Annotated in this window: 60 protein-coding genes and 1 tRNA gene (1 of these 61 running past the window's edge); 38 read left to right on the top strand and 23 right to left on the bottom strand. The window is 49.8% G+C overall.

The annotated features are described in order from the left end of the window. Window positions 1–23 precede the first annotated feature (23 nt). Entirely contained in the window at window positions 24–266 is a 243-nt protein-coding gene (locus FHP88_RS09655) for a BolA family protein (RefSeq protein WP_144358833.1), read from the top strand. 98 nt (window positions 267–364) lie between these two features. On the opposite strand, the gene FHP88_RS09660 is transcribed toward FHP88_RS09655, so the two are convergent. From FHP88_RS09660 to FHP88_RS09680, 5 genes are all read right to left on the bottom strand, one after another. Continuing rightward, a complete protein-coding gene (locus FHP88_RS09660; protein WP_144358834.1) occupies window positions 365–1,873 on the bottom strand; it encodes a fumarate hydratase in 1,509 nt (502 codons plus the stop codon). A 121-nt stretch (window positions 1,874–1,994) separates the two neighbouring features. Continuing rightward, on the bottom strand, window positions 1,995–2,237 hold the full coding sequence (locus FHP88_RS09665; RefSeq protein ID WP_144358835.1) for a hypothetical protein: 243 nt from the start codon (window positions 2,235–2,237) through the stop codon (window positions 1,995–1,997). Beyond that, window positions 2,227–4,092 (bottom strand): Na/Pi cotransporter family protein, encoded by a 1,866-nt coding sequence (locus FHP88_RS09670; protein ID WP_144358836.1) that lies wholly within the window; start codon window positions 4,090–4,092, stop codon window positions 2,227–2,229. The genes FHP88_RS09665 and FHP88_RS09670 overlap by 11 nt, the downstream gene beginning before the upstream one ends. A gap of 149 nt (window positions 4,093–4,241) precedes the next feature. After that, the gene (gene odhB / locus FHP88_RS09675) at window positions 4,242–5,435 is read right to left on the bottom strand and encodes a 2-oxoglutarate dehydrogenase complex dihydrolipoyllysine-residue succinyltransferase (protein ID WP_144358837.1); all 1,194 of its coding nucleotides are present in this window, start codon (window positions 5,433–5,435) and stop codon (window positions 4,242–4,244) included. Continuing rightward, a complete protein-coding gene (locus FHP88_RS09680) occupies window positions 5,436–8,297 on the bottom strand; it encodes a 2-oxoglutarate dehydrogenase E1 component (RefSeq protein ID WP_144358838.1) in 2,862 nt (953 codons plus the stop codon). Window positions 8,298–8,562: 265 nt separating this feature from the next. Here FHP88_RS09680 and FHP88_RS09685 point away from each other — a divergent pair, with 265 nt between their 5' ends. Next, window positions 8,563–8,934 carry a hypothetical protein gene (locus tag FHP88_RS09685; RefSeq protein WP_144358839.1) on the top strand — a complete coding sequence of 124 codons (372 nt, stop codon included), beginning with the start codon at window positions 8,563–8,565 and terminating at the stop codon, window positions 8,932–8,934. Window positions 8,935–9,076: 142 nt separating this feature from the next. Here FHP88_RS09685 and FHP88_RS09690 read toward each other — a convergent pair. Next, window positions 9,077–9,153: transfer RNA gene (locus FHP88_RS09690), tRNA-Arg, on the bottom strand. A gap of 187 nt (window positions 9,154–9,340) precedes the next feature. Here FHP88_RS09690 and arsS point away from each other — a divergent pair. The 3 genes from arsS to FHP88_RS09705 are packed head-to-tail and all read left to right on the top strand — an operon-like array spanning window position 9,341 to window position 11,597. Further along, window positions 9,341–10,306 (top strand): arsenosugar biosynthesis radical SAM (seleno)protein ArsS, encoded by a 966-nt coding sequence (arsS, locus tag FHP88_RS09695; RefSeq protein WP_144358840.1) that lies wholly within the window; start codon window positions 9,341–9,343, stop codon window positions 10,304–10,306. Then, window positions 10,303–10,980, top strand: coding sequence for a TIGR04283 family arsenosugar biosynthesis glycosyltransferase (locus FHP88_RS09700; protein WP_144358841.1), 678 nt, complete (start codon window positions 10,303–10,305; stop codon window positions 10,978–10,980). Before arsS ends, FHP88_RS09700 begins: the two co-directional genes overlap by 4 nt. After that, window positions 10,980–11,597 (top strand): TIGR04282 family arsenosugar biosynthesis glycosyltransferase, encoded by a 618-nt coding sequence (locus tag FHP88_RS09705; protein ID WP_144358842.1) that lies wholly within the window; start codon window positions 10,980–10,982, stop codon window positions 11,595–11,597. The genes FHP88_RS09700 and FHP88_RS09705 overlap by 1 nt, the downstream gene beginning before the upstream one ends. A gap of 12 nt (window positions 11,598–11,609) precedes the next feature. Here FHP88_RS09705 and FHP88_RS09710 read toward each other — a convergent pair whose 3' ends face one another. The 3 genes from FHP88_RS09710 to flgA all read right to left on the bottom strand — a co-directional run bounded on the left by FHP88_RS09710 (window position 11,610) and on the right by flgA (window position 13,207). After that, a complete protein-coding gene (locus FHP88_RS09710) occupies window positions 11,610–12,095 on the bottom strand; it encodes a flagella synthesis protein FlgN (RefSeq protein ID WP_144358843.1) in 486 nt (161 codons plus the stop codon). Between the two features lie 3 nt (window positions 12,096–12,098). Beyond that, a complete protein-coding gene (flgM, locus tag FHP88_RS09715; RefSeq protein ID WP_186297675.1) occupies window positions 12,099–12,425 on the bottom strand; it encodes a flagellar biosynthesis anti-sigma factor FlgM in 327 nt (108 codons plus the stop codon). Window positions 12,426–12,550: 125 nt separating this feature from the next. Beyond that, entirely contained in the window at window positions 12,551–13,207 is a 657-nt protein-coding gene (flgA, locus tag FHP88_RS09720; protein ID WP_186297676.1) for a flagellar basal body P-ring formation chaperone FlgA, read from the bottom strand. 260 nt (window positions 13,208–13,467) lie between these two features. Here flgA and FHP88_RS09725 point away from each other — a divergent pair, with 260 nt between their 5' ends. The 18 genes from FHP88_RS09725 (at window position 13,468) to FHP88_RS09810 (ending at window position 31,353) form a co-directional block, all read left to right on the top strand. Next, a complete protein-coding gene (locus FHP88_RS09725; RefSeq protein WP_144358846.1) occupies window positions 13,468–14,412 on the top strand; it encodes a chemotaxis protein CheV in 945 nt (314 codons plus the stop codon). Between the two features lie 32 nt (window positions 14,413–14,444). Next, window positions 14,445–15,290, top strand: a complete 846-nt coding sequence (locus FHP88_RS09730) for a CheR family methyltransferase (protein WP_260843231.1) — start codon at window positions 14,445–14,447, stop codon at window positions 15,288–15,290. A 171-nt stretch (window positions 15,291–15,461) separates the two neighbouring features. After that, window positions 15,462–15,851 (top strand): flagellar basal body rod protein FlgB, encoded by a 390-nt coding sequence (gene flgB, locus FHP88_RS09735; protein ID WP_144358847.1) that lies wholly within the window; start codon window positions 15,462–15,464, stop codon window positions 15,849–15,851. 2 nt (window positions 15,852–15,853) lie between these two features. Beyond that, window positions 15,854–16,267, top strand: coding sequence for a flagellar basal body rod protein FlgC (gene flgC / locus FHP88_RS09740; RefSeq protein WP_144358848.1), 414 nt, complete (start codon window positions 15,854–15,856; stop codon window positions 16,265–16,267). A gap of 12 nt (window positions 16,268–16,279) precedes the next feature. Then, a complete protein-coding gene (locus tag FHP88_RS09745; protein ID WP_144358849.1) occupies window positions 16,280–16,963 on the top strand; it encodes a flagellar hook assembly protein FlgD in 684 nt (227 codons plus the stop codon). 21 nt (window positions 16,964–16,984) lie between these two features. Beyond that, complete coding sequence (gene flgE, locus FHP88_RS09750; RefSeq protein WP_144358850.1) at window positions 16,985–18,271, top strand: flagellar hook protein FlgE; 1,287 nt, start codon at window positions 16,985–16,987, stop codon at window positions 18,269–18,271. A gap of 74 nt (window positions 18,272–18,345) precedes the next feature. Continuing rightward, window positions 18,346–19,086, top strand: a complete 741-nt coding sequence (gene flgF, locus FHP88_RS09755) for a flagellar basal-body rod protein FlgF (protein ID WP_144358851.1) — start codon at window positions 18,346–18,348, stop codon at window positions 19,084–19,086. A 65-nt stretch (window positions 19,087–19,151) separates the two neighbouring features. Continuing rightward, window positions 19,152–19,937, top strand: coding sequence for a flagellar basal-body rod protein FlgG (gene flgG / locus FHP88_RS09760; RefSeq protein WP_144358852.1), 786 nt, complete (start codon window positions 19,152–19,154; stop codon window positions 19,935–19,937). A gap of 13 nt (window positions 19,938–19,950) precedes the next feature. Continuing rightward, window positions 19,951–20,661 carry a flagellar basal body L-ring protein FlgH gene (gene flgH, locus FHP88_RS09765; protein WP_144358853.1) on the top strand — a complete coding sequence of 237 codons (711 nt, stop codon included), beginning with the start codon at window positions 19,951–19,953 and terminating at the stop codon, window positions 20,659–20,661. A gap of 69 nt (window positions 20,662–20,730) precedes the next feature. Continuing rightward, window positions 20,731–21,825 (top strand): flagellar basal body P-ring protein FlgI, encoded by a 1,095-nt coding sequence (locus tag FHP88_RS09770; RefSeq protein WP_144358906.1) that lies wholly within the window; start codon window positions 20,731–20,733, stop codon window positions 21,823–21,825. Continuing rightward, window positions 21,825–22,790: a flagellar assembly peptidoglycan hydrolase FlgJ gene (flgJ, locus tag FHP88_RS09775; protein WP_144358854.1), complete on the top strand. Its 966-nt coding sequence runs from the start codon at window positions 21,825–21,827 to the stop codon at window positions 22,788–22,790. Before FHP88_RS09770 ends, flgJ begins: the two co-directional genes overlap by 1 nt. 168 nt (window positions 22,791–22,958) lie before the next feature. Beyond that, window positions 22,959–24,944 carry a flagellar hook-associated protein FlgK gene (gene flgK / locus FHP88_RS09780; RefSeq protein ID WP_144358855.1) on the top strand — a complete coding sequence of 662 codons (1,986 nt, stop codon included), beginning with the start codon at window positions 22,959–22,961 and terminating at the stop codon, window positions 24,942–24,944. Between the two features lie 2 nt (window positions 24,945–24,946). After that, window positions 24,947–26,170: a flagellar hook-associated protein FlgL gene (gene flgL / locus FHP88_RS09785; protein ID WP_144358856.1), complete on the top strand. Its 1,224-nt coding sequence runs from the start codon at window positions 24,947–24,949 to the stop codon at window positions 26,168–26,170. A gap of 541 nt (window positions 26,171–26,711) precedes the next feature. Next, entirely contained in the window at window positions 26,712–28,577 is a 1,866-nt protein-coding gene (locus FHP88_RS19465) for a flagellin (protein ID WP_144358857.1), read from the top strand. Window positions 28,578–28,636: 59 nt separating this feature from the next. After that, a complete protein-coding gene (locus tag FHP88_RS09795; RefSeq protein ID WP_144358858.1) occupies window positions 28,637–29,071 on the top strand; it encodes a flagellar protein FlaG in 435 nt (144 codons plus the stop codon). Between the two features lie 160 nt (window positions 29,072–29,231). Continuing rightward, window positions 29,232–30,590 carry a flagellar filament capping protein FliD gene (fliD, locus tag FHP88_RS09800; RefSeq protein ID WP_144358859.1) on the top strand — a complete coding sequence of 453 codons (1,359 nt, stop codon included), beginning with the start codon at window positions 29,232–29,234 and terminating at the stop codon, window positions 30,588–30,590. Between the two features lie 39 nt (window positions 30,591–30,629). Further along, a complete protein-coding gene (gene fliS, locus FHP88_RS09805) occupies window positions 30,630–31,052 on the top strand; it encodes a flagellar export chaperone FliS (protein WP_144358860.1) in 423 nt (140 codons plus the stop codon). 1 nt (window position 31,053) lies between these two features. Beyond that, complete coding sequence (locus tag FHP88_RS09810; protein WP_144358861.1) at window positions 31,054–31,353, top strand: flagellar protein FliT; 300 nt, start codon at window positions 31,054–31,056, stop codon at window positions 31,351–31,353. Between the two features lie 30 nt (window positions 31,354–31,383). On the opposite strand, the gene FHP88_RS09815 is transcribed toward FHP88_RS09810, so the two are convergent. After that, window positions 31,384–32,193 (bottom strand): cytochrome C assembly family protein, encoded by an 810-nt coding sequence (locus FHP88_RS09815; RefSeq protein ID WP_144358862.1) that lies wholly within the window; start codon window positions 32,191–32,193, stop codon window positions 31,384–31,386. Window positions 32,194–32,448: 255 nt separating this feature from the next. Between FHP88_RS09815 and ffh the strand changes: the two genes are divergently transcribed. The 5 genes from ffh (at window position 32,449) to rplS (ending at window position 35,958) form a co-directional block, all read left to right on the top strand. Next, on the top strand, window positions 32,449–33,846 hold the full coding sequence (gene ffh / locus FHP88_RS09820; RefSeq protein ID WP_144358863.1) for a signal recognition particle protein: 1,398 nt from the start codon (window positions 32,449–32,451) through the stop codon (window positions 33,844–33,846). A 165-nt stretch (window positions 33,847–34,011) separates the two neighbouring features. After that, window positions 34,012–34,263 (top strand): 30S ribosomal protein S16, encoded by a 252-nt coding sequence (gene rpsP / locus FHP88_RS09825; protein ID WP_144358864.1) that lies wholly within the window; start codon window positions 34,012–34,014, stop codon window positions 34,261–34,263. 57 nt (window positions 34,264–34,320) lie between these two features. After that, entirely contained in the window at window positions 34,321–34,842 is a 522-nt protein-coding gene (rimM, locus tag FHP88_RS09830) for a ribosome maturation factor RimM (protein WP_144358865.1), read from the top strand. A gap of 8 nt (window positions 34,843–34,850) precedes the next feature. After that, a complete protein-coding gene (gene trmD / locus FHP88_RS09835) occupies window positions 34,851–35,594 on the top strand; it encodes a tRNA (guanosine(37)-N1)-methyltransferase TrmD (protein ID WP_144358866.1) in 744 nt (247 codons plus the stop codon). A gap of 19 nt (window positions 35,595–35,613) precedes the next feature. Continuing rightward, a complete protein-coding gene (rplS, locus tag FHP88_RS09840; protein WP_144358867.1) occupies window positions 35,614–35,958 on the top strand; it encodes a 50S ribosomal protein L19 in 345 nt (114 codons plus the stop codon). Window positions 35,959–36,074: 116 nt separating this feature from the next. On the opposite strand, the gene FHP88_RS09845 is transcribed toward rplS, so the two are convergent. After that, window positions 36,075–37,205, bottom strand: a complete 1,131-nt coding sequence (locus tag FHP88_RS09845; protein ID WP_144358868.1) for a hypothetical protein — start codon at window positions 37,203–37,205, stop codon at window positions 36,075–36,077. Window positions 37,206–37,350: 145 nt separating this feature from the next. Here FHP88_RS09845 and sbcB point away from each other — a divergent pair, with 145 nt between their 5' ends. After that, entirely contained in the window at window positions 37,351–38,787 is a 1,437-nt protein-coding gene (sbcB, locus tag FHP88_RS09850; protein WP_144358869.1) for an exodeoxyribonuclease I, read from the top strand. A 56-nt stretch (window positions 38,788–38,843) separates the two neighbouring features. Here sbcB and FHP88_RS09855 read toward each other — a convergent pair whose 3' ends face one another. Both FHP88_RS09855 and FHP88_RS09860 read right to left on the bottom strand, forming a co-directional pair. Further along, complete coding sequence (locus FHP88_RS09855) at window positions 38,844–39,128, bottom strand: hypothetical protein (RefSeq protein WP_144358870.1); 285 nt, start codon at window positions 39,126–39,128, stop codon at window positions 38,844–38,846. Window positions 39,129–39,268: 140 nt separating this feature from the next. Then, window positions 39,269–39,904, bottom strand: coding sequence for an ankyrin repeat domain-containing protein (locus tag FHP88_RS09860; RefSeq protein ID WP_144358871.1), 636 nt, complete (start codon window positions 39,902–39,904; stop codon window positions 39,269–39,271). A gap of 72 nt (window positions 39,905–39,976) precedes the next feature. Between FHP88_RS09860 and FHP88_RS09865 the strand changes: the two genes are divergently transcribed. The 3 genes from FHP88_RS09865 (at window position 39,977) to FHP88_RS09875 (ending at window position 42,740) form a co-directional block, all read left to right on the top strand. Continuing rightward, window positions 39,977–40,363: an antitermination protein NusG gene (locus FHP88_RS09865; RefSeq protein ID WP_144358872.1), complete on the top strand. Its 387-nt coding sequence runs from the start codon at window positions 39,977–39,979 to the stop codon at window positions 40,361–40,363. 84 nt (window positions 40,364–40,447) lie between these two features. Beyond that, window positions 40,448–42,043, top strand: coding sequence for a potassium channel protein (locus FHP88_RS09870; RefSeq protein ID WP_144358873.1), 1,596 nt, complete (start codon window positions 40,448–40,450; stop codon window positions 42,041–42,043). Window position 42,044: 1 nt separating this feature from the next. Further along, the gene (locus tag FHP88_RS09875; protein ID WP_186297677.1) at window positions 42,045–42,740 is read left to right on the top strand and encodes a potassium channel family protein; all 696 of its coding nucleotides are present in this window, start codon (window positions 42,045–42,047) and stop codon (window positions 42,738–42,740) included. Window positions 42,741–42,779: 39 nt separating this feature from the next. Here FHP88_RS09875 and FHP88_RS09880 read toward each other — a convergent pair whose 3' ends face one another. Then, a complete protein-coding gene (locus FHP88_RS09880) occupies window positions 42,780–43,118 on the bottom strand; it encodes a hypothetical protein (RefSeq protein WP_144358875.1) in 339 nt (112 codons plus the stop codon). Window positions 43,119–43,386: 268 nt separating this feature from the next. Between FHP88_RS09880 and FHP88_RS09885 the strand changes: the two genes are divergently transcribed. Beyond that, window positions 43,387–44,967, top strand: a complete 1,581-nt coding sequence (locus tag FHP88_RS09885) for an inorganic phosphate transporter (RefSeq protein ID WP_144358876.1) — start codon at window positions 43,387–43,389, stop codon at window positions 44,965–44,967. Window positions 44,968–45,047: 80 nt separating this feature from the next. On the opposite strand, the gene FHP88_RS09890 is transcribed toward FHP88_RS09885, so the two are convergent. The 5 genes from FHP88_RS09890 to FHP88_RS09910 form a co-directional block, all read right to left on the bottom strand. After that, complete coding sequence (locus FHP88_RS09890; RefSeq protein ID WP_144358877.1) at window positions 45,048–45,617, bottom strand: hypothetical protein; 570 nt, start codon at window positions 45,615–45,617, stop codon at window positions 45,048–45,050. A gap of 134 nt (window positions 45,618–45,751) precedes the next feature. Next, window positions 45,752–46,306: a Tll0287-like domain-containing protein gene (locus FHP88_RS09895; protein ID WP_144358878.1), complete on the bottom strand. Its 555-nt coding sequence runs from the start codon at window positions 46,304–46,306 to the stop codon at window positions 45,752–45,754. 137 nt (window positions 46,307–46,443) lie between these two features. Further along, window positions 46,444–46,902: a hypothetical protein gene (locus tag FHP88_RS09900; RefSeq protein WP_144358879.1), complete on the bottom strand. Its 459-nt coding sequence runs from the start codon at window positions 46,900–46,902 to the stop codon at window positions 46,444–46,446. A 22-nt stretch (window positions 46,903–46,924) separates the two neighbouring features. Continuing rightward, window positions 46,925–47,428, bottom strand: a complete 504-nt coding sequence (locus FHP88_RS09905; protein ID WP_144358880.1) for a thioredoxin family protein — start codon at window positions 47,426–47,428, stop codon at window positions 46,925–46,927. Beyond that, complete coding sequence (locus tag FHP88_RS09910; RefSeq protein WP_144358881.1) at window positions 47,425–47,955, bottom strand: hypothetical protein; 531 nt, start codon at window positions 47,953–47,955, stop codon at window positions 47,425–47,427. Before FHP88_RS09910 ends, FHP88_RS09905 begins: the two co-directional genes overlap by 4 nt. 166 nt (window positions 47,956–48,121) lie before the next feature. On the opposite strand from FHP88_RS09910, the gene FHP88_RS09915 reads away from it, so the two are divergent. The 4 genes from FHP88_RS09915 to fliW all read left to right on the top strand — a co-directional run bounded on the left by FHP88_RS09915 (window position 48,122) and on the right by fliW (window position 52,190). Further along, the gene (locus FHP88_RS09915) at window positions 48,122–48,379 is read left to right on the top strand and encodes a hemerythrin family protein (protein WP_144358882.1); all 258 of its coding nucleotides are present in this window, start codon (window positions 48,122–48,124) and stop codon (window positions 48,377–48,379) included. A gap of 213 nt (window positions 48,380–48,592) precedes the next feature. After that, entirely contained in the window at window positions 48,593–49,327 is a 735-nt protein-coding gene (locus FHP88_RS09920; protein ID WP_144358883.1) for a DUF2189 domain-containing protein, read from the top strand. A 170-nt stretch (window positions 49,328–49,497) separates the two neighbouring features. After that, on the top strand, window positions 49,498–51,639 hold the full coding sequence (locus FHP88_RS09925; protein ID WP_144358884.1) for a FimV family protein: 2,142 nt from the start codon (window positions 49,498–49,500) through the stop codon (window positions 51,637–51,639). A gap of 107 nt (window positions 51,640–51,746) precedes the next feature. Further along, entirely contained in the window at window positions 51,747–52,190 is a 444-nt protein-coding gene (gene fliW / locus FHP88_RS09930; RefSeq protein ID WP_186297678.1) for a flagellar assembly protein FliW, read from the top strand. Between the two features lie 65 nt (window positions 52,191–52,255). Here the strand turns inward: fliW and FHP88_RS09935 are convergent, their stop codons facing one another. The 3 genes from FHP88_RS09935 to FHP88_RS09945 are packed head-to-tail and all read right to left on the bottom strand — an operon-like array spanning window position 52,256 to window position 53,997. Continuing rightward, entirely contained in the window at window positions 52,256–52,981 is a 726-nt protein-coding gene (locus FHP88_RS09935) for a UDP-2,3-diacylglucosamine diphosphatase (RefSeq protein ID WP_144358886.1), read from the bottom strand. An 11-nt stretch (window positions 52,982–52,992) separates the two neighbouring features. Beyond that, window positions 52,993–53,481 (bottom strand): peptidylprolyl isomerase, encoded by a 489-nt coding sequence (locus FHP88_RS09940; protein WP_144358887.1) that lies wholly within the window; start codon window positions 53,479–53,481, stop codon window positions 52,993–52,995. Window positions 53,482–53,499: 18 nt separating this feature from the next. Next, window positions 53,500–53,997: a peptidylprolyl isomerase gene (locus FHP88_RS09945; RefSeq protein WP_335341529.1), complete on the bottom strand. Its 498-nt coding sequence runs from the start codon at window positions 53,995–53,997 to the stop codon at window positions 53,500–53,502. Between the two features lie 296 nt (window positions 53,998–54,293). Between FHP88_RS09945 and cysS the strand changes: the two genes are divergently transcribed. Then, on the top strand, window positions 54,294–55,676 hold the full coding sequence (gene cysS, locus FHP88_RS09950; RefSeq protein WP_144358889.1) for a cysteine--tRNA ligase: 1,383 nt from the start codon (window positions 54,294–54,296) through the stop codon (window positions 55,674–55,676). Window positions 55,677–55,683: 7 nt separating this feature from the next. Here cysS and FHP88_RS09955 read toward each other — a convergent pair whose 3' ends face one another. Continuing rightward, on the bottom strand, window positions 55,684–55,774 hold the end of the coding sequence (locus tag FHP88_RS09955; protein WP_144358890.1) for an ATP-binding protein. Its footprint extends 770 nt past the window's final position; 91 of the gene's 861 nt are visible here — the last part of the coding sequence; its start codon lies off the right edge, out of view; it ends in the stop codon at window positions 55,684–55,686.

Raw genomic sequence — 55,774 nt, forward strand, 5'->3', positions numbered from 1 at the left:
AGCATTTTGATGAGGTTGTGTTGATGGAAATTGAAGCAATTGTTGCGCTTATTGAATCCGGTATGCCGGGTTGCCAAGCTTTGGTTACAGGTGATGGGCGTCATTTTGAGGCCATTGTTATCAGTGAAGAGTTCGAGGGTAAAAGCCCGCTTCAGAAACAGCGGATGGTGATGGCAACGGTAAAGGCTCAGCTGGAGAGTGATCAGCTTCATGCATTATCAATTAAGACCTACACCAAAGAGCAGTGGCAGACCCTGCAAGGGTGAGCCAGAAATAATCATCGATCGAATGGATTGGGTGTTCTAGATGTTAAAATGCTGGAACGCCTTATAGGGCGTTCCAGCAAAGCGTAGCATTACTGCGATCAAAGTTTTCCGATTTTAACTTTCCACTCCGCAGGGCCTGTCTGGTGTACGGATGTTCCTTGCGAATCAACAGCGACCGTAACGGGCATATCTTCTACCTCGAATTCACGGATCGCTTCCATCCCGAGATCTTCGAAGGCCACCATCCGCGAAGAGCGGATGGCCTTGGAGACCAGGAAGGCTGCACCACCCACGGCCATCAAATAGACCGCCCCATGTTTTTTGATGGATTCGATAGCCGCAGGTCCACGTTCTGCTTTACCCACCATGCCAATCAGTCCGGTATCACCCAACATCATATCGGTGAAGGCATCCATGCGGGTAGAGGTTGTAGGTCCGGCGGGACCGACCACTTCATCGCGAACGGGATCAACAGGTCCAACGTAATAGATAAACCGGTTGTTAAAGTCGACGCCATCGGGGAGTGATTCGCCTTTGGCCAGCATGTCTTGAATACGCTTGTGGGCGGCGTCGCGCCCCGTCAATAATTTTCCGGAAATAAGCAGACTCTCACCGGGTTTCCAGGTGGCGATCTCTTCTTTGGTGATGTTGTCAATACTGACGCGGCGAGCCTTAGTACCACCTTCCAGACTGATATCCGGCCAATCTTCTGGCTTTGGTGGGGTGAGGATGGCGGGGCCACTGCCATCCAGTGTGAATTCCACATGGCGGGTGGCGGCACAGTTTGGAATCATTGCAACCGGCAAAGAGGCCGCATGTGTTGGGTAGTCCTTGATTTTTACATCCAGAACGGTGGTCAGCCCGCCCAGACCCTGTGCGCCAATGCCCAGTGCATTGACCTTTTCAAAGAGTTCCAGGCGTAACTCTTCAACCCTGTTTTGCGGCCCACGCGCCTTCAATTCGTGAATGTCGATGTGCTCCATCAATGACTCTTTGGCGAGTAGCATCGCCTTTTCAGCCGAGCCCCCAATGCCAATGCCGAGCATGCCGGGCGGACACCAGCCGGCACCCATAGTGGGTACGGTGTTCAACACCCAGTCGACTAGGCTACCGGAGGGATTAAGCACAGTAAATTTGCTCTTGTTTTCCGAGCCACCGCCTTTGGCGGCGAGACTGATCTCGACGGTATCACCTGGAACTATCTGTGTATGGATCACTGCCGGGGTGTTATCACGGGTGTTTTTTCTTGCCCCGGCGGGATCACTGACTACCGAAGCACGCAAGACGTTGTCTGGATGGGCGTAGCCCTGACGGACCCCTTCATTGACCATATCTTCAAGACTGAGCTTGGCATCCCACTGCACATTCATGCCCACCTTAAGAATGGCGGTTACCATGCCGGTGTCTTGGCATATAGGACGATGCCCTTCGGCACACATTTTTGAGTTAACGAGTATCTGAGCCATGGCATCCTTGGCTGCAGGGGACTCTTCCTTTTCCCATGCGCCCGTTAACGCTTTGATGTAATCAGCCGGGTGATAGTAGGAGATATACTGCAGTGCATCAGCAATGCTTTGGATCAGGTCGTCTTGCTTAATTGTGGTCATGTGATGTCCCAGATGCTGGTGATTATCTGAGCATACATTATACCTGGAATAGCCTGGGGTGGGTAAAAAAGCAGAACTATAATAAGACAATAGTCCAATTATTGGCGTGGTCTATATCAGGTTATTTGAGCTCCTTTAAAGCCGAAATACCTTTCAGTCGTTGCGCCCGCAGAATATCTAACTCTTTGGCTAGCCTCGATTTCTTGGTTTCATCTTTTTCATGTTCTGATCTCAGCTGCAATTTCCGCTCCTTATCGCGTAACTGTTTCAGAATCAATTTCATTTTCTCCCGCTTTGTTTTCAGGGTGCGTTGGTCAAGATTTAGATAATCAGCCAATTTGTGCAGCAGTTTTTTACGTTTCATTTCGGGAGTGTTCCTGATGAATACTGTTAGAAATTGATTCATTTGACTCAAGCGCCTGATGATGATCGGAGACAGCCTGGAGCTCATTGTCATCCAGGGCAATCGTTCGAACCGCTTGTGCCATATCTTTAGGGCCGGTAACAAACAGCGTTTGTGCCGCCCGAATCAAATTCATGGCGATACTATAGGTGTAGTTGCTGTCGTTCATCAACGATGTGCCCTTTTCGGGGCTTATACGACCTTTTCGCATCATCTCGTTGAGGGTTAAATAGAAGGACTCATGCGTCTCTTTGACCATCAACTTCAAAGCATCGAGGGAGAGAATAGCGGTGTCACTCTCATCTGTGAGTCTAATCTCTTCAAGTTGCCGTATTATGACAGCCAGTTGGCTTCGGAGCTGATCGTATGCGTACCGCATGGCGGTATCATCGGCATTGATATAACGGATCATGTTTTTCTGCAGATGCTTCATGTCTTTAATAGATTCAACGACATGTTGATTGGCTTCGCGCAGATGATGAAGATCCGCTGATTGTTCCACTTGCCACGAAAAATCCGCACGGCTGATAAAGGCCACAATAGCACTGTAGAGGCCTTTAATACTGCGCGCATAGGCCGCATCAATATCCAGTCGGGTCAGTTTTTTCTGTTCTTCCGCAACTTCCAGTAAATCCAGGGTGGAGAGTATTTCGGGCCTTTTATAGCCCAGGGCATGGATCAGGATGCTCTGGGCATTGTCATAGACATGGAGAGACTCCTCCAAGACAGCCTTGGCGGCCGTTTCCGGGAAGTCGATGGCCGAGTCGGTAAGATACTTGGGTTGATCAATCTCCGGTTTTTTCTCCTTGAATAGTCTTTCAAGTAGTTGAACAAGTGGTTTGATGAGAGGCGTCATCACCACAACGCCAATGATATTGAATAGCGTATGAAAGAGGGCCAGTTTTAGGGTGTAATCATCCTCCCGAATACCTGTTAACAGACTAATTTCATCAACAGTGATGAGGAGTTGTTTTATAAACAATATGGCAATTAGACCTGTCACCAGGTTAAAAGCAAGATGGGCTGCTGCCAGTCGCTTGCCTTGGGCATTGGCGCTGATCGATCCGAGGATGGCAGTAATGGTCGTACCGACATTGGCCCCGATAGCCAGCGCCAGTGCGTTTTCATAGGTAATCTGCTGTGCGGCGAGCGCCGTAATAATCAGCACCAGCGTGGCATGGCTGGACTGCATGACAAAGGTAGCCAGTGCGCCAATGAGTGTAAACAGCAGCAGACCTGAGAAACCCTCGACAGCATATGCCGCCAGATTAATGGTCTCTTTAAAGGCCTCAAAACCCTCCTTCATATAGTGAATGCCGAGAAAGAGGAATCCAAGCCCAACCAGTATGTAGCCGATACCGTTCAGGTTTTTTGACTTCTGGAATATCAATAGAACGCCAAACACCAGCATGGGCATAGCGTAGGCTGAGATCTTTATTTTTAAGCCTAATCCTGCAATCAGCCAAGCGCCCGTGGTCGTTCCTAGATTGGCGCCGAAAATAATACCAATACCGCCCATCAAAGTGAGTAGGCCCGCACTGAGAAACGATATAGTAATGACGGAAACCAACGAACTTGATTGCAAAATAGAGGTGGAGATCATCCCGAAGGAGAGGCTTTTCCAGAGGCTCGAGGTCGTCTTGTTAATCAGTTTTTCAAGAATGCCGCCGGTGAAAGTGCGAAATCCCTGTTCAAGCGAGAGCATGCCAAACATGAAGATCGCTACACCAGCAGAGATTTCCTTAAAGTCATCACTCAGCCAGAAACCGTAGGCGAGAATAAAACAGATAGTCGGTAGCAGTATTTTTTTAAGCATATCCCTGTCAGGTGGATGGGTTGGTTTTATTATGTAGCTGCCACCTAGCTAGATTATAGACTGGAACAAAAAAAACCGGCGTACCTAATTATAGGTACGCCGGTTTTTTAACGGGTTTCATTGCCTGAAATCAGGCGCCCGAGTCTTTCTTACACCTGAAGTAGCAGGCGTGTCGGATCTTCCAGCATGTTCTTGATGGTTACCAGGAACTGGACAGCTTCGCGGCCATCAACAATACGGTGATCATAAGAGAGCGCCAGATACATCATGGGACGAATCACGATTTCACCATTAACTACCATGGGGCGTTGTTGAATGGTGTGCATGCCGAGAATGGCACTCTGCGGTGGATTCAGTATTGGGGTAGAGAGCATGGAGCCAAACACACCGCCATTGGAGATCGTGAAGGTACCCCCGGTTAACTCTTCATAACTGAGTGATCCATCATTAGCCTTCTTGCCAAAGTCACGGACGGCTTTCTCTGTGTCTGCAAATCCAAGCTGGTCAGCATCACGCAGGATAGGTACAACCAGGCCGCGAGGTGAACCAACGGCTATGCCAATGTCGTAATAGCCATGATAGATGATATCTTTACCGTCGACCGAGGCGTTTACGGCCGGGAATTGCTTAAGTGCCTCAACGGAGGCCTTGATGAAGAACGACATGAAGCCCAGTTTGACTTCATGGTCCTTTTCAAACTTATCCTTGTAATTCTTCCTCAGGTCATTGATGGCCTGCAGATCCACTTCGTTAAAGGTGGTCAGGATGGCGGCGTTCTGTTGTGCCTCCAGTAGCCGCTCAGCAATACGTGCGCGCAAACGTGTCATTGGGACGCGTTGCTCAGGGCGATCGCCTTCAACACCAGACTGGGTAATTTCACTTTCCTGGGTCATGGATACAGCCGATTTGCTACTCGCTTCAAGGCTCTCGATATAGGCGGTAACATCGGTCTTAAGGATGCGGCCATCTTTACCGGTACCAACGATCTCCTTCGGGTCTATACCTTTCTCTTTTACCAGTCTGCGAACAGCGGGAGTGAGGATAATCTCACCGTCTGCTGCAGCCTCAGTGGCCTCTGCGGCAGGAGCCTGTGCTTGCACAGCAGCGCCTTCCTGAATCACTGTCAGCAGATCGCCTGCCGTAACGGTTTCGCCTTCAGCCGCTGAGATGGCACCCATGATGCCATCGATAGGAGAAGGGACTTCAAGTACGACCTTGTCAGTCTCCAGGTCTACGAGGTTCTCATCGCGTGATACGGGGTCACCTGGTTTTTTGTGCCAGGCGAGTATGGTGGCATCAGCGACAGATTCCGGCAGCGCCGGTACAGTTACGTTCGTACTCATTTATGCAGGCATCCTTCGGTTCATTGAGGGATTGATGCGGCCAGTTAAGGCCTCATCGATCAGGGTTTCTTGTTGTTGGACGTGAATTGGGTAAAAACCTACCGCAGGCGCAGCGGCGGCTGGTCGTCCTACGTAGTAGAGGTGTTTGCCCTTATCAAGCTGGGTATGGAATCGATGTTTGATCTGATCCCATGCGCCCTGGTTTTGTGGCTCTTCCTGGCACCAGATCAGTCGGTCCACCTTGGTGTACTGGTCAATGATCTCGTCAAATATTTCACGTGGGAACGGATAGAGTTGTTCCAGTCGAATAAGTGCAACATTTTTCAGTCCACGTGCTCGCCGTGCTTCAAGCAGCTCGTAGTAGACCTTGCCAGAACAGATCACGATATGCTCGACATCATCAGGGTTAATGTCGTCAATTTCGCCAATCACAGATTGGAATCCACCTTTGGTAAACTCCTCCAGAGCGGATGTAGCCAACCGGTGGCGTAGCAGGCTCTTTGGTGACATCACCACCAGGGGTTTTCTCATGGGGCGCAACATCTGTCTGCGCAGCATGTGGAATACCTGGGCGGGTGTTGTGGGTACGCAGACCTGCATGTTGTGTTCAGCACAGAGTTGCAGATAGCGTTCCAGTCTCGCAGAGGAGTGTTCGGCGCCCTGACCTTCGTAGCCATGAGGCAACAGCATTACCAGGCCACAGTAGAGACCCCATTTAGAACCGCCAGAACTGATAAATTGATCAATTACAACCTGCGCGCCATTGGCGAAATCACCAAATTGGGCTTCCCAGATGGTCAGTGATTTCGGCTCGGTAGTGGCGTAACCATATTCAAAGCCCAGCACGGCTTCTTCTGAGAGCAGTGAATCGATCACCAGGAAGTTCGCCTGATCCTCTGAAATGTGTTGTAACGGTGTATGGCTTTCACCAGTTAACTGGTTATGCAGCACCGCATGGCGATGTGAGAAGGTGCCTCGACCACAATCTTGGCCAGAGAGGCGAACAGGAATGCCTTCTTCTACCAATGAAGCGTAGGCCAGGCATTCACCAAAACCCCAATCGACGAGTTGGTCGCCTGTAGCCATCTTACGACGGCCTTCAATCAACTTGGTTACCCGTGCGTGTGTTTCGAAACCATCAGGGGCAGCCACCAAGCGTGCTGAGAGGTGTGCCAGACGCTCCTCCGATACGGAGGTATCGACAATATGTTCCCAGCTGATGTGATGATAGGGCGCCCAATTAACATGATATGGATAATTCAGATCCGTCAATGTGGGTCGTGCAACCGCGTTATTCTGTTCCAGGGATGAGCGATAGTCCTCTACCATCTCGCGACTCTGATCTGGGGTGATGATGCCCTCTGAGATCAGCTGGTCGGAGTAATTAGAACGGGTTGTCGGCAGACGACGAATCTTTTGATACATCATCGGCTGAGTCATTGCAGGCTCATCCGCTTCGTTATGACCGTGTCTGCGATAGCAGATCAAGTCAATGATGACGTCTTTATGGAATCGCTGGCGGTAGTCCATGGCTAATCGAGTAACAAAGATAACCGCTTCCGGATCATCACCGTTAACGTGGAAAATCGGCGCCTGAACAATCTTGGCTACGTCGGTGCAATAAAGTGTTGAGCGTGTATCCAGTGGATTACTGGTGGTAAAACCGACCTGGTTATTGATGACGATATGTACTGAACCACCTGTGGTATAACCCCGTGCCTGAGACATTTGGAATGTCTCCATGACGACACCCTGGCCGGCAAATGCAGAGTCACCGTGGATCAGGATCGGTAGCACTTCGGATCCATCGCGATCACCACGGCGCTGCTGTCTGGCGCGTACAGAGCCCTCAATAACCGGGCTGATGATCTCAAGGTGTGAAGGATTGAATCCGAGCACTACATGTGAGAATCCACTGGGGGTTTCAATGTCGGTAGAAAACCCCATGTGATATTTCACATCGCCTGAACTTTTGTACAGCTCAGGTGTTTTCTTCCCTTCAAATTCATCAAAAAGTTCAGCAGGTGCTTTTCCCAGAATGTTGGTCAGTACATTCAGTCGGCCGCGATGCGCCATACCAATGGCTACTTCTCGTATACCATCCTGACCACCACGTTGAATGAGTTCATCCATCAGTGGAATGAGCGATTCACCCCCTTCAAGGGAGAAGCGTTTCTGACCGACATAGCGGGTGTGCAGGTATTTTTCAAGGCCCTCAGCCGCCGTCAGCAGGGTCAGCAACCACTTCTTATCATCGGTGCTGAGATCTGCTTTTGCCCTGTTTCCTTCAACCCTTTTTTGAATCCACCGCTTCTGGCGGGTATCCGTAATGTGCATATATTCGGCGCCGACATTGCTGCCATACACATCTTTGATAAAGGAGATGATTTCACGCAGTGGCATGCGATCTGGTGCAAACAGCGAGCCGGTATTAAATACCGTATCCATGTCGGCTTCACCCAGACGATGGAAGGCGGGATCCAAATCCGGCACATCTTCAACATCGCGTAACTTTAGCGGGTCGAGGGTGGCATATTGGTGTCCGCGGACACGCCAAGCATTGATTAAGCGAAGTACGGCCGCCTGTTTTTCAGCCGCTCCAGGTGACATGCGCTCGGACGCCTGTCTGAGCGCAGGGCGTTTTTCGCGTGCCAGACGGGCAAAGTTCGATCTGACAGGCCCATGGGCAATATCAGGCGCCTCATTGGCTGAGTCCTTGATAATGCTGTCAAAACGTTTACGCCATGCGGGATCCACGCTGTTGGGATCCTGCAGATAGCGTTCGTAAAGGTCCTCAATAAACGCGGCATTACCGCCAGAGAGGGCTGATGTTGTGCGTAGCAACTCCAGAAGTGCGCTCATTTGGATGATCGGCCTATTATTTGTGGTTGGGAGAGCGATTAAGGGGATAGTAGCATACGAGGTGCTTTTTTAAAGTGTTTTTATGTAATTAGTACGAATATCCAAAAAAAAGTGAAATTTTGTGCGGTCGCACAATATTCATGATCGAGGCAGATTGAACTAAATCACACTTATTCATGGAGTTAGGGTTTTTGTCGGTAGTCAGCGCTATACTGGTGATACACACTAAAATATCTGCAGGGTAAAACGTTAAATAGCACTTTTTATGCAGCAACCAGAAAAAAAAGAGAAAAAAAAATGGGCACGTCTTTCAGTAAGTTCACTTGAGGCGGATGTTGCCTATTTTGATGCCCGATTAGCCATGCTGGATCAGAAAAAAAGTAGTTATTATCAGCTGGCTCAGCATCGAGCTTATACCGAACTGGAACGGGTTCTGTCTGATATTTTGGGGCGCTTGCAGACCCGGCAAGTTAAGTCCCCCGCATCGTCCACTATTTCTCCTGCAGCGGCATCGGGCATTGAAGTCTCTGAAGAGTCTGAATCCTCCCCTTTGAACAAGGTATTTTCTGAAACTACTACTGCGACACCGAAAAGCACTGATTTGGCAAAAGAGGATAAGGCCAAGAAGCAAGAGTAATTCCGCTTTGAAGTTACCCGCTTTCCCTCACGGCATCGCAATAACGCTTAAAAATCGATACAGGCTTGAGTGTAAAAATAGGCCATGATGAAATAAAGCCTGAACAGATCCGGTCTTTACTGCAGTGGGCAGGCCGAGAAAATGGCGCCCCCGACACGATTCGAACGTGTGGCCTCACCCTTAGGAGGGGTGCGCTCTATCCAGCTGAGCTACGGGGGCGTTGTGATGTGGGGCAAAGAGCGTGCTTCGAAGCGCATTTTCCTTGTCGGTCGGCATTTTAGCATTTTCACAGGGTGCGTTGGCAACCAAAGCTTTTATATTCGGGTAATGGCGGTAAACTTTTCTCTATCTGTGCACAGTTCCATTGACATTGCATAATACTGGCTCCGTTGTATGAGGTTTTTCTATGTTGGACACCGCACACCTTCTTTCGCCAACCACATTTCCTGAAATAACGCGTGGGCGGTTGGAAACGCTGCAAATCAATCTCGGCTATCGTTGTAATCAGACATGCAAGCATTGTCATGTTAATGCGGGTCCCACACGAACTGAAATGATGGCGAAAGAAACCATTGATCAGATTCTACAGTTCATTGAACGGCAGCAAATCAAATCCATCGATCTCACTGGTGGAGCTCCAGAGCTTAATCCGCATTTCAGCGCTCTCGTGGCATCGGCACGCTCTATGGGTGTGACTGTGTTGGACCGCTGTAATCTCTCAATTCTGGAAGAGCCGGGTCAGGAGTATCTGAGTGCATTCTTCGCAAAACAGTCAGTCCATGTGGTAGCGTCCCTGCCTTGCTATCTTCAGGAGAATGTGGATGAGCAGCGCGGCAAAGGTGTTTACGATGCGAGTATACGGGGGCTGAAGTTACTCAATGCGTTGGGTTATGGTGATGAGGCAAGTGGATTGGTGTTGAACCTTGTCTATAATCCGCTGGGTGCTGCGTTGCCACCTCCTCAGGATGTGCTGGAGGCCGATTATAAAAAACGCTTGATGGATGACCATGGAATTCGATTCAATAATCTCTTTACAATCACCAATATGCCAATCAGTCGTTTTGGCAGCACACTGTTGTCAAAAGGTGAGTTTAATAGTTATATGGCATTGCTGAAGCGCTCATACATTCGGGCAAACTTGCAGACTGTGATGTGCCGTAACTTGCTAAGTGTTGATTGGCAGGGGTATCTGTACGATTGTGATTTCAATCAGATGTTACAGATGTCCATTGATCACAAGGCTGGTGAAAGAACCCACATTACCGAGATTATGAATGAATCCCTTGATGGTCATAAAATCAAAATTGCTGAGCACTGTTATGGCTGCACAGCAGGGCAGGGTAGCAGTTGTGGTGGTGCATTGAGTGAATGATTGTGCCAACGCTCTCTATCGTAATTCCCTGCCTGGATGAGGCTGAGATCATTCAAAAGCTCCTCGAATCACTCCAGTCCACGCGGGGTCGAGGGGTTGAGTTGATCCTGGTAGATGGTGGTAGTGATGATTCGACGGTTGCCAAGCCATTGGTTGATCAGTTGTTAGTGACTGCTCCTGGACGTGCGCTGCAAATGAATGCCGGTGCACGTATCGCTAAAAGTGATCTACTCTGGTTTTTACATGCTGATAGCATGGTTAATGACGATTTTCCAGAAGCGATTCGTACTGCACTGCAATCAAGTGAGTGCCGATGGGGTCGATTTGATGTGACGCTTTCCGGCAGGGCTCCCTTTTTCCGCGTAATTGAATTCATGATGAACTGGCGTTCCCGATTGACCGGTATTGCTACTGGAGATCAGGGGATATTTGTACAGCGTGGTTTGTTTGAGCAAGTCGGTGGCTTTCCGGAAATTCCTTTGATGGAAGACATTCGTTTGAGCGCCTTGCTGAGAAAGTACGCGTGGCCAATCGCATTGCGCCAACGCCTGATGACCTCCAGCAGACGTTGGGAGCAATCCGGAATATTGCGTACGGTATTATTGATGTGGAGACTGCGGCTGGCGTTTTATTTTGGCGTTGATCCAAAACGGCTGGCGCAACGCTACCGATAATGCTGTTTCCTGATGCCAAAATCTTACTTTTTGCCAAGGCTCCAGAACCTGGGCTGGTCAAAACACGCCTGATTCCGGTTGTTGGAGAGGAGGCGTCAGCAGCGCTTTATCTTGAGTTGCTGTCCGGTGTAATTCATCGCCTCGCAGGGGCGATCGCACCGCTACAGCTTTGGTGTGCGCCGGATGCTGAACATCCCTTTTTTCAAACCATAGATCAGGATTGTGGCATCACGTTGCATGTCCAGAAAGGTGCCGATCTGGGTCAACGGATGGCGCATGCAGCAAGGACGGCGTTAAAAGAGGCTGGAAGTGTTGTGCTGATCGGGGGGGATAGCCCCGTTCTTGAAAAGGAGCACTTGATCAAGGCCTTGATCTGGTTGGCAGAGGGGAGTGATGCCGTTCTCGGCCCCGCCGAAGATGGTGGCTATGTGCTGCTTGCATTGAAGCAGATGAATACGCATCTATTTGAGCAGATTGCTTGGGGTGGTAATGATGTCTGCGAGTCAACCCGTCAACGTCTTAGAACATTGAACTGGACCTGGCGTGAGCTCGAACCGCTTTGGGATGTTGATAGAAAAGAGGACCTGCTGCGTTATCAGAATTTGTGCGCTGATTAAGGGCTATAGCCCCTAGGCCTTGGCTAGAGAGTGTCCTGAGTCTTCTTGGTAGTGCTGTCCCTTTGAGCCATATGTGCTGCTTGAGTTTCCAGTGCGCCCACAGAGTATATCCAATGCCTGCTTGTTGTGTCGTTGGCTGAGTGCCACGATACCTCCATTGATCTCATTTTGTGCCTGTAACTTACTGGCGGTCTGGCTCAGTTTTTCCCAGATGCCGGCAGGCTTGGTGTCCGAGTTTTGCTGCATGAGTGAGGTGACCCCAGCTGTTCCAGTTATCATGTTGTGATGAGTGAGCCAGCGATCTCGCTGTTGTATGCACTCCCACATGAGCCGCATGCCCTGTTTCTTTTCTTGGCTGATTGCCAGGATGGCTTCTGCATCGTTCGATCTTAACGTGCTGTTCTCCTGCTGCACCGTCTCAAGAAGCGAAGCCGCGCTCGCGTATTCTGCCGAAAGAAGTTCAGTGAGTTGATTCTGTAGTTCAGCAGAGAGCTTCATGGGTTACTCCTTTTTAGTAATATTCGCAAACTCACGTTCTTGAGTGAGCAGGTTTTCAGCCGCATCTTCAGGCTCAAAGGCAAAATTGCCCGAAGCCAGTGATCGCTGAATATCAGAAATATGTTGTGCATCAGCAATAGGTAGGCTGGCAATCTGTGCTTCCAGCTCCCTCAATCGTGTAGCTGAGACTGTTATGCTTACCGTGTCATTGCTGCCGCCGCTGGATTTTCCAATCGGATCAGCGCTGTTACTTTGTGGCCTTTCAGCCGCCTTGGTTTGACCTCCATCGCTGGTTGCAATGGGATGTCCAGACGAGCCTTTAATCTTCATGCTCATTAATCACCTTATTAAATTGTTCCCATCAGCGTATCGGCCATATAGGGGTAACCTTTAACAAGTAATCGTTTAAAATCAGTGTCTAAATTAGCGGTTGCTCACACTCCATTCGAGAGCGACTAAGTAGATGCTTGTACAATGCCGGGTGAGACAATGGTCGCTTCAATTTGTCGACTTGAACTGCTGTTCTCCACCTTGATTCGTTCGCCAATCGCGCCATTTCCCAGTGCCTTTCCAGACATGCGCACCTGAAGCGATCCAATCTGGGCGAGGATAGTGACTTGACTGCCTTTTTTGACGGCATGCTGGACAGTGAGTTGTGAGGGATTCAGTACAGTGCTGTTCTGTACAGAGCGTTTTATTTTTTTCCCAAGAACCTGATTAGCATGTGTCAGATAGCCTTTATGCAATCTGGCGACATCCCGACGTTCGATCTTTATATCATCGGCGGTCACAAGGGTGCCTCTGGGCAGTTGGCGATTGGCAACGATAACCATTCTTTCATCCGTCAGGGTGACCGGCACAAAGAGTGTCCAACTGGTACTGCCGTTGCAGCGGACCCCGACAGTGACGCGATAGCTGTTTTTTCGGCCGTAGGGTGTAAAGGTATCGAGTGCCTGATTGCACTGTGCCAGACGCAGACGGCTGTCGAGACGTCCGGGGGTTACGGTGACCCCGGTAGCATCATCATCCAGGGTATCCATTACATGGTCCTTGGCGGCGTCCTGGATGCTGTCGTGGGATTGGTATTCGCTAGCGAGGGCTGTTGCGGTCATTAACAGACAACCCAGTAGCAGGAGGATAGATCCTCTCTTCCATTCTGTTGTTTTACATCGTTGCATAATTTTACCTGCCTGTGTATTTCAGCCGGTTATCGTAATAAATTGGAAATATGCAAATTGTATGCCTGCTTTGGTGTCTTTGTTTCAGTGGACGCAGTGTACTTATTCTGGACAACAGAGGTATAACAGCGCTAAAGCAATGGATTGATGGGTCGCTAACCTAAAGAAGAAAATATAGAACATGAGAGGTAGAGATGGCCGGAATCCTTGACGGTGTTGATCAACGAACCAAACTTGCAGGTCATAACCGACTGGAATTACTACTGTTCCGATTGGCTGGCAGGCAGAGATTCGGCATCAATGTTTTTAAGGTGCAAGAGGTGATTCAGTGTCCAGCCTTAACCCAGTTGCCTGGCTCCCATCCGGTGGTGAGGGGTATTGCCAATATGCGGGGCAAGACTATTACTGTTATGGATCTGTCGCAATCGATTGGTGGTCCCCCACTGGATAACATTGAAGGTCGTTTTGTCATTATTACTGAATACAACCGTAGGATTCAGGGTTTTCTAGTCGGTTCAGTAGACCGGATTGTCAACATGAATTGGGGTGATATCCTGCCTCCGCCAAAGGGTGCAGCAAAGGGCAGCTACATGACTGCAGTCACGCGGGTTGATGATGAGTTGGTAGAAATCATTGACGTCGAGAAAGTGCTGAGCGAAATTGTGGGGTCGGCCGAGGGTGTCTCCGAGGGAGTGATTGAGGAGGATGCCATTGATGAAACCCAACATGTATTGATTGCCGATGACTCTTCAGTGGCCCGTAATCAGGTCAAGCGTGTTCTGGATCGACTGGGTGTCATGACCACGGTCTGCAATGATGGAAAACAGGCGCTGGACCAATTAAAGGCATGGACAGAAGAAGGGAAGCACGTACCTGGTTTCTTGGCCCTGGTTATTTCAGATGTCGAGATGCCCGTGATGGATGGCTATACGCTGACAACGGAGATCCGTAAAGATCCTACTCTCGCAAATTTGCATATTATCCTCCATACTTCACTGAGTGGTGTATTTAATCAGACCATGATTGAAAAGGTGGGAGCCAACGCATTTTTGGCAAAATATGAGCCGGATGAGTTGGCAAGAGTGGTACAGGCACGCCTCAAACAACATAAGCTGGAAGTGCAGGCACTGAACTCTTAACAGGGATAGAAAACTCAATAGAATGGATAATCATGCAACAGTGCGTAGCGAGCCGGAATATGCTGTCACACGGTGACTACGAGGCGTTTCAGAAGTTCTTAGAAGACGCCTGTGGGATTGTCTTGGGTGCTGGAAAAGAATATCTCGTCTCCAGTCGATTGGGTGGACTGATGCGGGAGTACGGCATTGCTACGGTGGGTGATCTCCTTAATCAGCTTAGCAGTGGAAGAAACCAGAAATTACGCACCAGTATCATTGATGCCATGACCACCAACGAGACCTTCTGGTTTCGCGATATGTCCCACTTTCGTCTGCTACAAGATATGATCTGCCCGGAAATCAAGTCTCGTTCCGGTCGTTCAATCAGGATCTGGTCTGCGGCTTGCTCGTACGGTCAGGAGCCCTATAATCTCAGCATGGTGGTGCAGGATTACCAAAGGGCCAATCCGGGGGCTTTGCCCGGTGGTGCTGAGGTGATCGCTACTGACATCTCGTCTACTGTCCTTACGGAAGCGAAGAAGGGCATCTATTGTGGGATGTCGGCATCTCGCGGTTTGAGTATGGATCAGCAGAGCCGTTACTTTAAAGCCAATGGTGATTGCCTCGAAGTTAAGCCGGAGATCAGGCAGCGCGTCAGCTTCCGTGAACTTAACCTCACCAAAGGTTACGAGATGATGGGCCGATTCGATGTCATTTTCTGTCGTAATGTACTGATCTATTTTTCCAGTGATCAGAAGCGGGATATCATTGCCCGTATGGCCCGAGCCCTTAATCATGGCGGGTATCTGTTTCTTGGCTCAACCGAATCCTTAACCGCCCATACTGATCGATTTGAGATGGTCAGCAGCATGGGTGGCATCGCCTACCGCCTCAAATAATTTGCCGCTTTGTTTGTTTTACGGATATTTATTGCCGTTTTACCGGCTTTGGCTTGCCGCTTTAACATCCTGGCCCGCTTTTTCCTCTCGAAATATCAATAAAAACATCTAGATAGGAAGTTGGCACACAGTCTGCTTTATAGCTTTTGGGAAATACCAGGAAGCAGACTGATGAAGCTAGACAAGACATTAGGGCTACATGCTCAATCGCTCCAACTACATGCACGGCGGGCCGAAGTGTTGGCGGGTAATATCGCCAATGCCGATACACCGGGATACAAGGCAAGGGATTTTGATTTTCGTGAGATCTTGCGCCAGGAGCAGACGCCTTCGGTAACCGTTCGCACAACCCATCAAAACCATATTCCACTGGACAATGGTGTCATCTCACCCAGTGAGATGGCCTACCGTATTCCCAGTCAGCCCAGTCTGGATGGCAATACTGTCGATAGTCAGCTTGAGCACACCGCGTATGCAGAAAATGCCATTCAGTATCAGACCAGTCTGAGATTTCTCAGTGGCACTATTCAAACCCTTAAGAAAGCCATAACGGGGCAATAATCATGTCAATGTTCAAGATATTTGATACCGCTGCTTCAGGCATGAGTGCGCAATCGCTGCGATTAAATACGGTAGCCAGCAATATGGCCAATGTAGATAGTGTCAGCAGCAGTATTGAAGAGACCTACAAGGCCAGGCAGCCGGTTTTTAGTGCGTTACTTAATCAGCTTAATCCCGATGAGCCCGCAGTGGGTGTACAGGTAAAGGGCGTGATTGAGAGTGAAGCGCCGCTGAATATGGAGTATGCCCCCAATCATCCGAAGGCGAATGAAGAGGGCTATATCTTTCGTCCCAACGTAAATGTCATGGAGGAGATGGCGAATATGATCTCCGCCTCGCGTTCATATCAAAGCAATGTCGAAGTGGTGAATACGGCCAAACAATTGATGGTCGCCACCCTGCGGTTAGGCGAATAAAGGAGCAATCGAATGAGTACAGTCAATGCAGCCAGCACTGATCAGTTATACCAGACGCTAGGGCTTTCCCGTGAGGTGGAGGCGAACAAGGATAATACCCAGTTACAAATGGAGGATTTTCTGGAATTGATGGTGACTGAATTAACCCATCAGGACCCCTTTAAGCCGATGGATAACAGCGAGCTGGCTACACAGATATCCCAGTTTGCGGCAGTTTCTGGTATCGATGAGTTGAACAACTCATTTTCGGGTTTTTCAGATTCGATGATTTCAGATCAGGCGCTGCAGGCGGCCAATCTGGTTGGGCGTAATGTTCTGGTGCCGGTCAATACCGGAAATCTGGAGTCCGGTGGCACCATTAAAGGTGTGGTCGGAATTACTGAATCGGCCAGTAATGTGACCGTTCGGATCACTGATACAACGGGTGCCCTGGTTAAAGAGATTCCACTAGGTACACAATCCAAAGGTGAGGTGGACTTTACCTGGGATGGGTTGGATGAGAATGGTGATGCCGTTCCCGCAGGACAGTACCAAATTGAGGCGCAGGCTCAGGTAAATGGAGAAACAGTGACGCCCTACACTTTGATTGAAGCGAAAGTCAGTAGCGTAAGTATTGGTGGCGTAGGGCAGGGCTTAACCGTCAATCTGGCCGGCTTGGGGCCGGTATCATTTGAGTCTGTAGCAGAAATCCGCTGAATAATTTAAAGGAGAAGAGAGATGCCTTTTCGTATAGCACTTAGCGGACTTGATGCCGCATCAACTGACCTGCAGGTCACGGGCCATAACATTGCCAACTCTGCAACGAATGGATTTAAACAGTCCCGCGCCGAGTTTGCTGATATTTACGCCACATCCATTCAGGATGTGAGTGCCACCGCGGCCGGTCGTGGTGTACGCGTCTCCCGCGTCGCCCAGCAGTTCAGTCAGGGTAATATCAACTTTACCGCTAGTAATTTAGACCTTGCCCTGAATGGTGAAGGTTTCTTCACGCTTCAAGATGCTGCGGGTAATGTCTCCTACACTCGAGCAGGTGCCCATACCGTAGATAGGGACGGCTATGTGGTTAATCACAATAATGATCGCTTACAGGTCTTTTCACCAATAGGCAACAGCACGACCAATTTTAATACCGGTTCAACGACAGACTTGCAGTTGCCGACGCTCTCTGGTGCACCTTCCGCGACAACGGCAGCAACGGTGGCGGTTAATCTGGATGCCAGCGGCACAGCGACTGCAGCCGCGACACTGTTTGATCCAACAATCGCTACCTCGTATGACAGCTCAACCTCAACAACGGTATATGATTCACTGGGCGCGGCCCATACCATGACCATGTTCTACCGGGAATCGGATACGGTAGCCAATCAATGGCATGTCTATACCACAGTGGATGGCAATATTGTCACGCCGACTACCAATTCAACTGCAGCTCCATCTTCTGCCACCTACCCGAGTGCAACAGTAAACTTCAGTACATCAGGTGCACTCACTACGGGCTCTGGTAGTGTCTCGGCCACCGGAACTATTGCCTACAACGCACTTCCTATCACTGGTGCTGCTGCGTTAAATCTTACATTTGATTACAACAGTACCACGCAGTTTGGTTCGGCATTTGCTGTCAATAACTTGACCCAGGATGGCTATGCAACGGGCCGACTGAGTGGCGTCGATATTGATAACTCTGGTGTGGTCTTTGCGCGTTTTACCAACGGTCAGTCCACAGGATTGGGCAAGGTCGCTCTGGCGAAATTTAATAATCCACAAGGTTTGCGGCAGTTAGGTGATACCAGCTGGGCGGAGACTTTCTCTTCTGGCAATGTCCAGATGGGTGAGGCAGGCACCTCAAGTTTTGGTCTGATTCAGTCCGGTGGTCTGGAGAACTCCAACGTGGATATTGCTGAGCAGTTGGTCAACCTGATTACTGCGCAGCGTAATTACCAGGCGAATGCCCAAGTGATTACTACCGCTGACACGGTAACTCAAACGATTATCAATATACGTTAAGACTAGTGGATTGGAATGAATTTATTCCAATCCAGGTGATTCACCAATAGTGGTGATTCATACAGGAGAAGATAATGGATCGCATGCTTTTCGTTGCCATGAGTGGTGCTAAAGAGACCATGCTTGCTCAGTCAAGTAACAGTAATAATCTGGCCAATGCGACCACGCCTGGTTTCCTGGCCGATTTGCAGCAGTTTCGCAGTATGCCGGTATTTGGGGATGGCTATCCGACCCGGGTCTATGGCATGAGTGAACGGCCCGGTACGGATTTCAAACACGGTGCCGTTGTCCATACCGGGCGTGATCTGGATATGGCGATCAACGGTGATGGCTGGTTTGCTGTTCAATCCCTGGATGGGAGTGAGGCTTACACCCGGCGTGGAGATTTGAAGGTTGATGCCAATGGCTTGCTCACAACCGGCAATGGTTTGCCGGTAATCGGCAACGGCGGACCGATTGCCATCCCTCCTTCTGAAAAAATCGATATTGCATCAGACGGTACGATCTCAATTCGTCCACTCGGACAGGGGGCGGCGGAGCTGGCAGAGATCGACAGAATCAAGATGGTTGCACCCTCCCTGGATATGATGGAGAAAGGCGGTGATGGTCTGATGCGCCAGCGTGATGGCCAGCCATTGGAGGCAGAGGCTGAGATTCAGCTGGTCACTGGATCGTTGGAGAGCAGTAATGTCAACATTGTTGATTCCATGGTGGACATGATCGACTTTGCTCGTCGCTTTGAGATGCAGGTAAAGATGATGAAGACTGCAGAGCAGACGGATGAATCATCCGCCAGCATCATGCGAATGGGTTGATGAAGTTGGCAAGCGGATTGCAATGATATTTTTGAGTAATTTGATTGAGTAGAGGATGACGCACTATGTACCCGGCACTCTGGATCGCAAAAACAGGATTGGATGCACAACAGACCCGCATGTCTGTGATATCGAACAACCTCTCCAATGTCAGTACCACTGGCTTTAAGCGGGACCGTGCCTCATTTGAGGACCTGATCTATCAGAATGTCCGCCAAGTGGGGGCGCAATCGTCGCAGGACACCCAGCTGCCATCCGGCCTGGCATTAGGTACCGGTGTTCGCACGGTGGCGACACAGAAACTGCATACGCAAGGCAATATCATGCAGACCGGTAACTCATTTGATATTGCGATCCAAGGACGTGGTTTTTTTCAGGTTTTGCATCCCGATGGTTCTATTGTCTACACCCGCGATGGTTCGTTTGGTTTGAGTGCGGATGGCCAGATTGTCGATAACAATGGCTATGCATTGGAGCCGGCGATTACCGTGCCTGCGAATACCCTCAGTGTCACGATTGGTACAGATGGTGTGGTCTCTGCACTGGTGTCTGGCAATAGTACACCGACTCAAATTGGTAGTATTGAACTGGCCGATTTTATTAACCCAACAGGACTTGCCGCAGTGGGTCAAAACCTGTTCCGCGAAACGGCTGCCAGCGGAACTGTGACTACGGCCTCACCCGGTGTTGACGGTGTCGGTACAGTGGTTCAGGGCTCACTCGAGAGTTCGAACGTGAATGTGGTTGAAGAGATGGTGAATATGATCGAGACCCAGCGGGCCTATGAAATGAATTCCAAGGCAATCTCTACGACCGATGATATGTTGGCCTATGTGAGCAATCAGCTTTAAGCAGGTGATTGAAATGACGAATCGGCTTTTTTCTCTTTTGATGTTGGCCCTGATTGCGGCTGGATTAGCGGGATGTCAGTCCGCACCGGTACGTGATCCTGCCTATGCACCGATGCGTCCTGTTATACCCCCTCCCGCACCGATGGGTAATGGATCTATCTATCAGGCGGGTTATGAGCGTAGCTGGTTTGAGGATATGCGCGCGCGGCGTGTCGGTGACATGCTGACCATTAAGTTAGCTGAAAAGACTGATGCCAAGAAAAAGGCCACCACGGCGGTCAAGAAATCTAACAGTAACAGTGTCACCAATCCGACCATCCTGGGCAGTACCCCTCAATTCAATGCGCCCGGTCTTCTACCACTTGCCAGTAATAACAACAACAATCTGGGTTTTTCGTTGGAGTCTGAGCACGATTTTTCGGGTGAGGGCGACAGTGCGCAGAATAATGAACTGACCGGAGATGTGACCGTTACGGTAATTGAGGTTTTGCCCAACGGCTATCTGATGGTCAGAGGTGAAAAACGTATTGGCATTAATCAGGGCAATGAGTATGTGAAGGTCTCGGGTATTGTGCGCCCGGCAGATATTGATTCGACTAATACCGTGCTTTCAACCCGGCTCGCTGATCCCACCATTGTCTATAAAGGTGATGGTGCTGTTGCTGATTCTAATGTGATGGGCTGGTTTGCAAAATTCTTTATCAGCGCCCTGTTCCCCTTCTAGGTGAAAATGATGAAACAGATTACAACATTTAACGCGGTTCAGATCGGACTGACGACTCATCGGGTGAGTATGATCGTGAGTCTGCTGTTGTTACTGTTTTTTGCGGCGGGAACAGCACATGCTGAGCGAATTAAAGATCTGGCTTCTATTGCCGGTGTGCGTTCCAACCAATTGCTCGGTTATGGCTTGGTAGTTGGATTGAATGGTACGGGTGACAAGAGCAGCGCTGCTCCCTTTACTGAGCAGAGCCTGAAAAGCATGCTGAATCAGTTAGGTATCGTGGTGCCGCCAGGAACCCAGATTAAACCCAAGAATGTGGCTGCCGTAACGATTCATGCAGACCTTCCGGCCTTTGCTAAGCCAGGCCAGAAGATTGATATCACTGTTTCATCCATAGGAGATGCCAAAAGTCTCCGGGGCGGTTCGCTGTTGATGTCACCACTCAAGGGTGCTGACGGCAAGGTCTACGCCATTGCACAAGGCAATTTGGTGGTGGGTGGCTTGAGTGCTTCAGGTGCTGACGGCTCAAACATTACCATTAACATCCCCAGTGTCGGCCGCATACCCAATGGTGCAACCGTTGAGCGTACGGTGGCCTCTGGTTTTCATCAAGGCAACTACTTGACACTGAATCTGCATGAAGGTGATTTCACTACGGCCAAGCGCGTTGTGGATGCCGTCAATCAAGCGATAGGGCCGGGTATGGCCAAGGCGATTGATTCAACCTCTGTACGGGTCAATACGCCCTCCGATCTGGGACAGCGCGTCTCTTTTGTTTCGCTGATTGAGAATCTGCCGGTGAATCCTGGTGAGACCGCCGCCAAGGTGATCGTTAATTCACGCACGGGAACGGTCGTCATCAGTAATCAAGTACAGGTCTCTCCTGCGGCCGTTTCACACGGTAGTCTGACGGTCACTATCAGCGAGAACGCTGAAGTTTCTCAACCCGGTGCTTTTTCAGGTGGTACGACTGCGGTCGTTCCCCGTACTGATGTGAATGTGGCTGAAGGTGGTAGCCGGATGTTCCTGTTTAATCCGGGTGTCTCACTCAATGAAGTGGTACGTGCTGTGAACCAGGTAGGTGCCGCACCTTCTGATCTGGTGGCCATTCTGGAGGCTTTGAAACAGGCTGGTGCTCTTAAAGCCGAGCTGGTCATCATCTGATGGATATGGCCAACGCCTCAATCTACACCAGTATGGAGGGCCTGACCGCGCTTAAGGCGCGGGCATCGAAGGATGCAAAGGGCTCGCTGGATGAGGTGGCGAAACAATTTGAATCGTTGTTTGTACAACAGATGTTGAAGAGTATGCGACAGGCGGGGTTGGGTGAAGGGTTGATGGACAATGACCAGAGCCTCTTTTATCGCGATATGTACGATCAGCAGCTGGCCATCCACCTTTCAGAGAGTGGTGGTATGGGATTGGCCGATGTCATCAAAAGACAATTAGGTGATGCAGAGCCAGGTGAGCGTGCTGGCTCATCCATGCCTGTTAAATCGATTGAGGATTATCAGCGTCTGGCTATGGCGATAAGGCTGTATCAGCCAGGCGTATCCGGCGACAGTGCAGATGTTGCTGAGTCGCCAAAGGTTGTTGCTACAGACAATAATCGACCGGATCCCAATCACTGGAGCCGAGATGAATTTGTTGAGCAGCTTTGGCCATGGGCTATCGAAGCGGCGGGTCTTCTCGGTTTAAAGCCCCAGGCCTTGGTGGCACAGGCCGCATTGGAAACGGGTTGGGGTAAACATTTGATCCGCAGTGCAGATGGTAGTCCTGCAAATAATCTATTTGGTATCAAAGCCGATCAACGGTGGGATGGCGATCGCGTCAGTGTCAGTACGCTGGAATATGATCAAGGAACAGCCGTGAAAAAGCGTGCCGCTTTCAGATCCTATGAATCGCTTCGTGACAGTTTTCATGATTATGTGGATTTTCTTCAATCCAATCCACGCTATGACAAAGCGCTTGAATCGACCGCAGATAGTGCGTCTTATTTCACGGCGTTGCAGCGTGCCGGTTACGCTACGGATCCGGAATATGCGAATAAAATCAATGCTGTAATGAATGGCGCGGAGATGACGCGCGCATTGGAAAGACTCAAGCTCGAAGCTGATCAGCCGATATAGTGATAAGGGATAGGGCGCCTCACAGGCGCCGCTTGGCGGGCATAGCCCGCCCTCTGATGAATAAAGTCAGTTGCAGGAAAGGTGGAGGAGGGACGTGGCAACCTATCCTCCGGGCTACAAATGGTATGAACGGTTTTTCCGTGTAAAAGCCGCAAACAGGACAGACAAATGGCAGGCATACTGAATATAGGTACATCGGCACTGCTCTCGTTTCAGCGCTCGCTGACAACGACCGGGCACAATATTGCCAATTCAGATACCGAAGGGTACAGCCGGCAGCGTGTCAATCTTGCCACACAGCCACCTCAGTTAACCGGTGTTGGTTATCTCGGCTCCGGTGTAAAGGTTGTCGAAATTCAGCGCATGTACGATGACTTTATCGCTACTCAATTGCGCTCTGCCCAGACAACGGCCTCTGAAATGGAAAACTATTTCAGTCATGCCAGCCGGGTGGATAATATTTTAGCTGATCCCAATATTGGACTTGATCCTGCCATTCAGGACTTCTTTGATGCCATGCAAGTAATGGCGGATGATCCCGCCTCAATTTCTTCACGCCAGGTGTTGTTGTCCGAGGGTGGGGCCATGGTGAATCGCTACCATGACCTCTATCGTCAATTTACCGATATGAACCACCAGCTGAATCAGGAAATGAGTGATCTCTCCACAGAGATTACCGGTCTTGCCCAGTCTATTGCCCGAGTCAATCAGGGCATTATTGAGGCGACTGGTGCTGCCGGTGGTGGTACGCCGAATGATCTGCTTGATCAGCGTGAGGTGTTGCTGAGTGATCTCTCCAAGCTGATCAATATATCAGTTGTTCCGCAGGACAATGGGGCTTGGAATGTCTTTATTGGCAAGGGCCAGGCACTGGTCATGGGTGGTACCAATGCCACTTTGACCTCCGTAAATAGTAGCAGTGATCTGAGTCAACGTGACATCGCCTTTACCAATGTATCGGGCACTCAGGTTGTCACCGATCAACTCTCAGGTGGGGAGTTGAGTGGTTTGATTAACTTCCGTGAACAGGTTCTCAAGCCTGCCATGAACCAACTGGGCTTGGTGGCGATCGGCATGACGGACCGTATCAATGCCCAGCATCAGCAGGGTCTGGACCTGGATGGGAGTTTTGGTGGCCAGTTTTTTGCCTCACACAGTGTCAGCGTATTAGATAATACCAACAATGCCAGTGCGGCAGTCGTCACTGCGACCTTTGTTGATACCGGGAACCTTACGGCCAGTGACTATGAGCTGCGTGCGACTACCACAGCCAATCAGTTCACCATGACACGGCTCTCAGATGGTCAGGTGACCACCATTAATACAGGCGGCACTTATCCCTACACTACGGCTGAAATTGACGGTATTTCCGTAAGTATTTCGGCGGCGGCTACAGCGGGGGATCGGTATCTAATTCAACCGACTCGATATGCTGCCAATAATCTCACTATGTCGATTACTGATCCCCGCAAGATTGCGGCCGCCGGACCTATACGGGCGGTTCACTCAACCAATTCCGGGGGCGGTCCCAACCAGGGAACCGGTGATATAAGCCAGCCGGATTACAGCAATACCACCAATCTTCCGTTGGCCGGTCCCGCTACCATTACACTGCAGTGGGGCGCCACAGCGCATCTTGGTGGACCGGGCTTTACTGTCACGGGTGGTCCTGGTGGTACCATCGCCTATGATCCCGCTACCCAAAGCAATGGCGCGACTTTTAACTTTGCTGCATACGGGGGTATGAGTTTTACCATGACCGGTACCCCCGCAGCGGGTGATCGGTTTGTGATAGAGAATAACAGCGGGGGTGTGGGTGATAATCGCAATGCCCTGAAGCTGGCTGATCTTCAGTCGGCGGATACGATGCTGGGCCAGACGGGTGGTGGTCTGGAGACGGCGACCTTTCAGGAGGCGTACAGTCAGCTGGTGTCTGATGTCGGATCAAAGACCCATCAGGCTGAAGTGAATTTCAATGCAACCGATGGCTTGAGGGAGCGACACCAAAATTCCCTGCTCTCTATCAGTGGTGTGAACCTGGATGAGGAGGCCGCTAACCTGATCAAATATCAGCAGGCGTACCAGGCGGCGGCGCAGGTCATTTCCGTGGCCGGTACCCTGTTTGATACGCTGATAGGGGCGGTCCGGAGGTAATCATGATACGCATCTCGACTCAAATGATCACAGATCGTAGTATCAGCTCAATGTTGAAACAGCAGAGCAGTGTGAGTGATACTCAGCTTCAACTTTCAACGGGAAAGCGTTTATTGGTGCCGTCGGATGACCCGGCCAGTGCGGCGCGTGTAATGGGACTCAATGGTGCGGTCGAAACCTTGACCCAATATCAGAGCAACATTGACCGACTCACGTCTCGGCTGGAGACAGAAGAGAGCTCCCTGGCAGGTACAACCAATATATTGCAGCGGGTTAGGGAGCTGACGGTCCAGGGTAATAATGATGTGCTGTCGCAGACAGACAAGGCCGCTCTGGCTTCAGAGGTTCGTCAATTGCGCGATCAGATCTTTTCCATGGCCAATGCAAAAGACAGTGGCGGAGAGTATGTCTTTGCCGGCTATCAGTCCGGTACACGCCCTTTCTCTTATAGTGCGGGTGTCTACACGTATAATGGCGACAGCGGTCAACGTGAACTCCAGATTGCACCCAGTCGTACGGTAGCGGATGGGGATAACGGTTTCGATACGTACATGAATGTCGCTACCGGTCCGATTGCTACAGTCAATGTGATTGCCCCAACAGATCCTGCTCCTGCGGCGATTACAGCCGGTGATATCACTATTGATGGCGGCAATGGTAATGGGCCAATCAGTATAGGTGCGCTGCCGCTTGCGGCCAGTCCGACTGATCGAGCCACCCAGTTACTGAATGCAATAAATGCCATTTCCGGCGAAACCGGAGTGACCGCAGTCAATGCTACGGCAACCACCCTCACGCTTACTGCGGTCGGTGGTACGGGTGTTACAGTGGCCATTGCTGGAACAGCCACTACAGCCAATACCGGTCTCACCTCAGCAACAACACCACCCGTCACTTCAAAGCGCAGTATTTTTGAGACGCTGGATCTCCTGGCAACCGAGTTGGAGGCTGGAAATTCTGTCACTCGCTATATCACTGATGTGAACTTGGCATTAGAGAATATCATTGAAGTGCGTACCACGGTTGGCGGTCGGCTGAATGCGGTGGAAGAGCAGCAGGCAGTGAATGAGGATCTGAAACTGATTCTTGAAACTCACCGCTCAGAAGAACAAGATCTGGATTATGCCGAGGCCATTGCCCGTTTTGAAAGCCAGATGGTAGCGCTGCAGGCGGCGCAACAGGCCTATGTGAAGGTGAAAGGGTTGTCGCTGTTCAACTATCTATAAATGGTGGGTGGTGGCTACAGGCTTCTCCCATAGGGCGCCTCATAGGCGCCGCATGGCGGGCATGGCCCGCCCTATGTCCCGAAAGTCTGGTAGGGTTGGCACGCTTTTTGTGCCCACGCGAAAGATGCGGTACAGGGCAAAGCCGCTCCCGGCCATCCATGGCCTACGCGGCATAAGTCCATCCTTGGATAAAAAGGTGGGCACAAACTACGTGCCCACCCTACGTGGCTTTCTTCATAGGCGCCGCATGGCGGGCATGGCCCTATACCCCGAAAAGGATAAAACCAGGGGACGGAATTAAAAATTACTTCTTTGTGATCTCGAAGATAAGTCTTTAATTATCAATGAGATAATAGAAAAATTGAATTTGTAGCGGAGTTCACATGTTTTTCACTTTTTTTCTTAAAGAATCCATGGAAATGGCCGTTACAGACATCGGAGGCGGTAAATATCAGATCAGCGATCAGATATATCCGCTAAAAATCAACCTGACCCCGAGGGCACCCCATCCGGTAGCTAAAGGGGAATAAGGAGCAAGACAATGGCACAGGTCATTAACAGTAATGTTCTATCCTTGACTGCACAGCGTAATCTTACCAAATCGCAGTCATCACTCAATACCGCTATTCAACGTCTTTCATCTGGTTTGCGTATCAATAGCGCGAAGGATGATGCGGCAGGTCTGGCCATTACAGACCGGATGACCTCCCAGGTGCGTGGTCTTAACCAGGCCATTCGAAATGCCAATGATGGTATCTCATTGGCCCAGACGGCTGAAGGTGCGTTGGCTGAATCATCCAATAACTTGCAGCGTATTCGTGAATTGGCGATTCAGTCTGCTAACTCCACGAACTCCGCATCTGACCGGGCAGCGCTGAATTCAGAGGTGAATCAGCTCCTTTCTGAGATTCAACGTACCGCTACTACCACACAGTTCAACGGTCAGAACATTATTGACGGTACTTTCCAGGCATCACAGTTCCAGGTGGGTGCAAACGCCAATCAGACCATTAATGTCAGTGTGGCCGGTGCTACGACTGATACATTGGGCTCCTATGGTGGCGCAGGTGCTGCTGTATCAACCACCGCGTTCTCAACGACGAATTACTTGACTATCAATGGAACACAGATTGGTGCTTCTGCTGATCTTTCGACACAGTCTCCTGGCTGGACAGCTGCCAGTGCGGCAGCTAAAGCGCAGGCTATTAATGCAGCATCTGCTTCTACGGGTGTAACCGCGACCGCTACCACTACTGTAACGGGTGCTGCTCCGATTGCGGGATCCACGATTAACGCGGGCGACTTGACCATTAATGGTATTTCCCTGGGTGCGGTCGCTGCGCAGTCAACAGGTGCAGCGCAAGGTCAGAATGTTGCGACTGCCATTAATAATTTGACTTCACAAACAGGTGTAAGTGCCACATACAGCACAAGCACTGGTGCGTTGACTCTCACATCAAGTGAGGGGCGCGACATAGCTCTAGCCGCTGGTAGTGCTGCAGGTGCAACCCGGTTGCTGAATGCTACAGGATTGACTGCGACAGTTGGTGGCACGGCGGCTACTGCTGGTACAGATACGGTTGTGCTTTCTACGGCTGGCCCTATAACTGGCGATGCAGTTACGATCAATGGTATTGCTTTTACCTTTACTGCCGGAGCTGCAGAGGCGATATCCGTCACTAGTGCAACTGCGGTGAGTGTTACTTATGATGCTAGCGGTAATGACGCGGCCGATCTGGCTGCAGCAGTCGATTCATTAAAGAATGCTTTCGATGATGCTAAAGCTGATTCTCTTACCGCGGCTGCATTGGTTCCGTTAACAGCTGTTTCTGATGGTACCGATACTTTCACGATTACGGATAGTCGAGTTGGTGACTATGCAACTCTTGGCCGTAGCGTTTCCAGGGCCTTTACTACAGGCGCAAATGCGACTGTGACACAGGACGCGACGGGCGGTGCTGATTATATAGCTGGAACACTTGCCAATACTACTGGCGGCACGTTGACCTTGAATTCTTCAGAAACCTTCACTTTAACAGGTTCTGGCTCGGGTCTTGCTGATGCCGGTTTCAGTTCATTGACCGTTGCGCTGAGCAAGCTCAGTGCGGTTGATATCTCAACCGTGGCAGGAGCCAACTCTGCGATCGCTGTTGTGGATGGTGCCTTGGCTCAGATCTCCAGTAGTCGAGCTGACTTGGGTGCGGTGCAGAACCGCTTTGAATCCACCATGGCTAACTTGAGCACAGCCTCTGAGAACCTCAGTGCTGCACGCTCTCGAATCCTGGATGCGGACTTTGCTGCAGAGACGGCGAATTTGACCCGGGCGCAGATCCTGCAGCAGGCAGGTATAGCGATGGTTTCCCAGGCGAATGCTCTGCCACAGAGTGTCCTGTCACTTCTCCAGTAAAGGAGCACGGGATGAGGTTCCATAAAGTAACCTCATCCCCTGTAAACTAGGTGATCGCCATGGTAAATCAAATCTCTCAAAGTGTGCTGAGTAGCTTGACTACCCAGCCAAAAGGAGCTCCAAGCAGTAGTACCGGGAAGGTACAAGAGAGTTCTGATGTCGAATCGGTGGCCCAGGTTGTACAACCTTTACCTGATAGTGAAACTAAGGCCGCTGAAAAGTCATCGCAAAAGGTGGATGAGCAGGCGCTTGATGAAGCGTTAGGTCAATTGAATGAGTTTGCTCAATCTGTCCAGCGACAGCTGGAATTTTCTGTTGACGAAGAGAGTGGGAAGACTATTGTCAAGGTCATAGACAAAGAGTCGGGACAGACAATTCGGAGTATCCCCTCAGAAGAAGTCCTGAATATGCAAAGAAGGCTCAAGGAGACCAGTGAAGCTATATTTAATAGTGCAACTGATCGAGTCTCTCTGTTGTTTCAGGGCAAAGCGTAAAGAAATACCGGGGACAAGGATGTCTCCATTGTTTAAGTGTGGCGGGGTCGTAGTCAAGCCGCCCGCCCGGTCGATGAAAACTTTTCAGGGCTATAAGGCGGCTTGACTACGACCCCTGAAGAGTAGATGGCAATAGCAGCAACTTAACGAGGAGGCCAATATGGCCATTTCATCCCCCGGTCTTGGATCAGGACTGGATGTCAACTCGATAATTTCCAGTCTGATGGCGATTGAGGAGCGCCCTCTGACGTTGCTGAATCAGAAAGAGGCTGAAGTACAGGCCAATATTTCAGCCATGGGAAGCCTCAAGAGCGCACTCTCCAGTCTGCAGTCTTCATTGACCGCGCTGGGTGAGGAAGATACCTTCCGCGCGACCTCAACCCAATCATCGGATAGTGCCGTATTTACGGCGACATCCAGCTCCACTGCAACATCCGCCAATTATGCGGTGACCGTCAATCGACTGGCTCAGGCCCATAAAGTGGGTTCCACTGCATTTGCCGATACAGCTACCTTTGGTGGGGCTGCAGGCGATGAAATGATCCTAACGGTGGATAGCAAAACCTTCACGCTTGATCTTTCAACAGCCCAGACCCTGAGTCAGATCCAGTCAACCATCAATGCCGAGTTGAATACCACAGGGGTCACAGCTGGTCTGATTACCGGAGACAGTGGTCAGCAGACATTGACCTTGACGGCGTCTGATACAGGCTATGATAACCGCGTACAACTCTCCTATGGCGGGGCGATCAATGCCTCGACATTTAACTTCTCCATGCTTAATAGGGATAGTGATGACGTTTTGCTGGCAACAGAAGCCGAGCTGGATGCGTCAGTAACCATTGATGGTGTGCCGGTTACCCGTAGCAGTAATAGCATTACCGATGCCGTTGCAGGGCTCACCCTGAATTTGAAAACAGAGGGTAGCGCCAGCGTTACTATTAATGCTGATAGTAGTAGCGCAACTGGAGCAATGAATACTTTTGTCGCATCACTAAATGATGTGTTAAATCAGGTTAAATCAATCTCATCCAGTGGAACCGGTAACAGCAGTGTGATGCGGAGTATTGAGTTTCAGCTAAGCTCTATTATGAATGCAGGGCAAACCGGACTGGGTAGTTACTCCTATCTCTCACAGCTGGGCGTGACCACCAAAGAGGGTGGCGGGATGACGTTTGATAGTTCCAAGCTTTCAACTGCAATGACAGATGATATTGAGGGTGTGATAAGTTTCTTCTCTGATACGAGTAAAGGTTTTGATGTAAGAATGGATGGTATGCTGGACTCCTTCCTTCAAAGCGGTGGTGTCATAGACAGCATTGTTAATGGCGCCAAGAGTGAAGTGACCACGATTACCCGTAACAGGAGTCTGATGGAACAGCGACTGATATCAACAGAGGCTCGGCTACGCAGTCAGTTTGAGTCACTTGATACATTGATGTCCAGTATGCAGACGACAAGCAGTTATTTGACCAGTCAGTTGGAAAGCATAGCCAATCTGACACTTAATAAAAGTTAATTTTTAATCAGCGAGTTGCTGGTTGTTGAGGAAGTAATTATGGCAAAGTCTCGGGTGAATAGCGCGCTCTCTCAGTACAAGAGTGTTAGCGTGTCTTCCGGAGTTGAGAGCGCCACCCCCCATCGTCTTGTGCAGATGTTAATGGAAGGCGCACTGGACAAGATGGCCGCGGCAAAAGGCCATATGTTGCGCAATGAATTGGCAGACAAGGGACGATTTATCAGCTGGGCTATTTCCATAATTAGTGGCTTGCAGAGCAGTCTGGATATGGACGCTGGTGGAGAGTTGTCGCGCAATCTGGATGATCTTTATGATTATATGGTTCGTCGATTAGGAGAGGCGGGTGCCAAGAATGATCCGACAATTCTTGATGAGGTTTCTTCACTGTTACTTGAGGTGAAGTCGGCTTGGGATGTGATACCAACCCAGCTGGATACCGAAAATCGACAGTCAGCTGTATGAAATGATTGAGCAGATATTAGACCTTAGCCAAGCAATGCTTTCACTGGCTCAAGACGGTGAATGGGAGCAGGTCGGGGCGTTACAGCAGAAGCGCCAACAGCTTGTAACAGAAAGTTTTCCGCTAGACGTAGATCATATGAATCATGCTGAAACGGCCAGTCAGATCCAATCCATACTCTACCTGGATAAACAGCTCCTGCATTTGGCTTCTGTGCAACAAAAAGAGATTAGCGCCGCTCTGGGTAAGCTGAACCACGGTCGCCAGGCCACCAAGGCCTATCATACCAACGCCCGCAGTTAGAATTTGTTCTGAGCTTGGGCAATAGCTCACTCAAGCACTGAGTACTAACTCCAATACAAACTTGCTGCCAAAATAAGCCAGCATCAGTACCACAAACCCACTCAATGTCCAGGTTAAGGCCTTTTGGCCTCGCCAGCCAAAACGGTGGCGTCCCCATAACAGTGTCCCAAACACCAGCCACGCCACTATCGATAGGATGGTTTTGTGGACCAGGTGTTGGGTGAAGAGGTTTTCCAGGAAGACAAAACCACTCAGCAGTGCGATAGAGAGTAGCGCAAAGCCGAGACCAATCATCTCAAACAGCAGTGCTTCCATGGTCTGTAGAGGAGGCAGGGCGCGAATAAATCCGCCCGGATGCCTGTGGCGCAACTGATAATCTTGAATTGCTAATAAAACTGCCTGAACACTGGCCATTGCGAGCATACTGTAGGCCAACAGTGATATGAGTACATGGATTCTTAATGCCCAGGGCGAGTCAGCGGCCAGAATGTGATTGGCTGGAAAGTGCATCTCTAAGGCAATAGTCAATGCGGCCAGTGGAAGCAGGGTGATGCCCAGATTCTCGACCGGTTTGGTCAGGGCAGAGAGCATCAGTAGCAACATGATGGTCCAAGCAATCAGCGACGAGGCGCCGAAGAAGCTGAGATTTACCCCACCCTCGCTGCTCATGCTCTGATAAAGCAGTATCCCATGCAGCGCTACCCCAGCCAGACCGGCAGTGATGCCAATGAAGCGAGGTAGGGATTTTCCTGTTCTATCAGAAAAGAGTCTGAGAGCAATGATAATCCCGCTAACCAGATAGCAGATGATAGCGAGAAACGCGACGATAGTATGGTTCATATGGGCCGAGATAATCGCATAGTTACCCTATTCCTGGCCAGCCCGAAACACCAGAGATTCGGGCTATCCCTGCTAGATTTGAGCATAATATAGGTTTGGATTGAGCGTAATGCGTTAGATCAGGTTAGCGCTATAGCGATACCTTAGATCATGCCGGGTTAAAACACCCATTGAGCGTTGATGGGATCAAGGGCGCGTGGATCACCGTTTCCATATATAATGCGATAAATTTTTTGTGAGAGGCTCAGTTTAGGCATGTTTGACAATCTGACAGATCGATTAGGTGGCGTGCTCGATAAGTTGCGTGGGCAGGGTCGTCTGACCGAAGAAAATATTCAGGAAACTGCACGAGAGATCCGCATGGCTCTGCTGGAGGCGGACGTTGCACTTCCGGTTGTTCGTGAATTTGTTGATCAGGTCAAGGCCAAGGCGCTGGGCGAAGAGGTGATGCGGAGCCTTACCCCTGGGCAGGTGTTGATCAAGATCGTTAATGATGAGCTTGTCCGGGTTATGGGCGAGGCCAATGCCAAGTTGAATCTGGCTGCCCAGCCGCCTGCGGTGATACTGATGGCGGGCCTGCAGGGCTCGGGTAAAACGACCAGTGTGGCGAAATTGGCGCGCTGGTTGAAAGAGACTCAGAAAAAGTCCGTCATGGTGGTGAGTTGTGACGTCTATCGGCCGGCGGCTATTGATCAGCTCAAGACCTTGGCTGCTGAGGTTGAGGCTGAATTTTATCCTAGTACTACGTTGCAAAAGCCGTTGGCCATTGCCAAGGCGGCGCTTGATCAGGCGCGTAGACAATTTGTCGACGTGCTGATTGTGGATACGGCAGGTCGTCTTCATATTGATGCGTCCCTGATGGACGAGATCAAGCAGCTCCATGCTGGGATCTCTCCCGTCGAAACCCTGTTTGTGGTTGATAGCATGACCGGACAGGATGCGGCCAACACCGCCAAGGCCTTCGATGATGCGTTGCCGCTTACCGGTGTCATTCTTACTAAAACGGATGGTGATGCACGGGGTGGCGCAGCCCTCTCAATCCGGCAAATTACTGGCAAGCCGATCAAGTTCCTGGGTGTGGGTGAAAAGACTACAGCCCTGGAGCCTTTTCATCCGGAGCGTATGGCGTCGCGGATTCTCGGCATGGGTGATGTCCTCTCCCTTGTTGAAGAGGTTCAGGGTAAGGTCGATCAGGCCAAGGCCGAAAAACTGGCCAAGAAGCTGCATAAGGGGCAAGGCTTCGATCTGGAGGATTTCCGGGATCAGATGGAGCAGATGTCCAATATGGGCGGTTTGAACAAGCTCATGGATAAGCTACCGGGAATGGGAAATATCCCTGACCATGTAAAAAATCAGGTCAATGATAAGGAATTGGTTCGTACCATCGCCATTATCAATTCAATGACGCCGCAAGAGAGGCGATTCCCCAATCTAATCAAAGGTTCCCGCAAGCGTCGTATCGCCCTTGGCTCCGGCACTCAGGTGCAAGAGGTGAACAAAATGCTCAAACAGTTCACCCAGATGCAGAAGATGATGAAAAAAATGAAGGGCGGAGGTATGGCCAAGATGATGCGAGGACTCAAGTCAAAAATGGGCCCTGGTGGAGGTATGCCGCCCGGTGGAATGCCGCCTGGAGGAGGATTTCCATTCTGATTTGAGTGTAAATCATATGACTTGATAAAAGTCTGCGATTGTTGGTTTTGAAGTAAGAAAAACACTTCACTTTTCTTCTAAAACGAGTAGAATGCCCCGTTTCACTCCGGCCGGTTTGGTTGGCCGGCGGTGCGTGGCAGATTTTTTAAATTCTAAGGGTTAGGCATGGTAACAATTCGTCTTTCGCGGAGCGGAGCTAAAAAGCGTCCGTTCTACCACATCGTAGTCGCTGACAGCAGATGCCCACGCGATGGCAAATATATTGAGCGTCTGGGTTTCTTCAATCCAATCGCAACGGGCGGAGAAGAGCGCCTGCGTCTGGATCAAGCGCGCATTAGCCACTGGGTTTCCCAGGGTGCTCAGCCGACTGACCGGGTCTCACAGCTGGTTAAGGAAGCGGCAAAAGCTGCAGCCTGATTGGTTTGTGGGCCTGTGCATGTTGCCGGGTATGCAAACCAGTGACCGGGAACTGAAATGAGTGCGCCGGTAGATAAAAACGAGACCGATTGGGCTGTTTTGGGTCGTGTCTCGGGTCTGTTCGGGGTGCGTGGATGGGTGAAGGTTTTCTCCCACACGTCTCCAAAAGAGAACATCCTAAACTACCCTTCCTGGTTTTTATTTCGGGAGGGGGAGTGGCAAGAGTATAAGCTGAAGCAGGGCAAGGCTCAGGGAAAGGGGCTTGTCGCTTTACTGGAAGGGGTCGATGACCGCGACCAGGCAGCAGAACTTACAGGCGCTGACATTGCTGTCAGGCGTGATCAGTTGCCTGAAATCTCTCCAGATGAGTATTACTGGAGTGATCTTGAAGGACGACGAGTCGTTACTGAAACGGGTGTTGAGCTTGGACGGGTGGATCACCTGTTTGAGACCGGTGCGAATGACGTAATGATGGTAAAGGGAGAGAGAGATCATCTCCTGCCTTTTATCGGTCAGGTAATTAAAGAGGTCGATCTGGACGGTGATTTAATCACTGTTGATTGGGATCCAGACTTTTGAGGTGTGGCATGCGTTTTGACGTGGTCACCCTATTTCCTGAGATGTTCAGGGCGATGATCGGTCAGGGAGTAACCGGTCGTGCAGTGGAACGGGGGCAGGTCTCATTAGGGCTCTGGAACCCTCGGGATTACACCGATGACATCCACCGGACTGTGGATGACAGACCCTACGGTGGTGGTCCTGGCATGGTGATGAAGATTGAACCCTTAAGGGCCGCAATCCAACAGGCACAGGCCGCTACTCCCGGTGCCAAGGTGGCCTATCTCTCTCCGCAGGGTAGGCGATTTAGTCAGCAGGCAGCCCATGAGATTGCCCAACGTGATGGCCTAATACTCTTGGCCGGACGTTATGAAGGGATAGATGAACGATTGATAAGTCGTTCAGTAGATGAAGAGTGGTCAATCGGTGACTATGTGTTGAGTGGCGGTGAGTTGCCAGCACTGGTCCTGATGGATGCGGTTATACGACTGCTTCCGGGTGTTTTAGGTGATGCTGATTCGGCTGAGCAGGATTCGTTTTCTGACGGTTTGCTGGATTGTCCCCACTACACGCGACCCGAGAGTTTTGAGGGTGACGTGGTGCCTTCCGTGTTGACTGGCGGGAACCATGAGTTGATTCGCCGTTGGCGGCTTCAGCAATCACTGGGTCGGACATGGCAGAGACGGCCAGATCTCCTGGAAGGGCGAACCCTGAATCAGGAAGAAGAATTTTTATTAAACGAGTTTATTGAAGCGCTGAAAGGCGCTGACTGAAATACAGGAGCATACGATCGTGAGTAATATCATTCAGGAACTTGAAGCCGAGCAGATGAACCGTGAGGTTCCCGATTTTGGCGCCGGTGACACCGTTGTAGTACAGGTGAAGGTTGTCGAAGGTACCCGCGAGCGCCTGCAGGCTTTCGAAGGTGTGGTCATCGCCAAGAAAAATCGCGGTCTAAACTCTTCATTTACCGTTCGCAAGATGTCCCACGGTGAAGGTGTTGAGCGTGTATTTCAGACCTATAGCCCGGCTGTCGCCGCTATCGAAGTAAAACGTCGTGGCGATGTCCGCCGCGCCAAACTGTATTACCTGCGTGGCCGTACGGGTAAGGCAGCGCGTATCCGCGAGAAGATTTAACGCTAATCTGGATTTGCCCTGTACTCAAACACCCCGCTTCGGCGGGGTGTTTTGTGTCCAGGGATGAACTTATGCCGTGGAGGCCGCGAATGGTCGGGGGCGGCTTTGTCAGGAAATTAATCGCTTACGGGGAGTTCAATGCCTTTTGTCTGCTCCATGATCTGAATAGCGCTTTCAAGATCGACTTTATCCACGTTTTCCGGGCTTTGAGCATTAAGTCTGTCGAATATATCCCGCTGTTCAAGTGTCGCTCGATCCCCATTTTCTAACTGATAATGGGCTGCCCAGGGTACAAACTTGGTGAGCGGAAACAGTTGTCCCTCGCTGGGGGAAATGTCGATATTGATGCCGGAGATCAATAGCAGATTTCTTCCTCTAAACTCTCGTTCTCGGATGATGGAGCGGTAGGTTCTGTCAAATTCTATTTGCGAATTCACTTGTGCAGCGGCTAGGGTAGGGAAGGGGGCAGTAAGGATCTGTGGCATGCTTTTGCTCAGGTTACTTTCGAGATGGTTTATGCCCTCTTTCGTGACAATGTTTTCCCTTCTAAAGTGGAATAAATCATCACGCAATATTTCGCCAATCACCTGTTTGCTTCCGGATTTTAATGAAAGATTCGCAAGTCGGGGTAGAAACGACTGACTCAAGTAGAAGGCCTTTGAGGTACTGAACACTTGCAGTGGTAATAACCTGCTCGGTGGAGCCTCATCAATAATTTTTTTTAAATCAAGTATTAACCCTTGCTTGCGCTCATGATCAAGTAGCTGATTATCGATAATGACAGCCGGTTTATCATTAATCAGCGTGAAGGCGATATTGTTTTTAGCAAACTCAAATTCTGCGCTATACCATTCAAGAATTTTGCATATTTTACCGCAGGCGGCAGTTGACTCATGGTCATGCCGCTGTAGACGGCGGTAACTGCCGAATTGATCTTTCTCTGGATCGTATCCCACATGGCTGGCCTGTATGATCACCAGATCTTCGCCGTGATCGGCATGTGGGGCGTGGCGATCGGTAGCGACCACTCCTCCCACAATGCCATGGTTGAACGGGAAGGTGCCGAAGTGCTTGGCAATCAGGATAATTGGAAAACCCTGACTCTCATCGGAGCAGAAAGCGCGGGAGGGCATAATCTGACCGGGCCTGAACCCAAGTGATTTGCAAAAGTTGTAGAGTCTGGGGATGAAGCTGCTATAACGCATCGTCAAACCCTTGATGTGGAAATCACCCATGACGTGCGGCATGTTATTCCCCTTATTCTAGCCACATGAACAGAGCCACAATAGATTCCCATGCTGTCTGTGTCAAAAGGTTGATTGGGTTGCCTCCTTGATGAAAAGCTTTCAATATAGTGTCACTCCCTCCAATTGAATAATTCATAGGCAATTAATGACATTCACCTTCTACTGGCATGACTATGAGACCTGGGGTGCCGATCCGCGTAAGGATAGGGCCGCACAATTTGCCGGGATTCGTACGGATGCAGCGCTGAATGTCATCGGCAAGCCTTTGAGCGTCTACTGCAAACCATCCGATGATCTATTGCCACAACCTGAGGCTTGCCTGGTGACAGGGATAACACCACAAAAAGCACTGGAGCAGGGGGTCAATGAGGCCGAGTTTTTCTCTATGATTCATCTTGAGATAGCCCGACCGGGTACCTGTGGCGTAGGTTATAACAGTGTCCGTTTTGATGATGAGTTTACGCGGTTCGGATTCTACCGAAATTTTCACGATCCCTATGCGAGGGAGTGGCAGAATGGCAACTCGCGCTGGGATATCATCGACATGGTCCGGTTGACTCATGCCCTTAGGCCGGAAGGGGTTGTTTGGCCAAGGCGCGAGGATGGGGCAGTCAGTTTTCGTCTTGAGGCGTTGACTGAAGCGAATGGCATTGCCCATCAAGCGGCGCATGATGCTTTGTCCGATGTGTATGCAACCATTGAGCTGGCCAAGCTGATACAACAGCATCAACCACGGTTGTTCAGCTATCTCTTGTCACTGCGCAACAAGCGCACAGTAGGCGAATTGCTGAATTTACAGGAGCAGACCCCGGTACTGCATGTCTCCTCTATGTATCCAGCCGAGAAGGGTTGCATTGCTATGGTCATGCCACTGGCGAGGCACCCAACCAATCCGAATGGCGTGATTGTCTATGACCTGGGCTATGATCCCGATCCGCTGATTCAGTTAGGCGAGGAGGAGATTCAGATGCGGTTGTTTACGCCCCGAGAGCATCTACCGCCTGGTGTGGAGCGTATCCCACTCAAGACGATTCATCTGAATAAATGCCCTGTTGTAGTGCCAATGAGTACCCTGACGGATCAGGCTGCGGAGCGCTGGGGTATCGATTTGCAACAGGGGTTGGCCTATCTTGAGCGAATAAAGCTGGCCGGAGGGGTGGCGAAGAAGATACAGGCCGTTCATGCGCGACAGCAGTTTGAGCCTATTACTGATCCGGATCAAAGCCTCTATTCGGGAGCGTTCTTCAGTAAGGATGATCGCAATCGAATGAATCGAATACTCACCGCCACGCCGGAGGCCTTGGCGGAAATGGCGGTGGCCTTTGATGATCCACGTTTGCCAGAGATGCTATTCCGTTATCGCGCTCGTAACTGGCCAGAGACGCTTTCTCCATCAGAGGTGGTGCGTTGGCAGGAGTATCGAGTTGATCGGCTGACAAATGCTGAAGGGGGCAGTAGCATCACACTGAAAGCTTTCCAGCAGGAGCTGGCGAGGCTTATGGTCGATCCAACGGTTGATGCCGCAAAAAAGCAGATTTTATCGGAGCTGGCGGACTGGCCTGCAGTTATTCGCCTGGTCTAAGCATGAGCCGGCCTCTTTCTTGAATGTATTGAGACCGGCAGTCTATATTCCGTGGATTACTCAGCGGTCCATTTGTTCAGTGCTTCGATGATGGCTTCTGCCTGGGCCTTGCTAGATATGTTGAATTTTGATTTTGGCAGATACTCACCGTTACGTTTCTGATAGCGGCGTATGCTGTATTTGTCAGGGCTGTATTCGCCTTTAGAGCGGTTCCACTCCTGATAGCGGAACATGACGGTTGACCAGGCCCCTTTGGAAAGTACAACTTTGTCCAACTCTTTTACGACGTCGATCCCGTCTTCTGAGTAGTTAATGGAGAGTTCTTCAACGGTCGATGCCATAGCTGCTAGTCCTGAGTTTCAAGGCCATTTTGGCCGGAAGATGGATAGATTTTTAAATCGGCCTGCATATTCAGGCTGAGGCGGCAAGTTAACAGATGTGAGGGGTTTCGTCACGAGCCGTAACCTGTTTTTAGCGACGATTACTGGGCTCCATTGGCCTGCAGTAGACGAATGATGTTTTGATCGCCTTGCTTAGTGGCAGCGGCCAGGGGGGGTTCACCCGCTTTATTTGCAAGATTTACATCGGCGCCATTCTGAATCAATAATTTTACCTGTACCCGATTATTAGCGGCTATCGCAGCTGTCAGTGGGGTCTGGCCTGCGGAGTTCTGTTCATTGATCTGAGCGCCTAAATCAATCAAGAGTGGAATGATATCCCGATCAGTGACACCGGCGCTCACAGCGACATGGAGGAGTTGTGTCTGATCGTGCTGCGCGCCCTGTTTTATCAAATATTCCGTGATTTGGGTGCGTCCGTTTAATACAGCCCGTACTAAGGCGCTATTTCCCTGTTTATCCGGGATGTCCAATTTGGCGCCTTTACTGACCAGTAGTTTTACAATGATGTAGCTGCCTTGGGTCGCCGCAATGTGCAAGGGTGTTTCCCCTTGCACATTGGCGTGATTAATGTCACTGCCCCATTGAATATGGCGTTCAATCTGATTGATATCTCCCCGTTCGACCGCCAGATTGAGCGAGATAGTGGGTTTATCAGGTTCTGAACAACCGGATAGAAAAAGTGCACATCCAAGTAAGAAAAACTTCAATATATTCATAGTTACCGCATTTTCTGATTCATCGCCTTCAATAATAGCGCCAATAGTGACCGCATGCTAAGGTACGCGCCCATGTTCCTTAAACTTCTTTTAACTGCATTGGTGATTGCCGGGGCGCTTCTGACCTTGCGAATGCGAAGTCAGCGCCGTTTGAACCAGTATGCACCTGAACCGCGTGTGCTGAAAGCACCGGGTAGAGATGTGCGTGCTAAACGTATGCCCCAGTTGCTGGCAGCAGGCGCGGTATTGCTGATGCTGATTGGGGCTAGCCTCTATCTTTATCACCAATGGCGTGATGCCTATCAGTTAGTCTCCATTCATGTCATTGATACCCGTAGCGGACAATCATCCCAGTATCAGGCTTATAAAGGGGATATCGAAGGCCGGAAATTCACAACGACAGATGGCCGAGTGGTCACACTCGCTGAGGTTGAACGCATGGAGACCGGTGCAGACTAACGACCCTCGTTGGTGATTGTGCTTTTTGCCTTGCCGTAAATCGGTTATGCTCGGGATACTCTTAAGGCATTTTTGTATCAGATTATGTCGCTATCCAGAGCTATAATAAAACACTGCTATCGCCTGGAAGACTCCCCTCGCTACAAGCGTACCAAACACTTTTTTTATAATCTTCTAGAAAATCCACAAGCGCGCATTCGACCCTACTTCGATATCTTTATGATATTACTGGTACTTTCCAGTGTGTTTGTACTGATCTATGAGGTGAAAGAGGATCTTGGATTGCCAGGGCAGATTTTCGAACTCTGTGCGGTGGTGATTTTTTTAACGGAGTACTTGCTCAGATTTTGGCTCTATAACAACATCCACAGGGTATTCATCGAGCATTACGAACGAGCTGAATTTGTTAATCTACCGTTTTCTCTTGGACCTCCTGTAAAAGAGGTTTTACAGAAAAAGTGGGATTACATGACAACCCCGCTTGCTATAATTGATCTTCTGGCTATCATTCCGAGTTATAGGCCTCTCCGTTTTCTCCGCATTTTCCTGTTATTCAGGCTGTTCAAGCTGTTTCGCTATGCTCGTAGCATCAATGAGTTTGTCAAAGTACTTTCTGAAAAGCGTTTTGAGTTTTATACCTTGGCGATCTTCCTGGCGTTTGTTGTATTTACCGCGGCCTCTGCGATCTATTTCTTTGAGGCGAGAAATGCTGGCGGTGAGATTGAGCACTTTTTTGATGGGATCTATTGGGCGGTGGTAACCATATCCACAGTGGGTTACGGTGATATCACTCCGCAGACCACTGAAGGCCGGATGATTACCTTGGTACTGATTATCTGTGGGATTGGAGTGATCTCTTTTACCACATCAGTCATTGTCTCAGCTTTTACTGAAAAAATGAGTGAGCTACGTGATAACCGCGTATTTGCCGAGCTGGAAAAACATAAAACAAAGCACATCATAATTTGTGGCTTTGGTCGTGTGGGACAAGTAGTTGCAGAACGCTTGGCTGCCAGCCGAGATCGCTTTGTGGTCATTGATCCCGATGCTGAAGTCATTGCGTATGCCAAGCGGCTTGGTTATCTGGGTATTCAGGGTAGTGCTGAGGACAGTGAACTGTTGGTGCAGTCGGGCATTCAGGAGCGTGCAGAGAGAATTCTTTGTCTCACCGGGAACGATGTAATGAATGTCTACATTACGTTGACTGCGCGTGATCTGAATGCAGATATTGAAATAATTTCCCGGGCCAACAATAGGGCCTCTATTCGAAAACTCTACCAAGCCGGAGCAAATCATACTGTTGCCCCTTTCAAGGCAGTCGGCGCCATTGCTGGTGAATATATTGGTCAGCCCGTGGCCTTTGAGGCGATTCACGGCATTCTGTCAGGACGGAAGGGCATCAGTCTGGAAACGGTGACCATACGCCCTGACTCATGCTTGATTGGACGACCGATTAGTGATGTGGATTTTGTCAGTTACAAACTCATTCTGTTTGGTGTGATCAGTCATCTTGATCGAGTTCCCGATCAGGATACTGTGGCCTATGATCTGAAATGGAACCGCATTCACTTCAACCCCAAAGCGGGCTTTCGTTTGAGTGCCAATGATCTGCTGGTACTTATTGGGCATGAGTACAGTATTACCCATTTCAAGGATCGCCTGGAGAGTGGAGGGCTTTGATATGCGGGAACGCGTGATAATCTTCGGCAGTAATTCCCTCAGTTCTGCGGTAGCGTTGCAGCTCAAGGATCGAAACTGGGATCTGTTGTTGGTTTCAAGCGATGAGGCTGCGTTGGCAGTTATGGCAGATCGCGGCTTTAGTACCAGAATGGCTAATTATTCAGATGATGAAGAGCTGGTCAAATTGGGTATTGGTAAAAAAGTCGGAGTGATATTCGCCTTTTTTGAAGAAGATGCCGAAAACGTGTTTCTCACTATCTCGGTTAAATCCATTGACCCAGATATCAAAGTGATCTCACTGACACAATCAGCCGACTCGGCAAGAAAACTGAAGGCCGCAGGGGCCAATAAGGTTATAGATCCCTATGAAATCAGTGGCCGCAAGATCTATGACATGATCAAGCGGCCGTTGATCGCTGAAACCATTGAAAAAGTCGTTTACGGCCAGGATTATTTGAATTTGGCAGAGATTACTGTAATTCAGGGGTCATTCATGGATGGACGTATGCTGGGTGATCTGGAGCTTTCCAGGCGCTATGATCTCATTGTACTAGGCGTGGTCGATCGGGAAATGGGGGATGAGTTTATATTCGCCAGCAGTGGCTTGAATCACAAGCTGGACGCAGGGGATGTGTTGGTAGTGATTGGTGCAGTTCCTGCGTTAGAAAAGCTTCGGCTTGAGTCAGGGCGCACCTAAATCAATACCCCTGCGGAAAGACATCGCCGTCGATAGGTGCTATGCGGCAGAAGCTTCCAGTAGGCTGGTTAATTGTCCGCTCTCAATTTGACCGTGTGCTTTCAGGGCGCTGCTGGCAGATGATTGGATCGTCTCTTTGATTCTCAGAGCCAGTGTCATGGCTTGTTCTTGGTTCGTAACATTGCCGCTGCGTGGGCTGTTCACTTCCTGGCTCACCAGTCGCCCAGTACCGCTTAACTCAACGGTGTCATTAGCGGGGGTTGCTGAAGGTGATCCCGTATTATTTTCCAGTCCGGTACCCGAACGTTTTTCCGCAGCTGAGCTGTTTCGATCATTCACTTGCGGCAAAATTTTGTCGTTTGAGAGTAGGCTGACCATGATTATTCTCCAAATGTGAGTCAATAAATTGACTTGAGCGTGCTTTTTCGCCAGTTATGTTTCAGTAAAGCAAACAGCGGGCCACATTTCCACTGATGATAATCAATTAAAGGATCAATTCTGCGGTATTTCTTCGTGTTACTGGTTTACATATACGGCTTTCGCATTACAGAAATGTTACAGTTATCTTTCACATTTATGGGTGGCATGATGAGTATATTAGGGTCTGCTTCATGCCGGTAACTAACCTAACGAAATTTTGGGTTTTATGGAACTTCAAAACATAACGAATCTTGAGAAAGCGACCAGTAAAGGTAGGCAAGAACTATTCCGTATTGGCGTGGCGTTGCTGTTTATTGTCGGCATTATGTTGTTTATCGGTACCCGTGGGGGATTAGATACTCCCGGGCATGTCATGCTGATGGTGGCGGCCGTTATTGGTGGCTATATGGCCATGAATATCGGAGCCAATGATGTAGCGAACAATGTAGGCCCGGCGGTTGGTTCAAAGGCATTGACCTTGGGTGGGGCGATCGTCATCGCAGCCATTTTTGAGGCGTCGGGGGCGCTTATCGCTGGCGGTGATGTGGTTAGCACGATCAAGAAAGGCATTATTGATCCCTCCGCCATCGGGAGTACGGATGCATTTATCTGGTTAATGATGGCGGCACTGCTGGCAGGTGCCCTTTGGCTGAATATCGCTACTGCTTTGGGTGCGCCTGTATCAACTACTCACTCCATTGTAGGGGGCGTATTGGGTGCCGGTATTGCCGCCGGAGGTATGGGTATTGCCAACTGGAGCAAGATGAGTGCCATTGCCGCAAGCTGGGTCATCTCGCCAGTCATGGGAGGGCTAATTGCCGCTGCATTTCTCCTCTTAATAAAGCGAACAATCACCTATCAGGACGATATGATCGCCGCTGCAAAGCGGATGGTGCCGCTGCTGGTGGGTGTGATGACGTGGGCTTTTTCGACTTATATCGTACTGAAGGGTTTCAAGAAAATCTGGAAGGTGGAGTTTGGTTCAGCCGTACTGATAGGCTTTGTGGTGGGTGTCATGGTGCTGTTTCTTGTTCGCCCGCTTGTTACCAGGGTGGCAGAGAAACTGCCCAATGAGAAACAGAGTATCAACAAGTTGTTCACGCTGCCGTTGATCTTTGCTGCTGCCCTCTTGAGCTTTGCCCATGGTGCCAATGATGTGGCAAATGCAGTAGGGCCGTTGGCTGCAATCAATGATGCCATAATGCATGGTGGTATTGTAAAGAAGGCATCGATTCCACTGTGGGTGATGATGGTGGGTGCACTCGGTATAGCCGTTGGTCTGGCGTTGTATGGCCCAAAACTGATCAAGACTGTGGGCAGTGAAATTACCGAACTGGATAAGATGCGGGCCTTTTGCATTGCTATGGCTGCTGCAGTTACGGTGATTATAGCTACCCAGCTTGGATTGCCCGTCAGTTCCACTCATATTGCGGTGGGGGGGATATTTGGCGTTGGTTTCTTGCGTGAGTTCATTAAGACCAGTTATGCCAAGATGGTGGAAGAGATCAAAATGCATCATCAGGATGATGATCCGGTGGCTATTGAGGCCTATCTGATGCAGTTCAAGAAGGCCTCAGTGACACGAAAAGGGGAGATGTTGGCTGAGCTTAAAGAACGTGCAAAAACGCAACATGATGCGCCGCTGACCAAGAAAGAGCGTAAGGGGCTGCGCAAGGTCTATAGACATGAACTGGTCAAACGATCGGCCTTACTTAAGATTGCCGCCGCTTGGGTGATTACGGTACCTGTATCAGGCCTGATGGCCGCACTGCTCTATTACATGATCCGTGGCATGATGTTGCCATAGCGTACCAATCAATCAGTAGTGAAAAAAGGCCGTCGCTTCTGGGCGGCCTTTTTGCGTTATCAGTTCCAATGATCTCTAACTTAGTCGTTGGTCTCGACAATCCGTAGCTGACTGATGTCGGGCAAAGGGGCGGCTTGCTTCTTGATCTGATACTCTTCCAGTGTGCCGCTGTTGGCGGGTGCCAGAGTAAGTTCGCTGATGTCAATATCAACGGGGGAAGGCGTTGGGGACTCATCCAGTACGGCTCCTGAATTTGCCAGTGTCAGGTAGTCCGTGTTGGGGATATCAGCAGGTTCAATAGTGGGAGCACAATCGATTAGGCTGCCAGTATTGGGCGGTAGCAGTGTCATGGCAGTTTCAGGGTGGTCATGGCGGTTACTGTTTGCCGCTGCTTCTGGTTGTGCGGCGTCGATAGGGTCGGCAGAGCGTATCTCCACCAAGGCTCCAGCATCCCTGAAGGCCACGCGATATTTGATGGCCGTATCTTGATCAATGTTATTTTTTATTTTTACCGACACCCCGGAAAAGAGATAATCAAGTTGCTCGTCACCCGCATTAAATAGCTTTGCGATTTTTTGTTTAACAGTAGTCAGGTCAGCATCTTCGATAATCTTTCCGGAAAAATAGATGTCATAGCGTTGTACTGGCATGGGTAAGATTCCTTAACCGCTTTGGTCATGTACCTATCTGAACCAAAGTATAACCCTAAGTGGAATAATTGCGGGAATCAGTGCTCGATATGCCAACAGGGGCCATACGGCGCCTGTTGGCATGATTGACGGAGTTAGAGCGGTTTGCTTAAGGTAAAGGCGCCGCGAATATCACCTTCATTAAAGCCTCGTGCTTCATCTTCTGGGTAAAGCGCTTTCAGTTGTTCTTCCACTTCGGGTGATACTTTGGCTGCATGGCAGTTCAAACAGGCCTTTTCAGTTGGGATAGCCTTCATGTAGCGAAATGTCTTTTTCCCATTGGTCTCGATAACTTCTGAGAAATCAAGTGTGGCTAGGTCCGCGCCACTGGCCTTCCTGATCTCGAATTGCTCGAGAACGCCGAGTTCCCACGCGTCGGGTGCGTTACTTGGCGAACGTATTTTAAGACTGGTCCTGCCGATCTCCCAGCCTGATTGGGCGGCTATTTCGTTAGCAATCCCGGGTGCTCTGACATTACAGAACTTGATGGCCTTTACCGGCCCTCCCTCTTTCATAGAGCTAACCAGTTGACCTTTCAGGGTTGAGCCGAATTGCTTGATCAGGCCACGGGCTTCGACGACATCCTCTCCAGCAAAAAGCGGCTGTGAAATTATGGATGCCAACAGTAAAAGTGGTATTTTCTTATGCATCGCTATTGTCTCCCTCGGATGATATGACCGTGATCGGCCAGTAAATGAGCACTTAATGTGCCTCTAATGTAGTCATCTTAGTTTGCCAGCAAATCAGCTCAGTGAATACTGTTTGCTTTTGTTTTTTGTCCGGATAATCAATATTTCTTTTTCTCTATTACCTCGTATCCCAGATTGGATTTCCAGCCCCAGGAGTAGCTGCGTAGATTGGCCAGTGCACGCTGTTCTGCCGTCTCTGCAGAATGATCATCAAAACCACAGCCAAAGCTGGTTCGTTCACGTCCTGTGTAGGTGCTGTAATGTGTTTTTATGATCACTATCCAGCCATGCTGTGCATGACTATTGGATTGTGGGAATACGTATTCGTAACCCTGCCTCTGTAATGCTTGTTTAGCCTTATCGATAGCCTGTGAGACTGAGGGTTCTCCGGTAGCCCACTGGATAGCCAAGGAGTTCCCGAGTTTTTTTGCAACGACGCAGGCTGCGCCACCCGTTTGAAATTGTTGTGCATTAGCACCTGACTGGCTATAGGCCGTCTGCGTCAGTGCGAGTGACATCAAAAGATAAAAATATTCAGGTTTCAGGCCTGGCTTCATAGAGACTCATATCTTAGCGTTATCAGCGTTTTGCCTGTCTGTCCAATGACCCGAGAGCTTCTTGTATGGACTGATCAACATAATAATAGAACATATCCGGAGTTTGAATGCCCACCATTTTAGCGGCCAATTCGTTGCCGGCAGCATCAAGAAAAAGTAGGGTAGGCGTCAGGGTAACTTTGTAATCATAGGAAAAGTCGTGGTTTCCTCTGCGAACCCCCTTGAAATCGATGACATCAGAACCCGTATCCAGTAGTAATTCGCGAATAATTAATCGCTTGTTATAGGCGCCACTGCGGATCATTGGGCCGATTACTTCCTGCTTGATTTGCACGCAGAAGCTGCAGTGTTCTTGTGAGATCAGCAGTAAAATGGCTTTCCCTTCGATGCGTGCAGACTGTCCATCTGCATAGAGATTGGATGCCTCAACTACTGAGATCAATTTTTCATGATCAGTTTCATTCTCAGTGGCCAGAGCAAGGGGAAAGCCAATCAGCAAACCCAGGAATATCATCAGATACTTCATAGCGTACTCAATTTCCTCTTGAGTTCAGACATTGCACGGTAGTCAGCAAGGGCAATGCCCGCGCCTTTGAAGTTCAATGCATCCGGGAAGCCGCTGGCGGCGAGTGCTTTTGTTTCTGCCTCACCACACCATCCATCAATCCACTTCTTGAGTGAGGCTAGGTGTTGAGCATTAAAATTGTTCAGGACGCGATCTAAAATCAGGTCAAATCCATTTCGAGAGAGTGACTCATGAACTCTGGATATCGAACGTGGATTCTGTTCGGCTAGCGCTGGGATGAGTTCATCGGCATATTCGTTGAGCAGCTGCTCGCGGGTTTGTTCTGAATAATCTTGAATGATGGATAGAATTTTGTGGAATGGCGCGCTGTAGGTATCTGTCGATGAGTATCGGGTAATGATCCCTTCCAGTGCGATCAAGGTTGCGTGTTTTCTGCTGACATTTGAGCTGCCCCGACAGAGTTCGGTGCAAAATTGTTCAATCTGCGCTGCCGAAATCTGCAGTGTTATCTGTTCTTGGTCAGGCATAAATTAATAGCGTGGTGGTGATCTGTGATAGATAGAAAATTTAAAATAAACTAATTTTCTGAATCTTGGCAAGCCAATTCCCTATTATTATCTTAGATTTATTGGCCCGCTTGTGTCGATTGGGGTAACCTGCAGCCTTCATTCAGCTCCACACCCGAGGTATTAGGTGAAGCAAACGAGTACTGCCCAGAAAGTGTCTTTTATTATCGCTATCATCTCTTATATTGCGGCTATTAGCTGTATTGGGGCGACTGTATATTACTCAGGGGAACTGGGAAGTGATCATCCAGTGGTCGCGAGTTTTGGTGCCTCAGTCGTGTTTTTTGTCGGGGTTGGGGTGGTTTTGCATGTGATCGGTAAGGTGAGCCTGCCTAATCTCAGCATGAAATTTTCCGCCGATGAGCAAGATAAGCCTAAAGAGTAGTCGATTTAGTTTGGCTTGTTTCTGCAAGGATTCATCGTATCGATAGGCGCACTACTTCCCGTTTGATATCGATACGCATGGTCTTTCTCCATGATTACGCCGCCTATTTCTTTGTGAAACCAGCAAGATCCGTTTCAAACGTCTAAAATTACTTTAAAATAGACGCGCTATGTGTGTTCACTAATAAAGATCGAAGTTCATAGGGAGAGACTGATGTTCTCTGTTGTTTGGGAATGGCTTTGTCGTGGTTGGCAGGACTTTAGGCGCGCACCGGTACTCAACATGGCCTATGCGGCCGTTTTTCTTGCAATCGGCTTGATTGCGGTTTTGGGGCTCATCACAGAAGGCTTTAGTCTGGTCTATTTTATACTGGCCGGAGGCTTCTTGCTTGTGGTGCCGAGTCTGGTGACAGTTTACTACCATCTTGCAGGGATCATTCATGCGGGTCAGCATCCCAATTTTGCTGATATTAAGGAAGCTTTCCATCAGTGTCCGGCTGCCGTTCTGGTGATTGGGCTGGTTTCCTTGGTGCTCTATCTGATCTGGATAACTGATGCGCTCATAATCTATAGCGTCTATTTCGATTTTGTCCCTATATCCTTGGCTGATTTCAATGCTGATCCGGTTCTCAAGGCCGATGCAACCGCTTTTTTGATTTTTGCATGTATTCTGGGTGCTGTGCTCAGTTTTATCATCTTCTGCATAACCGTGCTTTCTATCCCGTTTGCCCTTGAAAAAAAGTCTGGATTAGTTGATGCAGTTACTTTTAGTGTGAAAGTGGTGTCGAGAAACCCTCGGATTATGTTTATGTGGGCTATCTTGTTGGGTGGTTTGACTTTTTTTACCGTATTGTTGGCTTTGCCGTTGTTGCTGGTCGTGCTTCCTGTGCTGGCTTATGCCAACTACGCGACCTATAACGATATGCTTCGACTTATGGAATCAGGGTAGGTGATATTATTTGGGGCTAACCAACTATTAAATTTATGTTTGGTTTTAAGTGACGTAGGTAACCGATTGTTTTATATTGCTACGAAGGTATGATTGCCCGGCTAAGAATCGGGTAGGGGAGATCGAAAGATCATGGCGAATGGGATTCGGATTTCGTCCAAAATAAAAGAATGATTAATAAGCTATCTGCATTTCTCTTTCTTCTGGTGTTCTCGACAGTGGTCGATGCATTGGGACTCGGTGGAATAAGTGTAAATTCTGCACTGAATGAGCCACTGGATGCCAAGATTCAGCTCATATCGGCTAGCCCGACACAAATCGAAGATTTGCGAGTAAGGTTGGCCAGTGCTGATGTCTTTAGGCGCGCGGGAATTGATCGCCCCTTTCTCTTATCAAAGTTACGCTTTAAGGCAATAGCCACCGAACGGGGTGGGTCTTATATCCAGGTGACGACCCGGGAAACCGTCCGCGAGCCTTTTCTGGATTTCCTCATAGAGGTCAGCTGGGCGGGAGGTAGTTTAATTCGAGAGTTTACTGTGCTTCTTGATCCTCCTACCTACCATGCGCCCAAAGCACAGGCGGCGGTCTCCCCAAAACGCAGCATCGCCGCGACAAAGCCCCAGTCACCACAACAAAGCGTCGATACCACCTATGGGCCAATTAGAAGTAGTGAAACACTCTGGGTGATCGCGGGAAAGGTACAGCCTGATAAAGCTTTTTCACGCAACCAAACGATGGTTGCACTGCTTAAAGCCAATCCAGATGCCTTTCAGTATGACAACATCAATCTGCTGAAGAAAGGTGCAGTGCTTACGGTACCGTCTGCTGAAGATATTGCCTCCATCGGAGAGTCTGAAGCGCGGGCAAGCGTGAAGCAGCAGATGACTGAGTGGCGTCAGCTGAACTCCAAATCTTCCAAGACTCAGCCTGATAAGCAACCAGAACCTACAGCTGTTGGATCTGGAGCGCAGTCATCTACTGAAAGGGTAACGAATCCGGCAGAACCTCCAGTAGTAGCAGGGCAAGAGATGATGACTGCACCTGTTGTCGCAGATGAGACGGTGACAGAGACAACCGAAGCGACTGCAAAAGCGGAATCTCCGGCACCAGAGGGGCAGCGTTTACGCGTCGTTGATGCAGATCGTAGCTGGCAGTTGAGTGATAAAAGTGAATTAGGTTATCCAGCTCAAGAGAGTGACAAACTGCGTGAGGCCATTAAAGACTCTGAGCAGGAGTTGGCTGCGGTTCAGGATATCAGTCAGGATATCGTCGAATTGCGCGCTGCGCTTGAGTCTAAGGTGCAAGCGCTAAAAAAGGCCTTGGATGAGAAGGACGCGCAACTTGAGTCCCTGAGAAAACAGATTGAACAGGTTGGGCTCACCGCAGGTCCCGTGGCCGGTGGTCAGATGCCCTCTTCTTCGACCAGCGTGCCTGCTCTAGGGTCTGATTCCATGCGGACTGGGAATGTATCAACAGATACACAAGTTACTGAGTCGCGTCCTTTGGAATCGTACTGGAAGAGCGAATACTGGATGATACTGATGGGTATCATCATCTTTATATTGGCATCGATGCTTCTGTTCGGACGCCGCAGATCTGACAATGAAGGTGCCTTTGAAGCACCGGATCTATTTCAGATGTCCAGTCAGCAGGTCAAGGTTGGTAACAAGGAAATATCCGAGCCTGTTGCAATGATCGATGAGCTGTTTGAAGCGCCCCTGGAGACACGTAAGGCAACGCCGAGAGAGACTGCTTCTGATACTGCATCCATGTTTCCAGAGCAGGGGGCAGACATTACATCTATTCTCACCGAGGCCGATATTTATCTGGCCTACCGGCGATATAGTCAGGCGGAAACATTGGTCGAAGAGGCCATGACACTCAATCCAGAGAGCCCGGAGCTGAAGGCCAAGTTGCTTGAGATCTATGCTTTCAGGCGCGATAAGAAGGCTTTCAGCCGTTATCTTGATCAGGTCTATGCCACACTTATGGTCCAGTCGCCCGAGCTTTGGGAGAAGATAGTGGAAATGGGCCATGATCTTGTGCCTGATCATGTCGCATGGGGGACGGGCGGTATGGCCTCTGCTTCACAGTCCCCTGCGCCCGTGGAAGCGAATGAAGACCCTCTGTTGTCTGATGATCCCTTGGAAATGGATATGAACCTGGACATGAATCTTGATGATCTGGATGTTCCAGACGTGTCCAGTGGGCTGTCTATATTTGAAGATTTAGAGGAAGAGTCGGATGATGATGACCTCTCTTCAATCGATATCGATTTTGGTGACCTGGAAGATCCCACCAAAGATAAGTAATCGTCTCTTGGGCCCTGTGCCTGGATCGCTAGAATGCAATCCCTTGAGCATTGCTGCGGGTAGGCGGGGAAGCTGTACCGCATGCGTTAACCCGTTGTGGAGTTATTGTGAAGATCGAGAGTACCCTTTTTGGTCCACAGATCTGTGAGCCTGAAACCAATATTGTTTTTCCTCAAGGTATTCCCGGGTTTGAGAAGCACAAAGCGTATCAGCTGTTTCATCAAACTTCGGCTGATGTCGTTGGCTATCTCCAGTCAACGGATGACCCCGATCTGACATTTTCTGTACTTGCGCCAGAGAATCTTAATATCCATTATGAATTCACGCTTACAGATGAAGAGCAGTCGCTGTTACAGTTAGAGCGGGTTGAGGATCTCGTGCTGCTGGTTATTGTCTATCGCCGATTCGCGGATGAGAAACAGGAGAAAACCGGTGACTTAAATGTGAATGCTAATTTCATGGCACCCTTGCTGATTAATACCCAGGCGCGTATAGGATTTCAAAAAGTGTTGGGTAAAGCTGAACGAAAAATCACTATTAAGTCTGACTAGTCTGAGCCAGGTTCAGCGAATGCCCTGTGGCACTCTGTTGCACATCAATCGTGCAGATCGCTGTTTCAGTTAAATGACTCCTGTCGTATCCCATCTCGGCAGATTCGAAGATAAGTGCATGAGTCTTCGTGCCAATCTTCCAACACATAGCGCCGTGCCGTCTCTGTGTTCAGTTCAAACTCATGCACCGCAGGACGATGTGTGTGGCCATGAATCAATAGCAATACGCCGTGTGTTTGCATGTAGTCTTCTACGGCACCTTGATTGACATCCATGATATCGGCAGATTTTAGCGAAATCACCTCGCCACTACGTTTGCGATATTCAGCGGCCAAGTGTAGGCGCTCTACGATCGATCGTGACATGAAGTCCTGAATAAACGCCTCACTTCTTAATAGTTGACGTGCCTGTAGATACTCTTTGTCGTCTGTGCAGAGTAGATCACCATGCATCAACAGGATCGGTACATCATGCAGTTCTAGAACATAGGGATCAGGAAGCAGATTGCAGCCTGTGGCGGCCGCAAAGCGCACTCCCAGTAGAAAGTCCCGGTTACCCTGCATGATGGAAAGTTTGCACCCCTTTGAGGTCAGTTCTCGCATCCCCTCAATGATAGTGGGTATAGGTGGGGTGTCATCATCATCCCCTATCCAGGCGTCAAACAGGTCTCCGAGGATATAGAGATGGTCAGCATGGCTGGCCTGTTCCTGTAAAAAACGTAGGAACAGGTCAACCGTGGCCGGTCGGCTCCCGGATAAATGGAGATCAGAGATGATGAGTGTGTCACCCATAACAGTTTCAATTACTCGCTGATGATCGCTTCTTCGATAATCAGGTCTTCAGCAGGGACATCCTGGTGGCCAGCACGCATGGTGGTGTCGACGTTTTTCATCTTGTTGATAACATCCATGCCTTCAGTGACTTTTCCAAATACACAGTATCCCCAGCCATCCTGACCGGGGTAATCCAAGAATTTGTTGTCTGAAACATTGATAAAGAACTGGGCAGAAGCTGAGTGCGGATCCATCGTACGGGCCATGGCAATGGAACCGATTACGTTGCTCAGACCATTCTTCGCCTCATTTTCGATGGGGGCGCGAGTGGTCTTCTCTTTCATGCCGACTTCAAAACCGCCGCCCTGAATCATGAAGTTGTTGATCACGCGGTGGAAGATGGTGCCGTTATAAAAACCGTCTTTTACATACTGGGCAAAGTTGGCGCTGGTGATGGGGGCCTTCTCTTCATCCAGTTCGATAATGATATCGCCTTGATTGGTCTTGAGTGTAATCATGCTGTGAGTTTCCTCTGTTTAGTTGGAGATTCGGGTTACGCTTTCGATGATAACGGCCTCGGTAGGCACATTTTGCATGCCCATGCTATTGGTGGTCGCCACGTCGGCAATTTTGTCTACAGTCTCTATCCCCTTGGTTACACGACCAAAAACCGCATAGCCCCATCCATCGAAGCTGGGATGATCGAGGTTGTCATTATCCCTATGATTGATAAAGAACTGGGAGGTAGCTGAATGTGGGTCACTGGTACGTGCCATTGCGATACTGCCGCGGACATTGGACAGGCCGTTCTTGGCCTCATTTTTAATCGATGAGTGTCCCCGTTTCTGATCAAGATCGGCCGTGAAACCACCGCCCTGAATCATGAATCCGTTGATGACCCGATGGAATACGGTGTCGGAATAGAATCCTTCGTCGACATAACGAAGAAAGTTCTCGACGGTTACGGGTGCCTTATCACCATCCAATTCGAGCTCAATCTCTCCCTGCGTGGTTTTCATCAACACACGGGTCATCTCGGCATTGGCTTGTGCGGTGAGGCCAAAGATCAATGCAATGGGTAGCAGATAGGAATAAAAACGTTTAATCATTATTGATGCTCACTCATTTGAGAAGGTTCGGCACACTCTGAGAGCGTGCATAAACAGATTATCATAAAGGTTAGTGGCTTCAGGAAAAAGCCCTTAATAGCGCCAATCACTTTGTTGGCCGCGCGCTTTCGTTTACTATGCGCGGGATAAAGTGTTTAGGAATACGGCGTTCGGCGTGAGTTGGCGCGGCGTAATTCAAAAAGTGATCTGCCGGAGTTGTTATGCTGAAGATCTACAACGATCTTACCAATCAAAAAGAAGCGTTTGTCCCACTTGAGCCGGGAAAAGTCCGCATGTATGTCTGCGGAATGACGGTCTATGACCTGTGTCATTTAGGACATGCTCGGGTGATGGTGGTGTTTGATGTGGTTTATCGCTACCTGAAGAGGCAAGGCTTTGACGTCACTTATATCCGTAATATCACCGATATCGATGACAAGATTATCAATCGGGCCAATGAGAATGGAGAGGCGTTCACCGACCTCACCGAACGATTCATCACAGCAATGCATGAGGATTCTGATGCGCTGGGGATCTTGACGCCAGATAGCGAGCCCCGGGCAACGGCACATATTGCTGAAATTGTGGACATGATTGAGCGTCTTATCGCAAACGGTCATGCCTATGCCGCAGATAACCGGGATGTCTATTATTCTGTAGACAGCTTTGAGGGTTATGGCAAGCTTTCTGGCAAAAGCCTGGAAGATCTACAGGCGGGGGCGCGCGTTGAGGTGGACAGCCAAAAGCGCAATCCACTGGATTTCGTGCTGTGGAAGTCCGCAAAGCCGGGTGAGCCGGCCTGGGATTCGCCCTGGGGAGAGGGCCGCCCGGGCTGGCATATTGAGTGTTCTGCTATGTCCACCTGCTGCCTCGGTGATACTTTTGATATCCATGGTGGGGGTGCTGATTTGACGTTTCCTCACCATGAAAATGAGATCGCTCAGTCTGAGGGTGCTACCGGTAAACAGTTCGTGAATTACTGGATGCACAACGGATTTGTACGCATCAATGATGAGAAGATGTCCAAGTCGCTGGGCAATTTTTTCACCGTGCGGGAGATACTGGCCCGTTATCAGGCCGAAGAGGTTCGCTACTTCATATTGACCAGTCAGTATCGCAGTCCGCTCAACTATGATGACGAGCACTTGGATAACGCCCGCAGCGCGCTGACCCGTTTCTATACTGCCATGCGGGGATTACCCTCGGCTGAACCCACAGATGAAAGCGCCTACGCGGAACGATTCCATGCCGCGATGGATGATGATTTCAATACCCCAGAGGCTTTGGCGGTGTTGTTTGACCTGGTGCGGGAGATCAACAGGGTGCGTCAGGAAGATGTGGGTCGGGCGGCCTCACTGGCGGCGGAATTGCGTCGTCTGGGAGACGTACTGGGTATCCTGCAGGATGATCCCGAGCAGTATCTGCGGGGTGGCGAGAGTGCGAGTGGTCTTTCGGATGATCAGATCGAATCGATGATCCAGCAGCGACAGGAGGCCAAGGCCGGAAAAAACTGGGCAGAGGCGGATCGTCTGCGTGACGAACTTAAGGCGCAAGGTGTTGTGCTGGAGGACAGCCCCCAGGGAACGACCTGGCGACGCGGTTAATCGGTTTCTATTGGACGTCTTCTGGTAGCCGTCCAGCCCAATCACGGGCAAATTGTAGTGCGACACGCCCACTGCGTGATCCACGCTGAAGTGCAAAG

This window comes from Sedimenticola selenatireducens (genome assembly GCF_007625115.1).
Classification (GTDB): domain Bacteria; phylum Pseudomonadota; class Gammaproteobacteria; order Chromatiales; family Chromatiaceae; genus Sedimenticola; species Sedimenticola selenatireducens_A.

What these genes read in the sequence shown, in the direction of transcription:
- FHP88_RS09655 (WP_144358833.1), top strand. Translation starts at nt 24, where the DNA reads ATGGAAATTGAAGCAATTGTTGCGCTTATTGAATCCGGTATGCCGGGT.
- FHP88_RS09660 (WP_144358834.1), bottom strand. Translation starts at nt 1,873, where the DNA reads ATGACCACAATTAAGCAAGACGACCTGATCCAAAGCATTGCTGATGCA.
- FHP88_RS09665 (WP_144358835.1), bottom strand. Translation starts at nt 2,237, where the DNA reads ATGAAACGTAAAAAACTGCTGCACAAATTGGCTGATTATCTAAATCTT.
- FHP88_RS09670 (WP_144358836.1), bottom strand. Translation starts at nt 4,092, where the DNA reads ATGCTTAAAAAAATACTGCTACCGACTATCTGTTTTATTCTCGCCTAC.
- odhB (WP_144358837.1), bottom strand. Translation starts at nt 5,435, where the DNA reads ATGAGTACGAACGTAACTGTACCGGCGCTGCCGGAATCTGTCGCTGAT.
- FHP88_RS09680 (WP_144358838.1), bottom strand. Translation starts at nt 8,297, where the DNA reads ATGAGCGCACTTCTGGAGTTGCTACGCACAACATCAGCCCTCTCTGGC.
- FHP88_RS09685 (WP_144358839.1), top strand. Translation starts at nt 8,563, where the DNA reads ATGCAGCAACCAGAAAAAAAAGAGAAAAAAAAATGGGCACGTCTTTCA.
- arsS (WP_144358840.1), top strand. Translation starts at nt 9,341, where the DNA reads ATGTTGGACACCGCACACCTTCTTTCGCCAACCACATTTCCTGAAATA.
- FHP88_RS09700 (WP_144358841.1), top strand. Translation starts at nt 10,303, where the DNA reads ATGATTGTGCCAACGCTCTCTATCGTAATTCCCTGCCTGGATGAGGCT.
- FHP88_RS09705 (WP_144358842.1), top strand. Translation starts at nt 10,980, where the DNA reads ATGCTGTTTCCTGATGCCAAAATCTTACTTTTTGCCAAGGCTCCAGAA.
- FHP88_RS09710 (WP_144358843.1), bottom strand. Translation starts at nt 12,095, where the DNA reads ATGAAGCTCTCTGCTGAACTACAGAATCAACTCACTGAACTTCTTTCG.
- flgM (WP_186297675.1), bottom strand. Translation starts at nt 12,425, where the DNA reads ATGAAGATTAAAGGCTCGTCTGGACATCCCATTGCAACCAGCGATGGA.
- flgA (WP_186297676.1), bottom strand. Translation starts at nt 13,207, where the DNA reads ATGACCGCAACAGCCCTCGCTAGCGAATACCAATCCCACGACAGCATC.
- FHP88_RS09725 (WP_144358846.1), top strand. Translation starts at nt 13,468, where the DNA reads ATGGCCGGAATCCTTGACGGTGTTGATCAACGAACCAAACTTGCAGGT.
- FHP88_RS09730 (WP_260843231.1), top strand. Translation starts at nt 14,445, where the DNA reads ATGCAACAGTGCGTAGCGAGCCGGAATATGCTGTCACACGGTGACTAC.
- flgB (WP_144358847.1), top strand. Translation starts at nt 15,462, where the DNA reads ATGAAGCTAGACAAGACATTAGGGCTACATGCTCAATCGCTCCAACTA.
- flgC (WP_144358848.1), top strand. Translation starts at nt 15,854, where the DNA reads ATGTCAATGTTCAAGATATTTGATACCGCTGCTTCAGGCATGAGTGCG.
- FHP88_RS09745 (WP_144358849.1), top strand. Translation starts at nt 16,280, where the DNA reads ATGAGTACAGTCAATGCAGCCAGCACTGATCAGTTATACCAGACGCTA.
- flgE (WP_144358850.1), top strand. Translation starts at nt 16,985, where the DNA reads ATGCCTTTTCGTATAGCACTTAGCGGACTTGATGCCGCATCAACTGAC.
- flgF (WP_144358851.1), top strand. Translation starts at nt 18,346, where the DNA reads ATGGATCGCATGCTTTTCGTTGCCATGAGTGGTGCTAAAGAGACCATG.
- flgG (WP_144358852.1), top strand. Translation starts at nt 19,152, where the DNA reads ATGTACCCGGCACTCTGGATCGCAAAAACAGGATTGGATGCACAACAG.
- flgH (WP_144358853.1), top strand. Translation starts at nt 19,951, where the DNA reads ATGACGAATCGGCTTTTTTCTCTTTTGATGTTGGCCCTGATTGCGGCT.
- FHP88_RS09770 (WP_144358906.1), top strand. Translation starts at nt 20,731, where the DNA reads ATGATCGTGAGTCTGCTGTTGTTACTGTTTTTTGCGGCGGGAACAGCA.
- flgJ (WP_144358854.1), top strand. Translation starts at nt 21,825, where the DNA reads ATGGATATGGCCAACGCCTCAATCTACACCAGTATGGAGGGCCTGACC.
- flgK (WP_144358855.1), top strand. Translation starts at nt 22,959, where the DNA reads ATGGCAGGCATACTGAATATAGGTACATCGGCACTGCTCTCGTTTCAG.
- flgL (WP_144358856.1), top strand. Translation starts at nt 24,947, where the DNA reads ATGATACGCATCTCGACTCAAATGATCACAGATCGTAGTATCAGCTCA.
- FHP88_RS19465 (WP_144358857.1), top strand. Translation starts at nt 26,712, where the DNA reads ATGGCACAGGTCATTAACAGTAATGTTCTATCCTTGACTGCACAGCGT.
- FHP88_RS09795 (WP_144358858.1), top strand. Translation starts at nt 28,637, where the DNA reads ATGGTAAATCAAATCTCTCAAAGTGTGCTGAGTAGCTTGACTACCCAG.
- fliD (WP_144358859.1), top strand. Translation starts at nt 29,232, where the DNA reads ATGGCCATTTCATCCCCCGGTCTTGGATCAGGACTGGATGTCAACTCG.
- fliS (WP_144358860.1), top strand. Translation starts at nt 30,630, where the DNA reads ATGGCAAAGTCTCGGGTGAATAGCGCGCTCTCTCAGTACAAGAGTGTT.
- FHP88_RS09810 (WP_144358861.1), top strand. Translation starts at nt 31,054, where the DNA reads ATGATTGAGCAGATATTAGACCTTAGCCAAGCAATGCTTTCACTGGCT.
- FHP88_RS09815 (WP_144358862.1), bottom strand. Translation starts at nt 32,193, where the DNA reads ATGAACCATACTATCGTCGCGTTTCTCGCTATCATCTGCTATCTGGTT.
- ffh (WP_144358863.1), top strand. Translation starts at nt 32,449, where the DNA reads ATGTTTGACAATCTGACAGATCGATTAGGTGGCGTGCTCGATAAGTTG.
- rpsP (WP_144358864.1), top strand. Translation starts at nt 34,012, where the DNA reads ATGGTAACAATTCGTCTTTCGCGGAGCGGAGCTAAAAAGCGTCCGTTC.
- rimM (WP_144358865.1), top strand. Translation starts at nt 34,321, where the DNA reads ATGAGTGCGCCGGTAGATAAAAACGAGACCGATTGGGCTGTTTTGGGT.
- trmD (WP_144358866.1), top strand. Translation starts at nt 34,851, where the DNA reads ATGCGTTTTGACGTGGTCACCCTATTTCCTGAGATGTTCAGGGCGATG.
- FHP88_RS09845 (WP_144358868.1), bottom strand. Translation starts at nt 37,205, where the DNA reads ATGCCGCACGTCATGGGTGATTTCCACATCAAGGGTTTGACGATGCGT.
- sbcB (WP_144358869.1), top strand. Translation starts at nt 37,351, where the DNA reads ATGACATTCACCTTCTACTGGCATGACTATGAGACCTGGGGTGCCGAT.
- FHP88_RS09855 (WP_144358870.1), bottom strand. Translation starts at nt 39,128, where the DNA reads ATGGCATCGACCGTTGAAGAACTCTCCATTAACTACTCAGAAGACGGG.
- FHP88_RS09860 (WP_144358871.1), bottom strand. Translation starts at nt 39,904, where the DNA reads ATGAATATATTGAAGTTTTTCTTACTTGGATGTGCACTTTTTCTATCC.
- FHP88_RS09865 (WP_144358872.1), top strand. Translation starts at nt 39,977, where the DNA reads ATGTTCCTTAAACTTCTTTTAACTGCATTGGTGATTGCCGGGGCGCTT.
- FHP88_RS09870 (WP_144358873.1), top strand. Translation starts at nt 40,448, where the DNA reads ATGTCGCTATCCAGAGCTATAATAAAACACTGCTATCGCCTGGAAGAC.
- FHP88_RS09875 (WP_186297677.1), top strand. Translation starts at nt 42,045, where the DNA reads ATGCGGGAACGCGTGATAATCTTCGGCAGTAATTCCCTCAGTTCTGCG.
- FHP88_RS09880 (WP_144358875.1), bottom strand. Translation starts at nt 43,118, where the DNA reads ATGGTCAGCCTACTCTCAAACGACAAAATTTTGCCGCAAGTGAATGAT.
- FHP88_RS09885 (WP_144358876.1), top strand. Translation starts at nt 43,387, where the DNA reads ATGGAACTTCAAAACATAACGAATCTTGAGAAAGCGACCAGTAAAGGT.
- FHP88_RS09890 (WP_144358877.1), bottom strand. Translation starts at nt 45,617, where the DNA reads ATGCCAGTACAACGCTATGACATCTATTTTTCCGGAAAGATTATCGAA.
- FHP88_RS09895 (WP_144358878.1), bottom strand. Translation starts at nt 46,306, where the DNA reads ATGCATAAGAAAATACCACTTTTACTGTTGGCATCCATAATTTCACAG.
- FHP88_RS09900 (WP_144358879.1), bottom strand. Translation starts at nt 46,902, where the DNA reads ATGAAGCCAGGCCTGAAACCTGAATATTTTTATCTTTTGATGTCACTC.
- FHP88_RS09905 (WP_144358880.1), bottom strand. Translation starts at nt 47,428, where the DNA reads ATGAAGTATCTGATGATATTCCTGGGTTTGCTGATTGGCTTTCCCCTT.
- FHP88_RS09910 (WP_144358881.1), bottom strand. Translation starts at nt 47,955, where the DNA reads ATGCCTGACCAAGAACAGATAACACTGCAGATTTCGGCAGCGCAGATT.
- FHP88_RS09920 (WP_144358883.1), top strand. Translation starts at nt 48,593, where the DNA reads ATGTTCTCTGTTGTTTGGGAATGGCTTTGTCGTGGTTGGCAGGACTTT.
- FHP88_RS09925 (WP_144358884.1), top strand. Translation starts at nt 49,498, where the DNA reads ATGATTAATAAGCTATCTGCATTTCTCTTTCTTCTGGTGTTCTCGACA.
- FHP88_RS09935 (WP_144358886.1), bottom strand. Translation starts at nt 52,981, where the DNA reads ATGGGTGACACACTCATCATCTCTGATCTCCATTTATCCGGGAGCCGA.
- FHP88_RS09940 (WP_144358887.1), bottom strand. Translation starts at nt 53,481, where the DNA reads ATGATTACACTCAAGACCAATCAAGGCGATATCATTATCGAACTGGAT.
- FHP88_RS09945 (WP_335341529.1), bottom strand. Translation starts at nt 53,997, where the DNA reads ATGACCCGTGTGTTGATGAAAACCACGCAGGGAGAGATTGAGCTCGAA.
- cysS (WP_144358889.1), top strand. Translation starts at nt 54,294, where the DNA reads ATGCTGAAGATCTACAACGATCTTACCAATCAAAAAGAAGCGTTTGTC.